This is a genomic window from Alsobacter ponti, from assembly GCF_024294805.1.
Classification (GTDB): Bacteria; Pseudomonadota; Alphaproteobacteria; order Rhizobiales; family Beijerinckiaceae; genus Alsobacter; species Alsobacter ponti.
The window spans coordinates 1-56044 of sequence record NZ_JANCLU010000015.1; the positions used below are offsets into that span (position 1 = coordinate 1).

Annotated in this window: 48 protein-coding genes and 1 tRNA gene (1 of these 49 cut by a window edge); 31 read left to right on the plus strand and 18 right to left on the minus strand. The window is 71.4% G+C overall.

Features of this window, described 5'->3' with window-relative positions:
- Positions 1-82 precede the first annotated feature (82 nt).
- The 4 genes from NK718_RS14935 (at position 83) to cobJ (ending at position 2755) form a co-directional block, all read left to right on the plus strand.
- Positions 83-589: a ferredoxin-like domain-containing protein gene (locus tag NK718_RS14935; RefSeq protein WP_254743827.1), complete on the plus strand. Its 507-nt coding sequence runs from the start codon at positions 83-85 to the stop codon at positions 587-589.
- 104 nt (positions 590-693) lie between these two features.
- Positions 694-1266, plus strand: a complete 573-nt coding sequence (locus tag NK718_RS14940) for a precorrin-8X methylmutase (protein WP_254744088.1) — start codon at positions 694-696, stop codon at positions 1264-1266.
- A complete protein-coding gene (locus tag NK718_RS14945) occupies positions 1263-1997 on the plus strand; it encodes a precorrin-2 C(20)-methyltransferase (protein ID WP_254743829.1) in 735 nt (244 codons plus the stop codon). The genes NK718_RS14940 and NK718_RS14945 overlap by 4 nt, the downstream gene beginning before the upstream one ends.
- On the plus strand, positions 1994-2755 hold the full coding sequence (cobJ, locus tag NK718_RS14950) for a precorrin-3B C(17)-methyltransferase (protein ID WP_254743831.1): 762 nt from the start codon (positions 1994-1996) through the stop codon (positions 2753-2755). Before NK718_RS14945 ends, cobJ begins: the two co-directional genes overlap by 4 nt.
- On the opposite strand, the gene NK718_RS14955 is transcribed toward cobJ, so the two are convergent.
- The gene (locus NK718_RS14955) at positions 2737-3483 is read right to left on the minus strand and encodes a cobalt-precorrin-6A reductase (RefSeq protein ID WP_254743833.1); all 747 of its coding nucleotides are present in this window, start codon (positions 3481-3483) and stop codon (positions 2737-2739) included. The genes cobJ and NK718_RS14955 overlap by 19 nt on opposite strands.
- A gap of 47 nt (positions 3484-3530) precedes the next feature.
- Here NK718_RS14955 and cbiE point away from each other — a divergent pair, with 47 nt between their 5' ends.
- The 3 genes from cbiE to cobM are packed head-to-tail and all read left to right on the plus strand — an operon-like array spanning position 3531 to position 5916.
- Positions 3531-4760 (plus strand): precorrin-6y C5,15-methyltransferase (decarboxylating) subunit CbiE, encoded by a 1230-nt coding sequence (cbiE, locus tag NK718_RS14960; protein ID WP_254743835.1) that lies wholly within the window; start codon positions 3531-3533, stop codon positions 4758-4760.
- Positions 4757-5143, plus strand: coding sequence for a cobalamin biosynthesis protein (locus tag NK718_RS14965; protein WP_254743837.1), 387 nt, complete (start codon positions 4757-4759; stop codon positions 5141-5143). The genes cbiE and NK718_RS14965 overlap by 4 nt, the downstream gene beginning before the upstream one ends.
- On the plus strand, positions 5140-5916 hold the full coding sequence (gene cobM, locus NK718_RS14970) for a precorrin-4 C(11)-methyltransferase (protein WP_254743839.1): 777 nt from the start codon (positions 5140-5142) through the stop codon (positions 5914-5916). The genes NK718_RS14965 and cobM overlap by 4 nt, the downstream gene beginning before the upstream one ends.
- Positions 5917-5921: 5 nt before the next feature.
- Here cobM and NK718_RS14975 read toward each other — a convergent pair whose 3' ends face one another.
- Positions 5922-7046: a cobalt-precorrin-5B (C(1))-methyltransferase gene (locus NK718_RS14975; RefSeq protein ID WP_371877298.1), complete on the minus strand. Its 1125-nt coding sequence runs from the start codon at positions 7044-7046 to the stop codon at positions 5922-5924.
- 68 nt (positions 7047-7114) lie between these two features.
- Here NK718_RS14975 and NK718_RS14980 point away from each other — a divergent pair, with 68 nt between their 5' ends.
- The 5 genes from NK718_RS14980 (at position 7115) to NK718_RS22185 (ending at position 14178) form a co-directional block, all read left to right on the plus strand.
- Entirely contained in the window at positions 7115-8485 is a 1371-nt protein-coding gene (locus NK718_RS14980) for a cobyrinic acid a,c-diamide synthase CobB (RefSeq protein ID WP_254743843.1), read from the plus strand.
- Between the two features lie 12 nt (positions 8486-8497).
- Positions 8498-9427 carry an AEC family transporter gene (locus tag NK718_RS14985; RefSeq protein WP_254743845.1) on the plus strand — a complete coding sequence of 310 codons (930 nt, stop codon included), beginning with the start codon at positions 8498-8500 and terminating at the stop codon, positions 9425-9427.
- 82 nt (positions 9428-9509) lie between these two features.
- Positions 9510-10991, plus strand: a complete 1482-nt coding sequence (locus NK718_RS14990; protein WP_254743847.1) for a protein adenylyltransferase SelO — start codon at positions 9510-9512, stop codon at positions 10989-10991.
- A gap of 255 nt (positions 10992-11246) precedes the next feature.
- A complete protein-coding gene (locus tag NK718_RS14995) occupies positions 11247-13598 on the plus strand; it encodes a cytochrome c3 family protein (protein WP_254743849.1) in 2352 nt (783 codons plus the stop codon).
- A 97-nt stretch (positions 13599-13695) separates the two neighbouring features.
- Positions 13696-14178: a BA14K family protein gene (locus NK718_RS22185; protein ID WP_254743851.1), complete on the plus strand. Its 483-nt coding sequence runs from the start codon at positions 13696-13698 to the stop codon at positions 14176-14178.
- Between the two features lie 36 nt (positions 14179-14214).
- Here NK718_RS22185 and NK718_RS15005 read toward each other — a convergent pair whose 3' ends face one another.
- From NK718_RS15005 to NK718_RS15025, 5 genes are all read right to left on the minus strand, one after another.
- Positions 14215-22086, minus strand: coding sequence for a cadherin-like beta sandwich domain-containing protein (locus NK718_RS15005; RefSeq protein WP_254743853.1), 7872 nt, complete (start codon positions 22084-22086; stop codon positions 14215-14217).
- 542 nt (positions 22087-22628) lie between these two features.
- Positions 22629-22722 (minus strand) — tRNA-Ser (locus NK718_RS15010).
- A gap of 124 nt (positions 22723-22846) precedes the next feature.
- Complete coding sequence (locus NK718_RS15015) at positions 22847-23944, minus strand: M24 family metallopeptidase (protein ID WP_254743855.1); 1098 nt, start codon at positions 23942-23944, stop codon at positions 22847-22849.
- 61 nt (positions 23945-24005) lie between these two features.
- Entirely contained in the window at positions 24006-25598 is a 1593-nt protein-coding gene (locus tag NK718_RS15020) for an ABC transporter substrate-binding protein (RefSeq protein ID WP_254743857.1), read from the minus strand.
- The gene (locus NK718_RS15025; RefSeq protein ID WP_254743859.1) at positions 25595-26269 is read right to left on the minus strand and encodes a helix-turn-helix domain-containing protein; all 675 of its coding nucleotides are present in this window, start codon (positions 26267-26269) and stop codon (positions 25595-25597) included. Before NK718_RS15025 ends, NK718_RS15020 begins: the two co-directional genes overlap by 4 nt.
- A 218-nt stretch (positions 26270-26487) precedes the next feature.
- On the opposite strand from NK718_RS15025, the gene NK718_RS15030 reads away from it, so the two are divergent.
- The 5 genes from NK718_RS15030 to NK718_RS15050 are packed head-to-tail and all read left to right on the plus strand — an operon-like array spanning position 26488 to position 30518.
- Positions 26488-27492: an ABC transporter permease gene (locus NK718_RS15030; protein WP_371877304.1), complete on the plus strand. Its 1005-nt coding sequence runs from the start codon at positions 26488-26490 to the stop codon at positions 27490-27492.
- Entirely contained in the window at positions 27492-28394 is a 903-nt protein-coding gene (locus tag NK718_RS15035) for an ABC transporter permease (protein WP_254743861.1), read from the plus strand. The genes NK718_RS15030 and NK718_RS15035 overlap by 1 nt, the downstream gene beginning before the upstream one ends.
- Positions 28391-29230: an ABC transporter ATP-binding protein gene (locus NK718_RS15040; protein WP_254743863.1), complete on the plus strand. Its 840-nt coding sequence runs from the start codon at positions 28391-28393 to the stop codon at positions 29228-29230. Before NK718_RS15035 ends, NK718_RS15040 begins: the two co-directional genes overlap by 4 nt.
- Positions 29227-29970 carry an ABC transporter ATP-binding protein gene (locus NK718_RS15045; RefSeq protein WP_254743865.1) on the plus strand — a complete coding sequence of 248 codons (744 nt, stop codon included), beginning with the start codon at positions 29227-29229 and terminating at the stop codon, positions 29968-29970. Before NK718_RS15040 ends, NK718_RS15045 begins: the two co-directional genes overlap by 4 nt.
- Positions 29971-29996: 26 nt before the next feature.
- Entirely contained in the window at positions 29997-30518 is a 522-nt protein-coding gene (locus NK718_RS15050; RefSeq protein WP_254743867.1) for a GAF domain-containing protein, read from the plus strand.
- A 19-nt stretch (positions 30519-30537) separates the two neighbouring features.
- Here the strand turns inward: NK718_RS15050 and NK718_RS15055 are convergent, their stop codons facing one another.
- The 4 genes from NK718_RS15055 to NK718_RS15070 form a co-directional block, all read right to left on the minus strand.
- Positions 30538-30825: an SEL1-like repeat protein gene (locus NK718_RS15055; RefSeq protein WP_254743869.1), complete on the minus strand. Its 288-nt coding sequence runs from the start codon at positions 30823-30825 to the stop codon at positions 30538-30540.
- 303 nt (positions 30826-31128) lie between these two features.
- Positions 31129-31824, minus strand: a complete 696-nt coding sequence (locus NK718_RS15060; protein ID WP_254743871.1) for a glutathione S-transferase N-terminal domain-containing protein — start codon at positions 31822-31824, stop codon at positions 31129-31131.
- A gap of 138 nt (positions 31825-31962) precedes the next feature.
- The gene (locus NK718_RS15065) at positions 31963-33372 is read right to left on the minus strand and encodes an aldehyde dehydrogenase family protein (RefSeq protein ID WP_254743873.1); all 1410 of its coding nucleotides are present in this window, start codon (positions 33370-33372) and stop codon (positions 31963-31965) included.
- 12 nt (positions 33373-33384) lie between these two features.
- Positions 33385-34764, minus strand: coding sequence for a glutamine synthetase family protein (locus tag NK718_RS15070; protein WP_254743875.1), 1380 nt, complete (start codon positions 34762-34764; stop codon positions 33385-33387).
- A gap of 170 nt (positions 34765-34934) precedes the next feature.
- Here NK718_RS15070 and NK718_RS15075 point away from each other — a divergent pair, with 170 nt between their 5' ends.
- The 4 genes from NK718_RS15075 to NK718_RS15090 all read left to right on the plus strand — a co-directional run bounded on the left by NK718_RS15075 (position 34935) and on the right by NK718_RS15090 (position 38244).
- Positions 34935-35795: an EamA family transporter gene (locus NK718_RS15075; protein WP_254743877.1), complete on the plus strand. Its 861-nt coding sequence runs from the start codon at positions 34935-34937 to the stop codon at positions 35793-35795.
- 71 nt (positions 35796-35866) lie between these two features.
- The gene (locus tag NK718_RS15080; RefSeq protein ID WP_254743879.1) at positions 35867-37033 is read left to right on the plus strand and encodes an iron-containing alcohol dehydrogenase; all 1167 of its coding nucleotides are present in this window, start codon (positions 35867-35869) and stop codon (positions 37031-37033) included.
- Between the two features lie 45 nt (positions 37034-37078).
- Positions 37079-37594 (plus strand): DedA family protein, encoded by a 516-nt coding sequence (locus tag NK718_RS15085; RefSeq protein WP_254744092.1) that lies wholly within the window; start codon positions 37079-37081, stop codon positions 37592-37594.
- Positions 37579-38244 (plus strand): DUF2238 domain-containing protein, encoded by a 666-nt coding sequence (locus NK718_RS15090; protein WP_254743881.1) that lies wholly within the window; start codon positions 37579-37581, stop codon positions 38242-38244. Before NK718_RS15085 ends, NK718_RS15090 begins: the two co-directional genes overlap by 16 nt.
- 3 nt (positions 38245-38247) lie before the next feature.
- Here the strand turns inward: NK718_RS15090 and NK718_RS15095 are convergent, their stop codons facing one another.
- From NK718_RS15095 to NK718_RS15120, 6 genes are all read right to left on the minus strand, one after another.
- A complete protein-coding gene (locus tag NK718_RS15095) occupies positions 38248-38742 on the minus strand; it encodes a GNAT family N-acetyltransferase (protein WP_254743883.1) in 495 nt (164 codons plus the stop codon).
- Between the two features lie 8 nt (positions 38743-38750).
- Positions 38751-40223, minus strand: a complete 1473-nt coding sequence (gatB, locus tag NK718_RS15100) for an Asp-tRNA(Asn)/Glu-tRNA(Gln) amidotransferase subunit GatB (protein ID WP_254743884.1) — start codon at positions 40221-40223, stop codon at positions 38751-38753.
- A gap of 86 nt (positions 40224-40309) precedes the next feature.
- Positions 40310-40621 carry a hypothetical protein gene (locus NK718_RS15105; protein WP_254743885.1) on the minus strand — a complete coding sequence of 104 codons (312 nt, stop codon included), beginning with the start codon at positions 40619-40621 and terminating at the stop codon, positions 40310-40312.
- Positions 40622-40672: 51 nt separating this feature from the next.
- Positions 40673-42154, minus strand: coding sequence for an Asp-tRNA(Asn)/Glu-tRNA(Gln) amidotransferase subunit GatA (gene gatA / locus NK718_RS15110; protein ID WP_254743886.1), 1482 nt, complete (start codon positions 42152-42154; stop codon positions 40673-40675).
- The gene (gatC, locus tag NK718_RS15115; RefSeq protein ID WP_254743887.1) at positions 42154-42441 is read right to left on the minus strand and encodes an Asp-tRNA(Asn)/Glu-tRNA(Gln) amidotransferase subunit GatC; all 288 of its coding nucleotides are present in this window, start codon (positions 42439-42441) and stop codon (positions 42154-42156) included. Before gatC ends, gatA begins: the two co-directional genes overlap by 1 nt.
- A 104-nt stretch (positions 42442-42545) precedes the next feature.
- Positions 42546-43250, minus strand: coding sequence for a metal-dependent hydrolase (locus NK718_RS15120; protein ID WP_254743888.1), 705 nt, complete (start codon positions 43248-43250; stop codon positions 42546-42548).
- Between the two features lie 104 nt (positions 43251-43354).
- Here NK718_RS15120 and ruvX point away from each other — a divergent pair, with 104 nt between their 5' ends.
- From ruvX to dprA, 6 genes are all read left to right on the plus strand, one after another.
- On the plus strand, positions 43355-43900 hold the full coding sequence (gene ruvX / locus NK718_RS15125) for a Holliday junction resolvase RuvX (protein ID WP_254743890.1): 546 nt from the start codon (positions 43355-43357) through the stop codon (positions 43898-43900).
- 53 nt (positions 43901-43953) lie between these two features.
- Entirely contained in the window at positions 43954-44880 is a 927-nt protein-coding gene (locus tag NK718_RS15130) for an AEC family transporter (protein WP_254743892.1), read from the plus strand.
- An 89-nt stretch (positions 44881-44969) separates the two neighbouring features.
- A complete protein-coding gene (locus tag NK718_RS15135; RefSeq protein ID WP_254743894.1) occupies positions 44970-45923 on the plus strand; it encodes an aspartate carbamoyltransferase catalytic subunit in 954 nt (317 codons plus the stop codon).
- 10 nt (positions 45924-45933) lie between these two features.
- Entirely contained in the window at positions 45934-47247 is a 1314-nt protein-coding gene (locus NK718_RS15140; RefSeq protein WP_254743896.1) for a dihydroorotase, read from the plus strand.
- Positions 47248-47361: 114 nt separating this feature from the next.
- Complete coding sequence (gene plsY / locus NK718_RS15145) at positions 47362-47946, plus strand: glycerol-3-phosphate 1-O-acyltransferase PlsY (RefSeq protein WP_254743898.1); 585 nt, start codon at positions 47362-47364, stop codon at positions 47944-47946.
- Positions 47943-49256, plus strand: a complete 1314-nt coding sequence (gene dprA / locus NK718_RS15150; RefSeq protein WP_254743900.1) for a DNA-processing protein DprA — start codon at positions 47943-47945, stop codon at positions 49254-49256. The genes plsY and dprA overlap by 4 nt, the downstream gene beginning before the upstream one ends.
- A 3-nt stretch (positions 49257-49259) precedes the next feature.
- Here dprA and NK718_RS15155 read toward each other — a convergent pair whose 3' ends face one another.
- The gene (locus NK718_RS15155; protein ID WP_254743902.1) at positions 49260-49514 is read right to left on the minus strand and encodes a hypothetical protein; all 255 of its coding nucleotides are present in this window, start codon (positions 49512-49514) and stop codon (positions 49260-49262) included.
- A gap of 465 nt (positions 49515-49979) precedes the next feature.
- On the opposite strand from NK718_RS15155, the gene topA reads away from it, so the two are divergent.
- The 4 genes from topA to NK718_RS15175 all read left to right on the plus strand — a co-directional run.
- On the plus strand, positions 49980-52652 hold the full coding sequence (topA, locus tag NK718_RS15160) for a type I DNA topoisomerase (protein WP_254743904.1): 2673 nt from the start codon (positions 49980-49982) through the stop codon (positions 52650-52652).
- Between the two features lie 203 nt (positions 52653-52855).
- Positions 52856-55213, plus strand: a complete 2358-nt coding sequence (gene rnr, locus NK718_RS15165; protein WP_254744094.1) for a ribonuclease R — start codon at positions 52856-52858, stop codon at positions 55211-55213.
- A 10-nt stretch (positions 55214-55223) separates the two neighbouring features.
- Positions 55224-55646, plus strand: a complete 423-nt coding sequence (locus NK718_RS15170; protein ID WP_254743906.1) for a DUF983 domain-containing protein — start codon at positions 55224-55226, stop codon at positions 55644-55646.
- Between the two features lie 82 nt (positions 55647-55728).
- Positions 55729-56044, plus strand: partial view of an NUDIX hydrolase gene (locus tag NK718_RS15175; protein ID WP_254743908.1) — the beginning only. Its footprint extends 425 nt past the window's final position; 316 of the gene's 741 nt are visible here — the first part of the coding sequence; it begins with the start codon at positions 55729-55731; the stop codon falls past the right edge of the window.

The window sequence follows — 56044 nt, forward strand, 5'->3', positions numbered from 1 at the left end:
TCGGCGCTCGCCGTGCTGATGTTCGCCGTGTCCGTCGTCGCGACGTCCGGCTACCTGCGCTATACGAAGCGCGACCCTGGGCGTGGCGGCCCCGTTCGGGCGCTGGACGGCGGACGACCTCGACCTGCTGGCCGACGAGGCCGAGCGCTCCGGACGGGGCGAATTGCGGCTGACGCCGTGGCGCGCCTTGCTGCTGCCGGGGATCGGCGCGGCCCGCGCGGCGCGGCTCGCCGCCGATTGGGCCGACCGCTTCGTCGTCGACCCCTCCGATCCGCGCCTCGCCGTCGCCGCCTGCCCCGGCGCGCCCGCCTGCGGCAACGCGACCACCTTCACCCATCGCGACGCGCTGGCGCTGGCCGACGCCGCGCGGGGGCTGGCGCGCGAAGGCGTCGCGGTGCATGTATCCGGCTGCGCCAAGGGCTGCGCCCGCCAGGCCGCGTCGCCGGTGACGCTGGTGGGGCGCGACGGAGCCTACGACGTGGTGTATGCCGGCACGGCGCGGGACGAGCCGGCGCGGCGCGGCGTCGCGCCAGAGCGCCTCGCCGAAACGATCAGGGAAGCGGCCGAGGCCGCGAGGACGACAGTTTGACCCAGGAATCCCAGCGTGTGACCGCATCCCAGCGCGTGACCGCGCCGCCGAGCCGCTACGACTACGTGCGCGACGGCGCCGAGATCTATCGCCGCTCCTTCGCGATGATCCGCGCCGAATCCGATCTGGCGCGGTTCGCGCCGGAGGAGGAGCCGGTCGCCGTGCGCATCATCCACGCCTGCGGCATGGTCGAGGCCGCTTCCGACATCGCCTTCGCCCCCGGCGCGGTGCGCGCCGCCCGCGCGGCGCTCGAGGCCGGCGCGCCCATCCTTTGCGACGCCAGGATGGTCGCCAACGGCATCACTCGCGCCCGCCTGCCCGCCGGAAACGAGGTGGTCTGCACGCTCGACGACCCGCGCGTGCCCGAGCTCGCCCGCCGCATCGGCAACACCCGCACCGCCGCCGCCATGGAGCTGTGGCGCGGCCGGATCGGCGGGGCGGTGGTCGCCATCGGCAACGCGCCGACCGCGCTGTTCCGCCTGCTGGAGATGCTGGACGAGGGCGAACCGCCGCCGGCGGCCGTGATCGGCATGCCGGTGGGCTTCGTCGGCGCGGCCGAGTCGAAGGAGGCGCTGATCGCCGACGGCCGTGTTCCGTGGCTGGTGGTGCGCGGCCGAAAAGGCGGCAGCGCCATGACGGTCGCCGCCGTCAACGCCGTGGCGAGCGCGCGCGAATGAGCGGACGCACCGGCACGCTGCTGGGCGTCGGCCTCGGCCCCGGCGACCCGGACCTGCTCACCGTCAAGGCGGTGAAGGCGATCCGCTCCGCCCCGGTCGTCGCCTATTTTTGCAAGAAGGGCCGCCGCGGCCACGCCCGCGCCATCGCCGACCCTTGGATCGGCCCCGAGAGCGTCGAGCTGCCGATGGCCTACCCGGTGACGACCGAGATCCCGTTCGACGACCCGGCCTACGTCGCCCAGCTCTCCGCCTTCTACGAGGAAGCGGCGCAGACGATCGCCGCCCATCTCGACGCCGGCCGCGACGTCGCCCTGCTGTGCGAGGGCGACCCCCTCTTCTACGGCTCCTACATGCACATGCACGTGCGGCTGAAGGACCGGTACCCGGTCAGCGTGTGCCCGGGCGTGACCGGCATGTCCGGTTGCTGGACGGCCGCCGGCCAGCCGATGACGTGGGGGGACGACGTGCTGACCGTGCTGCCCGGCACCCTGCCCCGCGAGGCCCTGGTGCGCCGGCTCCGCGACGCCGACGCCGCCGTCATCATGAAGCTCGGCTCGCATTTTCCGAAGGTTCGCGACGCGGTGGAAGAAGCCGGATTCGGAAGTCGCGCATTCTATGTCGAACGTGGCACGATGATCGGGGAATTCGTCACGGAATTGCGGGCGAAGATCGACGATTCCGCCCCCTATTTCAGCATGATCCTGATCCCCGGCCAGGGTCGCCGGCCATGACCGGGCGCCTCGCCATCGTCGGCCTGGGCCCCGGCCCGGAGGCCTGGACGACCCCGGAAGCGACCGCCGAACTGGCCCGGGCGACCGACCTCGTCGGCTACGGCCCCTATCTCGATCGCGTCCCCGCCCGCCCCGGCCAGACCCGCCACGCCAGCGACAACCGGGTCGAGCTGGACCGCGCCCGCCACGCCCTGGCGCTTGCCGCCGAGGGGAGGCTGGTCGCCGTCGTCTCGGGCGGCGACCCGGGCGTCTTCGCCATGGCGGCGGCCGTGCTGGAGGCCGTGGAGGATGGCGACAAGTCCTTGCGAACGCTGGACATTCACGTCGTCCCCGGAGTCACGGCGATGCAGGCGGCGGCGGCCCGGCTGGGCGCGCCGCTGGGGCACGATTTCTGCGCCATCTCGCTCTCCGACAACCTGAAACCGTGGGACATCGTCGAGCGCCGCCTGCGCGCCGCCGCCGAGGGCGACTTCGTCATCGCCCTCTACAACCCCGCCTCGAAGGCCCGGCCCGGCCGCATCCACGACGCCTTCGCCCTGCTCCGCGCGGTCAAGTCGCCGGACACCCCGGTCGCCTTCGCCCGCGCCGTCGGCCGCCCGGACGAGAGGATCGTCACCGCCACCCTCGCCGACGCCGACCCGGCGCTCGCCGACATGAGCACACTCGTCCTCATCGGCTCGAGCGAAACCCGCTTCATCCGCCGCGACAACGCCCCGCCCTGGCTGCTGACGCCGCGCAGTTACGGGGCGCGGCGATGACGCTCCAGGAAGCCGAGCGCCTCGGCGACCCCATGCGCCTGCTTCGTCTCGGGCCGGGGGGGCCGGCGCACCATCACCACCGGCAGGCCGAGCCGGCGCGCGGCGGCGAGCTTGGCGCTGGTGGCTTCGCCGCCGCTGTTCTTGCTGACCACGATGTCGACGCCCTCCCGCCGCATCAGCGCGACCTCGTCCTCCTCGGCGAAGGGTCCACGCGCCCGGATCAGCCGGACGCGCGGCGGAAGGGGCCCCTCGCCCGGCTCGTCGATCGTCCGCACCACGTAGGTGTGCTCCGGCCGCGCGGCGAAGGCCGGCAGGGAGAGACGCCCCACGGTGAGGAAAACGGTGCGCGGGACCTCGCCCAGCGCGTCCACCGCCCCCGCCATGTCGGGAACGTCGATCCAGCGGTCTCCCGGCCCGGGAGTCCACGGCGGCCTCGTGAGGGCGACCAGGGGCACGCCGGCCTCGCGGCAGGCCTGGGCGGCGTGCTCGGACATGCGCGCGGCGAACGGATGCGTGGCGTCGACGACCGCCTCGATCCCCTCGCTCCGCAGATAGTCCGCCAGTCCCGCCACGCCCCCGAAGCCGCCGACCCGAGCCGGGATGGGCTGCGCGGCGGGCCGGTCGGTGCGGCCGGCGAGCGACAGGGTCGGCGCGAACTCCACCCGCCCGGCCAGGGCCCGAGCCAGCGCGGTCGCCTCCGTGGTGCCGCCGAGGACCAGTACCCGCATCGTCTCCTCGCGTTCTCCCGCCCCGATGCGCCCCGGAGCGCCGAGGCATGACGGCGTCCGCGCCCCAGCGCTGGCTATCCCTCGTCGGCATCGGCGAGGACGGGCTCGACGGCCTCACTCCTGCCGCACGGCGGCTGCTCTCGCAAGCGGAACTCGTCGTTGGCGGCGAGCGCCACCTGGGGCTCGCCGGGTCGTTTCCGGGCGAGCGGATGGCCTGGCCCTCGCCGCTGACCGACGGGATCCCCGCCATCCTCGCGCGGCGCGGCCGGCCGGTGTGCGTGCTCGCCACCGGGGACCCGTTCTTCTTCGGGGTGGGAGCGACGCTGATGCGCCATGTCGATCCCGCCGAGATGCTGTGCCTGCCGGCGCCGTCGGCGTTCTCGCTGGCCGCCGCGAGGCTCGGCTGGGCGCTGCAGGACTGCGCGCCGGTGTCCCTGCACGGCCGCTCTTTCGAGCGTATCGTCCCGCTGCTGCAGCCCGGCGCGCGCATCCTCGCGCTGTCGTGGGACGAGACGACCCCCGGCCGGCTCGCCGCGCTGCTGCGCGAGCGCGGACTGGGCGGCTCGCGCCTGGTCGTCTGCGAGGCGCTGGGCGGCCCCCGCGAGCGCATTCTCGACGCCACGGCCGACAGTTTCGACGCCGAGGTGGACCCGCTGAACACGGTGGGCCTCGAAGTCGTCGCCGCGCCGGGCGCGCGCGTGCTGCCGCTCGCCTCCGGCATTCCCGACAGCCTGTTCGAGCACGACGGCCAGATCACCAAGCGCGAGGTCCGCGCCATCACGCTTTCCGCCCTCGCCCCTCGACAGGGCGAATTGCTGTGGGACGTCGGCGCGGGCTCGGGCTCGGTCGGCATCGAGTGGATGCTGCGCCATCCCGCCAACCGCGCCATCGCCGTCGAGCCCCGGCCCGACCGGGCCGCGCGCATCGCCCGCAACGCGGCCGCGCTCGGAACGCCGGATTTGCGCATCGTGCAAGGCGCGGCCCCGGCGGCGCTGGCCGGGCTTCCCGCCCCGGACGCCGTGTTCGTCGGCGGCGGCGGCACGGACCCGGCGGTGATCGACGCCGCCTGGAGCGCGCTCAGCGCGGGCGGCCGGCTCGTCGTTAATGCCGTCACGCTCGAGACGCAGGCCGACCTGATCGCGCGGCAGGCGCGCTGGGGCGGCGAACTCGTGTCGATCCAGCTGGCGCGCGCCGACGCGGTCGGCGGGTTTCGCGGCTGGCGGCCGGCCATGCCGGTCGCGCAGTGGTCGGTCGAGAAGCCTGAGGGCGCGCAATGACCCGGCTGCTCGCCATCGGCGTCGGGTGCCGGGCCGGATGTCCGGCTGAGACCATCGCCGGCCTCGTGCGCATCGCGCTGGAGCGCGCCGGAGGCGGCCCCGCCGCGCTGTTCACGAGCGTCGACAAGCAGACCGAGCCCGGCATTCGCGAGGCGGCGATGGCGCTCCGCCTGCCGCTCGCCTTCCTGCCCCGGGCCGCCTTGCAGGCCGCGTCGCCGCGCGCGGAGACGAGATCGGAGCGCGTCGTCGCGCTTTTCGGCGTGCCGTCGATGGCCGAAACCGCCGCGCTCGCGGGCGCCGGCCCCTCCTCCACCCTCGTCGTGCCGCGCCTCAGCGAAGGCGGCGCGACCTGCGCCGTGGCGCGCTCGGGATCCTCGTCATGACCGTCCACTTCATCGGCGCCGGCCCCGGCGCGCCGGACCTCATCACGGTGCGCGGCCGCGATCTCGTGGCCCGCTGCCCGGTGTGCCTGTACGCGGGTTCGCTGGTGCCCCGCGACATCCTCGCCTATTGCCCGCCCGGCGCGCGCATCGTCGATACCGCCGCCCTCTCGCTGGAGGTCCTGGCGGAAGAGTTCGAACGCGCCTTCGCGGCCGGCCACGACGTGGCGCGCCTGCATTCGGGCGACCTCTCGGTGTGGAGCGCCATGGGCGAGCAGCTGAGGCTGCTGCGCGAGCGGGGCATTCCCTACACCATCACGCCCGGCGTGCCGGCCTTCGCGGCGGCCGCGGCCGCGCTGGGGCGCGAGCTGACGCTGCCCGAAGTGGGCCAGTCGCTCATCCTCACCCGCACCTCCGGGCGCGCCTCGTCCATGCCGCCGCGCGAGACCTTGCCCGCCTTCGCGGCGACCGGGGCCACGCTCGCCATCCATCTCTCGATCCACGCGCTGGCCCGCGTCGTCGCCGAGCTGACGCCGCACTATGGGGCGGAGTGCCCGGTCGCCATCGTCTACCGCGCCTCGTGGCCGGACGAGCGCGTGATCAAGGCGACGCTGGGGACCATCGAAGCCGAGGCGGCCAGGAGCCCGATGGAGCGCACCGCCCTCATCCTGGTCGGGCCGGTGCTCGGCAGCGAGGATTTCCGGCCCAGCGCGCTTTACGACGCGGACTACGCCCGCCGCTTCCGTACGCCCGGCTGGCGGGGCGGCCCGGAATGACGCGGCTAGATCGGCTTGAACGGCGTGCGGGCGGCGACGACTCCCTGCCGGTCGACGACGACGATCTCGAGTTCGCTGCCGGCCCCCGCGAGCGCCCGGGCGGCGGTGCGCCACGCCGCCTCGGCCACCAGCGCCGGAAGATCGAGCCCGGCGTCGCGCGCCTGGCGCAGCACGTCGTTGGCCCCGTTCGCCGCCAGCATGGCGCGCGCCAGCGCCTCGTCGCCGCCCGCCTCGCGCACCTTGTCGGCGAGCCAGGCGAGATCGACGGAGCCCCTGCGCGAGTGCAGGTCGAGCAAGCCCTGGCCGAGCTTCGTCATCTTGGCGAAGCCGCCGGCCACCGTGACCTTCGGGACGGGATGGCGGCGCAGATATTTGAGCATTCCACCGGCGAAGTCGCCCATGTCGATCAGCGCGGGCTCGTCGAGGCCGTGCAGAAGCTGAACGGCGGCTTCGGAGGTCGACCCCGTCGCGCCGGCCACATGCCGCAGCCCCATGGCCCTGGCGACATCGACGCCGCGATGGATGGTGTGGATCCACGCGGCGCAGGAGAATGGCGTCACGATGCCGGTCGTGCCCAGGATGGACAGCCCGCCGACGATGCCGAGCCGGCCATTGAGCGTCTGCCGGGCGAGGTCCTCGCCGCCGGGAATGGAGATTTCGACGACCACGTCCGCGGCGTCGCCCAGCGCGGCCGCGGCCTCGCCGATCGCCTCGCGCATCATCGCGCGGGGAACCGGGTTGATGGCGGGCTCGCCGGGCGGGATCGGCAGGCCGGGACGGGTGACGACGCCGACGCCCGGCCCGGCGCGGAACACCACGCCCGCCCCCCGGGCGGCGCGGCGCAGCGTGGCGACGACCAGCGCGCCGTGCGTCACGTCCGGGTCGTCGCCGGCGTCCTTCACGACGCCGGCGCGGGCGAAGCCCTCGCCGATCTCGGTCAGGGCCAGGGCGAAGGATGGACGCTGGCCGCCCGGCAGCCTGATCGCGACCGGGTCCGGAAACATCCCGGTGCACAGCGCCTCGAAGGCGGCGCGCGCCGCCGCGGTCGCGCAACTCCCAGTCGTCCAGCCATGGCGCAAGGGGCGATCGGGCAGGCCCGGATCGGGAAGGTCTTCGCTCATCGTCCGCATTCCTATCGCGCCTGCGCGGCCGGGCAAAGCGTCGCCCCCGCCCCCGAGACTTCCCCCGGAGCGTCCGCATGATCCCCAGCACCCACGGCCTCGTGATCTCCGCGCCGCGCTCGTCGAGCGGCAAGACGACGGTGATGCTGGGCCTGCTGCGCGCATTGTCGCGCCGCGGCGTGTCCGTGGCGGGCGCGAAGAACGGCCCCGACTACATCGACCCCGCCTTCCACGCCGTCGCGTGCGGACGCGAAAGCCTGAACCTGGACAGCTGGGCCATGCCGCCGGACTTCCTCGCCGGCCTGGCGGCCCAGGCCGCCTCCTCCGCCGACCTCGTGCTGTGCGAAGGCTCCATGGGCCTGTTCGACGGGGTGCCGGCTCCGGCCGGACGCTCCGGCTCGACGGCCGATGTCGCGGCCGCGACGGGGTGGCCCGTCGTTCTGGTCGTCGACGTCGCCGGCCAGTCGCAGTCGGCGGCGGCCGTGGTCCACGGCTGCGCGACCTACGACCCTCGCATCCGCCTCGCGGGGGTGGTCGTCAACCGGTCCGGAAGCGAGCGGCACACACGGCTCGTGACGGGCGCCATCGAAGCCCTCGGACATCGCATCTTCGGCGCCATTCCGCGCAGCGACGCGGTGCGGCTTCCCGAGCGTCACCTCGGCCTCGTCCAGGCCAGCGAAACGAGCGGGCTCGACGCGCTGCTCGACGCCATGGCGGACCTCGTCGAAGCGCATCTCGACCTCGACGCCATCATGGCGGCGGCCGCGCCGTTCACGCCGCACGCGCTTCCCTCGACGGAATCCGCGCCGCCGCCGCCCGGCCAGCGCATCGCGCTGGCGCGCGATGAGGCGTTCTCGTTCGTGTACCCGCATATCGTCGCCGGCTGGCGCGCGCGGGGCGCTGAGATCGTGCCGTTCTCGCCGCTCGCCGACGAAGCGCCCGACCCGTCCTGCGACATCTGCTGGCTCCCGGGAGGGTATCCGGAGCTGCATGCCGGCCGAATCGCCTCGGCGCGGCGCTTCCTCGAGGGGCTGCGCGAATTCGCGGGGACGCGGCCCGTCCACGGCGAATGCGGGGGCTACATGACGCTCGGCCGCACCCTGACGGACGCGAACGGCGCAGCGCATGAGATGGCCGGCCTGCTGGGGCTCTCCACCAGCTTCGCCAAGCGCCGCATGAACCTGGGCTATCGTGACGTGGAGCTGATCGAGGCCTCCTGCCTCGGGCCCGCCGGCGCCCGGCTGCGCGGACACGAGTTCCACTATTCCAGCATCGTCGACGCCGGGGGCGATGCGCCGTTCGCGATGGCGCGCGACGCCTACGGCTCGGCCCCCGCGCCGAGCGGCAGCCGGCGTGGGCTCGTCAGCGGATCGTTTTTCCACCTCATCGCCTGCGTGACGGACGACGCGGCGGGTGGGGCATCCGGCGATGGTCCGGCCCGCGCATAAAGGCCCTGACGGATGCTGCTCTTCCTGGCGACCAGTTCGCCCTTCTTCGCGGCGATCGCGCTCGGGTGGCTGGCCGGCCGCTTCCGGCTGTTCGGCAGCGAGGCCGTGTCGATCCTCAACACCTTCGCCTTCGTCGTCGCCACCCCGGCCATGGTGGTGCGGGTGATGGCGCGTCAGCCGCTCGGCGAGTTGTGGAACCCGCCCTTCTTCCTCGGCGTGGTGGCGACCTCCGTCGCCCTGCTCGGCCTCGCCATTCTGTTCTGGCGGCGCGCGGGTCACGACTTCGGCCCCGCCGTGTCGCGCGGGCAGACGCTGGTGGGCGGCAACTTCGCCTTCCTCGGCATCCCGCTGATGCTCGCCTTTCTGGGCGACGGCGCGGCGGGACCTATCGCCATCGGCCTGGTCTGCGACACTGCCGTTATCGTGCCGCTCTGCATCGGCCTCATCGAGGCGGGCCGGGGCTCGGGATCGCCGGGGCTCGTGGCGCTGCGCCTGGTGCGCGGCACGCTCGTCAACCCGTTCATGCTGTCGATCCTCGCCGGGCTGGCCATCTCGCTGTCCGGCTGGCCGCTGCCGGCGCCGGTCGACAGGTTCCTCGTCTTCGTCGGCGGCGCGGCGGCGCCGACCGGGGTCTTCGCGCTTGGGCTGGCGCTGCACGGCTGGATGCGCAAGGGCGGCTTCCTGCGCGTCGCTCCGCTGGCCGTGGCGAAGCTGGTGGTGCACCCGCTGGCGATCTGGGCGGTGCTGGCGCTCGTGCTGCGGCTGGAGCCCTTCTGGGTGGCCGCCGGCGTCCTCTACGCCGCCGTGCCGGTCGCCGCGAACGCCTTCATCATCGCCGACCGCTACGAGACCGGCAGCGAAACCGTGGCCGCGGCCGTGCTCGTCTCGACGGTGCTCGCGGCCTTCACCTACCCCGTGGCGGCATGGCTGGTTGCGCCATAGCCGGTCGCGGCCCACATTCAGCGGGAACCGGCCGCCGGCCCGGCCATTGGCTTCGGCCGACACGGCGTCGAGAGTGAGGCCGATGACGATCCAGTTTCCGTTCGACAATCTCTACGCGCGCATGCCCGCCGGCTTTTTCGCGCGCGTCGAGCCGACGCCCACGCAAAGCCCCCGTCTCGTGCAGCTGAACCGGGCGCTCGCCATCGAGCTCGGGCTGGACCCGGACGCGCTCGACACGCCCGAGGGCGCGGAGATCCTGGCCGGCAAGCGCATCCCCGAAGTGGCCGAGCCGCTGGCCATGGCCTATGCCGGCCACCAGTTCGGGCATTTCGTGCCGCAACTCGGCGACGGGCGCGCCATCCTGCTCGGCGAGGTCGTCGACCGCGCCGGCGAGCGCCGCGACATCCAGCTCAAGGGATCGGGGCCGACGCCCTACTCGCGTAACGGGGACGGACGCGCGGCGCTGGGGCCGGTGCTGCGGGAATATCTGGTGAGCGAGGCCATGCACGCGCTCGGTATTCCGACCACGCGGGCGCTGGCCGCCGCCACCACCGGCGAGCAGGTCTACCGCGAAACCGCCCTCCCCGGCGCGGTGCTGACGCGCGTCGCGTCGAGCCATATTCGCGTGGGGACGTTCCAGTTCTTCGCCGCGCGCGGGCGGGTCGACGCGCTGCGGCAGCTCGCCGACCATGCGATCGCGCGGCACTATCCCGATGCGGCGCAGGCGGCGTCTCCGTATCGCGCCCTGCTGGAGGGCGTCGCCGCGCGGCAGGGCCGGCTGGTGGCGCAATGGCTGCTGGTCGGCTTCATCCACGGCGTCATGAACACCGACAACATGTCGGTGGCGGGGGAGACGATCGACTACGGCCCCTGCGCCTTCATGGACGCCTACGATCCGCGCACCGTGTTCAGCTCCATCGACCAGTTCGGCCGCTACGCCTACGCCAACCAGCCGGGCATCGCGCAATGGAACCTGGCGCGGCTGGCCGAGTGCCTGCTTCCCCTGCTCGATCCCAACGAGGAGGCCGCCGTGGCGCAGGCGCAGGAGGCGCTCGGCGCGTTCGCCGACGCGTTCAACGAGGGCTATCTCGGCGGCCTGCGCCGCAAGCTCGGGCTGCTGCGCGAGCAGCCCGACGACATCGACCTCGCCCAGGCGCTGTTCTCGGCCATGGCCGCGGCGCGCGCCGACTTCACGCTGACCTTCCGCCGCCTTGCGGACGCGGCTCTTGGACCACAGCACGAGGCGGGCCTGCGCGGGCTCTTCGGAAGCGAGCAGGCCGCCCTCGACGAATGGCTCGCCGTCTGGCGGGACCGCCTCGCGGCCGAGGACGCGCCGGCGGAGACAAGGCGGGCGGCCATGCTGCGCGCCAGCCCGGCCGTCATCCCCCGCAACCACCGGGTCGAGGCCGCCCTCTCCGCTGCCATCGAGCGCGACGACTACGCACCCTTCGAGGAGATGGCGCGCGTGCTGGCCGATCCCTACGCCGAAAGCGCCGACGCTTCGCCGCTGGCGCAGCCCCCCGCGGAGGACCGCAGCGACTACAGGACGTTCTGCGGCACCTGAGGCAGAGCGGAAACGCCGTCGCCTTCGGATCATCGACGCCGGCCGAGGCTTGCGCCGGACGACAGTGAAGCTTTGCGAAGTCACATCCTGCTGAGTGCGACCTTCATCCCGGTTGCGGCGCCTGCTCGCGCGCTGTAATCCAGATCAAGTGTTGACCTTAATCAATAAAGCTTCACGCGACCCCACGTCGAGGCGTGGACCGTTCTCCCGCCGGGAGCGGCGGCGGTCGCCCATTCTGGGCCCGAGCTGTCTGCGATGAGCGCCGCATCCTTCTCCCCGCTTCGGGTCGCGTTGTGGGCGTTGCTGTGCGTCGCCGCGGTGTTCGGCGTCGGCCTGGTGCACGGTCAAGCGCCCGCCCCCGCCGTGAAGGTGGGCGAACTGGCGCCCTCCGCGCCGCAGGGCTTTGTCGGATCGCAAGCCTGCGCGTCGTGCCACGAGGCCCAGGCCGCCGCGTGGCGCGCCTCGCAGCACGCCGCCGCGATGCAGCCCGCCACGCCGGAAGCCGTGCTCGGCGATTTCAGCGACGTCGCCGCCGAGCATTTTGGGTCGAAGGCGCGCTTCCTGCGCGAGGGGGACGACTATGTCGTGGAAACGGAAGGGCGCGACGGAAAGACGGCCAGGTTCCGCGTGGCGTACACCTTCGGGGTCGCGCCGCTGCAGCAATATCTGACGGAGTTCCCGGACGGGCGACTCCAGGCGCTGCCTTACGCCTGGGACACGCGGACCCGCGCCGAGGGCGGCCAGCGCTGGTTCCACCTCTACCCCGGCGAGGCGATCCCGCCGGGCGACGTGCTGCACTGGACCGGGCTCCAGCAGAACTGGAACTTCATGTGCGCCGACTGCCACTCGACGGCGGTGAGCAAGGGCTACAAGCCCTCCGACAACCGCTTCGAAACGCGGTTCGCCGAGGTCAGCGTCGGGTGCGAGGCCTGTCACGGACCTGGCGAGGGACATGTGAAATGGGCCGAAGGCGGCCGCGAGCCCGGCGCTCCGCGCAAAGGGTTCGCGTCGGCCGCCACGCCGCGCCCGGCCGCGGACTGGACGCCCGACCCGGCGACCGGCAGCCCCGCCCACGGCGTCGCGCGGCGCGTCGGCGACGAGGTCGACACGTGCGGCACTTGCCATTCGCGGCGCGGTCAGTTCGCCGAAGGCTGGCGTCCCGGCAGTCCGCTCGCCGACTTCTACCGGACGGTCTTCCTGACGCCCGACCTGTTCGAGGATGACGGGCAGATGAAGGACGAGGTGTTCAATCTCGCATCCTTCCAGCAGAGCCGCATGCACGCCCGGGGCGTGACCTGCGGCGACTGCCACGACCCGCATTCGGCCAGGCTGAAGGCCGACGGCGCGCAGGTCTGCGGCCAATGCCACAGCGCCGAGGTGTTCGCCTCGGTTCGCCATACCGGCCACGCGCAAGGCCCCGGCCAGCCGGATTGCGTGTCCTGCCACATGCCGGCGCGGACCTACATGGTCGTGGACCGGCGTCATGACCACTCGTTCCGCGTTCCCCGGCCCGACCTCACCGTGTCCCTGGGCACGCCGAACGCCTGCAACGACTGCCATCGCGACAAGCCGGCCGCCTGGGCGGCTTCGGCGGTGGAAGCCTGGCACGGCCCGGTCCGCAAGGGCGCGCAAACCTACGCGCCGGCGTTCCACGCGGCGAGGACGGGCGATCCGCGCGCGCGGGACCTTCTGCTCGCCGTTTCCGCCGACAAGGCGACGCCCGCGCTGGCGCGCGCCACGGCCCTCCTCTTCCTGCGCGAGCGGCCCGCCGCCGCGGTCGACGGAGCGATGTCGGCCAATCTGGCGGACCCAGACCCGATGATCCGTATCGCGGCGCTCGGCGGACTGGCCGGGCTTCCGCCCGACCAACGCTGGCGGCGCGCCGCCGGGCTGCTCGGCGATCCGGTGCGGTCCGTCCGCATGCAGGCGGCCGTGACGCTCGCCGAAGGTCCGCCCCCGGGCGCGAGCCCGGCGGAGCGCCAGGCCTTCGAGGCGGCGGCGGCGGAGTACGAGGCGGGGGAACGCTTCAATGCCGACCGGCCGGAGCATCGCGCCAATCTGGCGCGCTTTCTCGCGCAGCGCGGGCGCACGGCCGAGGCCGAGCGGGAGTATCTCGCGGCGCTGAAGCTGGGGTTCTCCGTCCCGGTCCGCGTCGACCTGGCGGATTTCTACCGGTCGCTCGGCCGCGAGTCCGATGCCGAGATCCTGCTGCGGCAGACGATCGCCATGGACCCGACCGCCGCCGCGCCGAGACACGCGCTCGGCCTCGCTTTGGTGCGCGCCCGGCGGCAAGCCGAGGCCCTCGAGCAGTTGCGGCTGGCGGCGGAACGCGATCCCGGGCAGAGCCGCTACGCCTATGTCTACGCGGTCGCGCTGGCCTCCGTCGGCCGGGCCGACGAGGCGGGGCGCGTGCTGGAGAAGGCCTTGCAGAGCAATCCGTCCGATGCGGAAGTGACCGCGCTGCTGCTTCAGAACGCCCTGAAGGCTCGCGATCTCGCACGGGCCGCCCCTCTGGCGCAGCGACTAAGAGTCCTGGTCCCGGACGATCCGGGGGTCGCGCGGCTGGCGGCCCAGTTGTCGGCGGCGGGCGCGCGGCCGGCCCCCTGAGCGGTCCGGTCCGGCACTTTTGGCGGCTCGGGGCGTTCCTGAGCGAGACGCCTCGGAATGGTTGGCGCGACGGTATCGCAGGATGGGATTGCGGCAGGTGAGCACGAAACGAGCCAGGGCGACGTCCGCTGCTTTTCCGGTGATCGGGGGATTGCTGGCGATCATCCTCGGGCTGGCCGTGATCGCCGGCGGGCTGCTCTATGCGGCGGTCGCCGTCGACCGCTCGCCCGTCGCCGACGCGCCTTCCGGCGGCAAGATCGGCCCGACGCTGACCGTCCGCGAGGCGATGCCGCGTCCGGCGCCAGCCCCGCCGGCGAACGCCGCCGAGCCGGCCCAGGACACGCCGCCCGCCGAAGCGCCGGTCGTGCTGACCTCCCCTCTGGGCGTCGCGCCGATCATCGTCGATCCCAGTCCGCCTCTCTTGACGCCCGCCCCCGCGACCCCGGCGACTGGCGCCACCGCGGCCCCTCGACAGGCGAGCGGCTCGCGCGGCTGCACGGGGTACCGTTCCTACAACCCCCAGACGGGCACCTATCGGGCCTTCGACGGAACGATCCGCGAGTGCCGTCCTGAGAACTGACGCCGCCCGGCTCGCCTTCCGGGCGGCGTCGCCGCCTCAGAACCGGTAGCGCAGATGGGCGAAGACGCTCTGGCTTTCGACGCGCTCCGGCGAGGCGGTGAGCAGATATTCGAGCTCCATGTCCCAGAACCAGCGCGTCTCGATCCGCAGGCTGAGTCCCCCTGACACCGTGTCCTGCGACTGGCTGTCGCCGCGGATCACGAAGCCTGGGCTGACGCCGACCAGATCCGAGTAGTTCAGCCCCTGCACGTAGCCGCCGGCGAAGTTGTGCCGGTAGTCCAGGCGCGCCATCGGCGTCACCTGGCCCCATTCGGTTTGGAAGGCGTAGCCCAAGCGCGCGCCCAGCACGCCCGACACCGTCGTGGTCGTCAGGGGGTCGTAGCTCAGCGTCCAGCCCGCAGGACCCCTCTCGGTGTAGCCGCCCAGCGAGGTCGACACGCCGTCGAAGCGGCCGTAGAGCGACATCTTCCACGGCCCGTTGTTCAGGTCGTGGGTCAGCCCCACCGAGCCGAAGAGATTGACGCCGCCGCGCGTGCCGGTGAGCGTCACTCCGCTGGTGTTGGAGACGCGAGTGGAGTCGAAGGAGAGCGCCCCGACGCCGACCGTGACGTCCAGGAAGGTGCGCGGCACGACCCGCCAGCTCGCGTAGACCGAGACGTTCGCCGCGGTTCCCGTGCTGCTGGAGCCGTTCGAGCCGATGTCGGTGCGGTCGAACGCCGCGCCGAGCGCCAGGCCGGCCTTGAGCCCGTCCGCGATGCGGCCGTCCAGGCCGATCGCGAGGGCCGAACCGGTGAACTTGTCGTCGTAGCGCCCGTCCGCCTTCAGCTTGCCGAAGCCGATCGTGCCCGACGCCCACACCTGGAAGGGCAGCGTGCCGCTGCGGTTCAGCGCCTCGAACGCCGCCGGCAAGGCGGACGAGAGCTGCTGGAGGGCTCGCTGCACGTCGTCTCCGGCCACGCGGCCGCTGCGGCCATAGCGCGAAAAGCCCTCCTCATCCTCCAGTCCGAGTTCCGGGAAGGCGTGCGGTTCGAGATAAGCGAAGGCCTGCGCGCCGGACGAGGCGCGGCCGAGGCCGAAGCCGTTGCGACCGAATGCCGAGGCCTTGCCGGCGAGCCCATTGGTGTAGCCGTAGGGCGCCCAGGCGGCGGCTTCCGGCGACGGCGGGACGTAAGCCGACGCGGGGGTGGCGAAGACCGATTGCCGGGTCCGCTCTTCCGGCGCAGGCTCGTCTTCGTGCAGCCGCTCCAGCCGTCGCAAGCCCAGGTCGAGTTGCTGCTGCCCGAACCTCACGGCGGAGCTCACCTGCGCGGCCACGGTGGCGCGCACCGAGGGGTCGCTCGTCGGGTTCGGACGGGCGCCGACAGTGACCGTCACCGGGGGGGACGTGGCCGGCTGGTTGTTCGCGTCTCCCGCATAGGCGGCGGTCAGACTGTGCGTGCCCAGGCCAAGCGCATGGGTGACGAGGATCGCCTTGCCGCCCGAGACCTGGGACGCGCCAAGCACCGTCGCGCCGTCCTTGAACGTCACCGCGCCGGTGGGCGACGAGCCGTTGGTCAACGTCGCCGTCAGCGTCACGTCGGTCCCCTGGAACGGCGTCGTCGAGGAGACGGTGAGCGCCACCGCCGGCGTGAAGCGCTCGCGGGTCACCACCACCGTATAGGTCGTCGTGGTGACGCCGTCCTGCGCCGTCACGAGCAGTGTGATGGTGTTCGGGCCAGTGTTCAGCGCCACCTGCACCGACGCTCCGGCCGCGACCGACACGCCGTTCACCTTCACGGTCGCGGTGGGGTCGCCGAGCGTCGGCGTGAAGGTGATGGTCGCCGTACCGTTGGGGACGGTCGCCGTGTAGCTCGTCGTGCCGCTCGCGAAGGTCGGCGTCAGCGTTCCCACGCCGAGCGTCAGCGCGGACAGCGACGAGACCGTCGCGCCGGCGCGGGTCACCACCACCAGGTACGTCTTGGTGGAGCCGTTCTGCGCCGTCACGACGACGGACACCGAGTTCGCCCCCACGACGAGCTGGATGGGCGCGGAGGCCTGCCCGGAGGCCACAGTCACGCCGTTGACCTTCGCGGTGGCCGTCGCGTCCGCCACGGTCGGCGTGAAGCTGATTGAGGTCGTCGTGCTGGAGACGGCGACCGAATAGCTCGTGACCGCCGCCGAGAAGACCGGCGACAGCGCGCCGGCGCTCGGCGCGAGGCTGGCGAGGTCGGCGTTGGCGGAGCCGGACCGTGTTACCACGACGGTGTACGTCGTCGAGGACTGGTCCTGCGCCGTCACGACCACCGTGATCGTGTTGTCGCCCAGCGCGAGCGGGATATCGGCCGAGGCGACGCCCGACGCCACCGCCACGCTGTTGACCGAGATGCTGGCGGCGGCGTCCGCCGCCGTCGGCGTCACGGCGACCGACGCCGTCGCATTCGGAACCGTCGCCGTGTAACGCAGGACAGCGCTGGAGAATGTGGGCGTCAGCGTGCCAGCGCTCAGGCCGAGCCCCGCGAGGCTGGACAGGCTCGACGCCGCGCGTGTCACGACAATCGTGTAGGTGGTCGTGGTCGCCAGGTCGGGCGCGGTGACCACCACCGGGATGGCGTTCTGGCCGACCGCGAGAGGAATGGCGGCGGAGGCCGAGCCCGACGCCGTTGCGACGCCCTTGACCAGCACGGTCGCTCCCGCCGCCGTCACGCTCGGCGTCAGCGTGATGGACGTGACTGAATTGGCCACCGCCACGTCGTAGGCGGTGGTGTCGGTGGCGAAGGCCGGCGTCAGCGTGCCGCTGCTCACCGCGAGCGCCGATAGCGTCGCGTTGGGCGACGGCTGGCGCGTCACCGTGAGGCGGTACGACGTGCGGGACACGCCGTCCGCCGCCGTCACCTCGACGACCACGGAATTCGTGCCGACGTTGAGCGGCGCCGATGCGACCCCGGCCGCGAGCGTCACCGCCGCTCCGTTCGCGGTGACGGCCACGGTGGCGCCGGCGTCGGTCGCCACCGGGGTGAGGTTGATGGACGCCGTATCGTTCGTCACCGTCACCGCGTAGGCGGTCGTGGCGCTGTCGAAGGCCGGCGACAGCGATCCCGAGGACAGCGCCAGCGACGCCAGGGTCGACACGGACGACTGCCCGCGCTTGACGGTGACCGTGTAGGTGGTCGTCGTCGAGCCGTCCTGCGCCCGCACCACGACAGTGATGGCGTTGTCGCCCACGGCGAGCGTGAACGGCCCCACCGGCGATCCCGACGTGACGGCCAGCGAAGAGCCGCCGAGCGAGGCGGTGGCGGACGCCGCCGGGTCGGTCAGGGTGGGCGTCAACTGGATCGACGTGACGTCGTTCGAAACGGTGACCGTATAGGCCGTGACCGCGTTGTCGAAAGCGCGATCCCACGTGCCCTGGTTCGTCGTCAGGCCGGACAGGGTCGAGACGTTCGACAACGCGCGATTGACGGTGACGGTATAGGTCGCGGTGGTTACGCCGTCCTGAGCGGTGACGATCACGTCGATGTCGTTGGCGCCCGTGTCGAGGGCGATGGCGGCGGACACGCTCCCGGACGGCACCGCGGCGGCCGTCCCGCCCCGCTTGCCGATCGTCACCGTGGCGTGACCTTCATGAACCACCGGAGTCAGCTTCACGGAAGTCGTCGCGTTGGTCACGTTCGCGCTATACGTGTAGCCTGCGCCGGAAAAGCCCGGAAGCGTCGTCCCGTCGAGCTTCAGGTCCGAGAGCGTGGCGTCGCTGGAGCCCGCCCGGTTGAAGGTGACGGTGTAGGTTACCTTCGTCACGCCGTCCTGCGCCGTCACCACGACGTCGATGGCGTTGGCCCCCACATCGAGCCCGATCGCCGCTGAAGCGGCTCCGGAGGTTACCGCGCTGGCGGGTCCGCCCTGCTTCCCGACCGTCACCGTCGCGTTCGCCTCCGTCACCGTCGGCGTGAGCGTGACCGAGTCGACGGAGTTGGCGACCGCGACCGCGTAGCTCAGGGTTCCCGTGGCGAAGGGGGGGGTCCAGGTTCCCTGGCTCGACGTCAGACCGGCCAGCGTGGCGACGCTGGACTTGGCCCGGTTGACGGTGACGACATAGAGCGTCTTCGTGACCCCGTCTTGCGCGGTGACCTCGACATTGATGGTGTTCGAGCCGGTGGCGAGCGCGACCGGTCCGAACGCGATGCCGGAGGTCGCGGCCGTGTTGTTGATCTTCACCGTCGCGGTGGCGTCCGCCACCGTGGCGATCACGGTCGTCGACGACGTCTGGTTGTCGGCGTTCGCGGTATAGGCGGTTGTTCCGGCGGCGAAGGCGGGCGAGAGCCCGCCCGCGCTCAACGACAGGCCCTGCAGCGTGGCGGCGGCGGACGGCGCCCGTGTCACGGTGACGGTGTAGGTCGTCGTCGTCGCGCCGTCCTGCGCAGTCACCACGACGCGAACGGTGTTCTGTCCGCCGTTGAGGGCGATCGCCTGGGACGCCGCGCCGGACGCCACCGCCACGCCGTTGACGGCGACCGTCGCCGTGGCGTCCGTCACCGTCGGCGTCACGGTGAGCGAAGTGACGCCGTTCGCCACCGAGACCGCATAGGCGGTCACGCCGCTGGCGAAGGTCGGCGCCAGCGCGCCCTGGCTGACGCTCAGGGCCGACAGGCTCGACACCGTCGACGGCGCGCGCTTGACCGTCACCGTATAGACCGTCTGCGACGTGCCGTCGTAGGACAGGCCGGTGACGGTGATCGAGTTGTCCCCGACCGCCAGGTTGAAGGCCCCGCTCGTCGCTCCGGAGGCGACCGTCGCGGACTGCGCGCCGAGGCTGACGGTCGCTGTCGCGGACGAGTCGGTCAGGGTCGGCGTGAGGGCGATGGACGTCGTCGCGTTGCTGACGTTGACGGTATAGTTGGAATTCGCGGTCGTGAACGCGGGCGTCAGCGTGCCCACGCTCGGCGCGATGTTGGAGAGCGTCGAGACGGAGGCCGAGAGCCGGGTCACCACGACCGAATAGGTGCGCGTCGTCACGCCATCCTCGGCGGTCACCACGACGTCGATGGTGTTGTCGCCCGTCGAAAGCGCGATCGGCGCCGATGACGCGCCCGACGCGGTCGCCGCGCCGGCCACCGTCAGCGTCGCCGTCGTGGCGTTGGTGACGGCCGTGAGCGAAATCGATGCGGTCTGGCTGGACACGGTCATCGTGTAGGCGGTCGTCGTCGAGGCGAAAGCCGGCGACAGCGCGCCGACGCTCGGCGTCAGGCTGCGGAGCGTCGCATCGGAGGACGCGGCGCGCGTGACCACGAGCGTGTAGTCCGTCACGCTGACGCCGTCCTCGGCGGTCACCTGGATGGTGATGGTGGTGGCCCCGACCGCCAGGTTGCTGATCGTCTTGGCCGTGCCCGAGGTCGCGGCGGCGCCGTTGATCTTGATCTGCGCACGGGACTCGCGAACCGTCGGCGTCAGGGTAACTGACGTGAGAGCGTTGGCGACGGAGGCTGTGTAGTCGAGCGTCGCCGAGGCGAAGACGGGACTCAGCGCGACGCCGCCCCCGAGCGTCAGGTTCGCCAGCGCGGAATCCGACGACTTCACGCGGTTCGCGGTGATGACGTAGGTCTTGGTCGTCACGCCGTCCTGGGCCTTGACGATGACGCTGATGGTGTTGTCGCCCGTCGAGAGATTGACTGTCGTCGCCGCGCCGGAGGTGGCGGAAACCGTGCCCGCGGCCGTGCGGATCTGGAGCGTCGCGCCCGAATCCGTGGCGGTCGGCGTCACCGCGATGGAGGTCGTCGCGTTCGAAACGCTCACAGTGTAGGCCAGCCCCGCGCTGTCGAACGCCGGCGTCAGCGTCCCGGTACCGACGGTCAGGTCGGAGAGCGTGGCCACGGTGGACAGCGCGCGATAGACGTCGACCGTGTAGGTGGTGGCGGTCACCCCGTCCTGCGCGATCACCTCGATCGGGATATAGTTGTGGCCGGCCCTGAGGCCGGACACGGCCGACGCCACGCCCGACACCGCGGCGGCGTCGTTGACCGAGAGCGACGCGGTCGCGTCCGTCAGCGTCGGAGAGATCCAGACGGTCGTGATCGCGTTCGGAACATCGACCCTGTAGGACGTCGTGCCGGTGGAGAAGCCGGGCGTCATGGCCAAGGTCGCCGTTCCGTCGTTGACGGAGAGCGCCTGCAGGGTTGCAACCGTGGAGCGCGGCCGGCTCACCTTGACCGAGTAGGTCAGGGTCATGGTCGCGGAAGTCACCACGACCGGGATCGTCACTGACCCGCCCAGCGGCACGGCGACCGGTTGCGACGCCGCGCCGGCCGCCACCGCCACGCCGGCCACGGTCACCTGCGCCGTGGGGTCGAGCGGGGTCGGCGTGAGAGTCACCGTATCGACGGTGTTGGCGACGGTCGCCGTATAGTTCAGCACGCCCGTGTTGAAGGCGGGCGTCAGCGTTCCTGAACTGAGCACGAGGTTCGTCAGCGTCCCGGAGTCGTCCGGCGAGCGCGTCACGTTGATGGAATAGCTCGTTTGGTGAATGCCGTCCGCCGCGGTGGCGACGACCGGGATGGTCATGGTGTTGCCGGCGAAGGCGACGGTTGAGGCCGCGCCCGAAATGGCCGCCACGCCGTTCACCTTGACGGTCCCGCTGGGGTCGGTGAGCCGCGGGGTGACCTTGAGGCTGGTCGTCGCGTTCGGAACCGTGACGGCATAGCTCAGGACGCCGCTCGCGAAGCTCGGCGACGTCACGCCGAGATCGACCGCCAGGTCGGAGAGCGAGGACACGTTCGTGTTGGGCCGCGTCACCGTGATCGTCGTGACCTGGGTCGTCGTGCCGGCGATCTTCACGGTGATGTTGATGACGGTCTGGCCGAAATCGAGTGGAATGCTCGGGGACGTCGCCCCCGAGGCGACGGTCGTCGCCGTCTCGCCCTGCCTGCCGACGGTGATCGTCGCCGAGGTCGTGTTGACGGTCGGCGACACCGTGATGCTGCCGACCGTGCTCCCGACCAGCGCGGTGTAGCCGATCAGGCCTGGCGTGAATGTCGGGGACAGCGCCACCGTCGTGGCTCCCGACTTGACCGTGAGGGCCGTCAGGTAGCCGTCGGGCGCCTGCGGAATCACCGTGTCGGAGGTGGTGGCCGGTCCCGTGCCCACCGCGTTGCGCGCGGCGACGCTGAGCGTGTAGGCCGTGCCCGGCGCAAGCCCGTTGACGACGATCGGCGAGGCCGTGCCCGTGGCGGTAATGCCACCGGGATTGGCCGTGACGATATAGCCGGTGATGGGGGAGCCGCCCGTCGAGACCGGGGCCGTGAAGGTGGCCGTCGCCTTCCCTTTGCCGGCCGCCGCGAGAACGTCGGTCGGCGGCCCCGGGGGGGCGATCAGATCGAATCTGACGTTATTCGTGCCACCGGGACCGACGACCTGCAGCAACGGAGTTCCGTGGTAGGGCGCGCCCGAAGTGGTGATCAACATCGGCGCGGTGACGGCGAGCGACGTTTCCGTATAAGTGGCGGGGATGGGGATGACCGTGTCCGGGTAGCCCGCCACCTTCATGACGAGACTGGTGAGATCGACGAAGCCCGATCCGGTGATCGTGAGCGGCTTGCCGGCCTGCGCCGGATTGGGCGTCATCCCGGTCACGGTCGGAAGCGTCAGGGCCGTCTGCGCGGTCGCGGCGATCGAGCTCGTATAGCCGTTGAGCGCGGCCGTCGGGTTGCGCGTCATCCGGAAGATGGACCCATCCGCCAGCGTCACGGTGTCCGTGCAGACGGCGGTCGTGTAGCTGTACTTCAGCGTGCTCGTGTTCGGGGACGTATTTCCCGCGCAGGTTCCGGAGAAGTTCGCGATCGTCTTGCCAGTGAACGTCGCGGTGCGGGCGTCGTCGTCGATCGCGACCCTGAAGACGAGGGAGGTGCCGGGGTCGGTCGTCGTGCAGCCCGACTGCGTCACGTAGAAGGTGGCTCGCAGAGGGCTGGTTGCGGAGCCTCCGCTGAGGGCCGGGCAAGTTCGCTGGCTCGAAAGGGTCAGGGCGTTCGCGCCCTCACTGCCTACGGTGAGCCCCGCCAGAAGCGAGAGAACCAGCAATAGAATCCGCATGCGCAATGGCCTGACTGAAATCGACGGCCGGAGCGCCGAAAAAAGCGCGCCGGGGCAATGAAAAAATCGGATCGCAATGAAGACGCAAACACACGCAGCCGAATCGCAACCGACCCGGCCATGACCATTGGGACCAAGTATAGTTAACAGGGCAATAACGAATGCGGGGCGCGGCCCGATCGTCCGGCGAGGCGCGCCGGAACGTCACACGGTTGCGGAGCGGTCGCCCGCGTCGGAGCGTTCGCGATTGCGAGCCCCCTCCCCCCGTCCCGGGCCTTCGCCCGGTCGACCGCACGCGGCGATGCGAAGGCCGAAAGCCTCGATCTCAGGACACAAGGCGGCCTGCCGCGACCGACGACCGACGAACCCGGAATTGTGCTTAAATGTGAAGAAGATGGCGGAGACGGAGGGATTCGAACCCTCGATAGGGCTTTACAACCCTATAACGGTTTAGCAAACCGCCGCCTTCAGCCACTCGGCCACGTCTCCGGCGACCGTTTGGGTAGACGACCCTGCGGGAGAGGTCAACGCGAAAAAGAGTGAGGGCTCGCGGGCCGGGGCTGGCGGGGCGGGAGAACAGATCGCGCCCCGCCCGCCAGCCCTGGGTTGCACATCACGCACCCACGATGTGGGTGGCGCGCGGCAGTTCGGAGAGGACTTCCGCGCCGTCGGCGCGCAGGATGACGATCTCCTCGAGCCGCACGCCGAACTCGCCGGGCAGGTAGATCCCGGGTTCGATCGAGAACACGTGGCCCTCCTCCAGCACCGTGTCGGAGGTGGCGGTGATGTAGGGCGGCTCGTGGATGTCGATGCCGAGGCCGTGCCCGGTGCGGTGGACGAACTGCGGTCCGTAGCCGGCCGCCTCGATGACCGAGCGCGCCGCCCGGTCGACGGTGCTGGCGAGGACGCCGGGCTTCGCCGCCGCGATCCCCGCCATCACGGCGGCCTCGACGACCGCCGCAACTTCGGCGAAGCGGCGGCTGGGTTCGCCCAGATGGGCGACACGGGTCATGTCGCTCGGGTAGCCGTCCATGCGCCCGCCGATGTCGATCAGAACCGGCTCGCCCGGCTTGAGGGTGCGGGAGCCGGAGTGGTGGTGAGGAAACGCGCCGTTCTCGCCGAAGCAGACGGACCGGAACTGCGTCCCCGCCCCGTTCGCCTCGTAGAAGGCCTCCACCAGCCTGGCGATCTCGATCTCGGTGACGCCGGGCCGCAGCGCGGCGTAGGCGGCCTGCATGGCGCGGTCGTTGAGCAGCGCGTTCGCCTTCAACACGGCGAACTCCGCCGCGTCCTTGCGGGCGCGCAGGCGGCCCACCGTGTCGTCGGTGAAGCGGCGGCGCGCGCCGGGCAGCGCATCGAGCAGCAGCAGCGCGAAGTCCGCCCGCATGGTCTCGTCCAGCGCCACGGACGGCGAACGCTTGCCGCCGAGCGTCGCGTCCAGCGCCCGCGCCAGAGCGCCGCCGGGCCCTTCGGCGTCGGCCCACGGGAAGAACGGAAGGTCCGTCTTCGCCCGCGAACTGTCGGCATTCAGCGCCGGCATCAGGAAGCAGGCGGAGTCGCGGCCGACGAGCAGCATGACGGGGCGCTCGTCTCCGTGCGGGGAGAGCCCGGTCATGTAGACCATGTGGGAGGACGGGCCGAGGGCGACGAGGTCCGTGTCCGTCTCGCGCATCAGGTCGCGCAGGCGGGCGAAGCGTTCGGCGTAGGGCATCGAAGGCAATCCTGAAAGGCGCGGACCCGCCCGGCAGGCGGGTCCGCCGGTGAGGCCGGGCTCAGTTCTTCTTGACGAGCCGGTAGAACACGAAGTCGGAGGTCGCGCCGTTCACGTAGCCGCTGACGGCGGGAGCCATGGCGACGCGCGAGGTCGCCTGGAACATGATGACGATCGGCGACGACGCCTGCACCTTCTTCTGGAGGTCGAGGTAGATCGTGTTGCGCTTGGCGGGGTCCGGCTCCGCCAGCGCCGCCTTGGTCGCCTCGTTGAGTTCCTTCGGGGGCGCCCAGGCGTTCCGCCACGTGGTGGTGGACTGGTACTTGTCGTCCGCGTTGTCCTCGTTGAACGCGAACGCCTTGGCGTTGGAGTGCGGGTCCATGAAGTCCGGGCCCCAGTAGAGCAGCATCGCCTTGTGGGTGCGCGCGCGATACTTGGTGATGACCTGGCTGCCCGTGCCGGGCAGGATTTCGAACTGGATCCCGGCCTCCCCGAAGCTCTGCTGCAGCGACTGCGCCATGTCGGTGAACGGGGCCGAGTTGATGACGTCCAGCGTCACCTTGATCGGCAGCTGCACCTTCGCGTCGGCGAGGATCTTCTTCGCCTTGGCGGGGTCGTAGCTGTAGGGGGTGTCCTCCAGCGCGCCCGGAAAGCCCGCCGGCCAGAAGGCCTGGTGCGTGCGCATCTGGCCCTTGAGGAAGCTCGAGGTCATGCCCTGGTAGTTCACCAGGTAGCGCGCCGCCTCCCACACGGCCGGGTTGGTCAGCTCCGGCGTCTTCTGGTTGAACGACAGGAAGTGCACCGCCGCCTGGGGGTAGTTCTCCAGCTTGAAGCCGCCCTTGGCCTGCAGCGACGCGATCTGGTCGGGCGTGAGGTTCTTGGCCATGTCGACGTCGCCCGACTCCAGCAGCAGCTGCTGGGTGGCGGCCTCGGCGACGTGGCGGATGACGACGTTCTTCAGCGCGGGCGCGCTGCGGAAATAGGACGGGTTGGCGGCGAGGCTCAGGATCTCGGCCTTGCGGTAGGCGCGCAGCGAGAACGGCCCCGTGCCGGCCGACTTGCCCTTGAGGTAGGCGTTGCCGAAATCGCCGTTCTGCTCGTTCGCCTTCACCGTGACGGAGTCGACGACGGAGCCCGGCCGGGCCGCGAGCACGTTGAGCACGAAGTTCGACGAGAAATCGCCGGCGTACTTCACGGTGACCTTGTTGCCGGAGGCGGTCACCATCTGCTCGACATTGTCCTTGGTCCAGCCGAGCTGGGTGAGGATGAAGGCCGGCGCCTTGTTCAGCGCGACGACGCGCTTGAACGAGTAGACCACGTCGGCGCCGGTCAGCGGGTTGCCGCTGGCGAACTTGACGCCGTCGCGCAGCGTGAAGGTGATGCTCTTGGCCGCGTCGTCGGCTGCCCACGAGGCCGCGAGGCCGCCCACGAGCTTCTTGGTGTCCTCCGCCTCGTACTGGACGAGCCTGTCGTAGGTCTGCGTCACGTACTCGCCGGACGAGAACTCGTAGGCCTCGGCCGGATCGATGCTCACGATGTCGTCGATGTTCTGGGCGACGACGAGCGTGTCCGCCGGGGTGGCGGCCATGGTCGCGACAGGCGCGACCGACATCAGAAGCGCGCCGGCAAGGCCGGCCAGTGAAACCATCTTCATTTCGGACTCTCCCTCCTGGTCCTCGTGGAAGTCTTGGTCGTTCCGCCGCCGTCCTTCGTCGCGGTCTTGCCCGCGATCTTGGCCGCGCGCGGTCGGAACAGCGCCAGCGTGCCCGTCCACAGCAGGCGCGCGGGAGCGTTGGTCTCGTTGGCCCAGGCGTGCGGCCTGTTGCCCCTGAAGTGCATGCTGTCGCCGGCGCGAAGGGCCACGGCCTCGCCGTCCACCGTCTGGGTGATCGCACCCTCGATCACGTACACGATCTCCTCGCCCTCGTGCGACACCGTCTCCGACCGGAAGCCGGGCGGAACGGTCATCACGAACGACGACAGCACGTTCCCGGCGAAGTCGGCCGCGATGCGCTCATAGACGCAGGACGAGCCGTCGACCTGGAAGCGCTCGCGCTGCCCGGCGCGCGTGATCGCGTCCTCCACGGACGGCGTGGCGATGAAGTAGTCGACGCCGACGTCGAGGGCCTGGGCGATCTGCGCCAGCGTCCCGAGCGAGGGGGTCGCGAGGTCGCGCTCCACCTGGCTCAGATAGCCGACCGAGATGCCCGCCGCGTCGCACAGCGCCTGCAAGGTCATGCCCACCTGCCGGCGGCGCGAGCGGATGGCGGCGCCGACCTTCGGGCGGCTCGCGCGGTCCGTCGATGCGGCGGGCGAGGCGTTCATCGCGACATCCTTGAGGCAGACGCTTGCGGAACGGGCGCGCCCCGCTCCGTCTCGACCAAAATTTTCTTGATAGAAGCAAAAATTTTTGTACTTTCCAAGGGAATTCGCGGGCGCCCGCCCCCACCGGGAGACCGACCTTGACCCTTGACGCTCCCGCGCGCGGCCTGGAGCCGGCGTCCGCCGACCGTTCGGGCTCGGCCGGACGGGGGGCGGCGCGGTTGGCGCGCAGCCTGGCGGCGGTTGCCGCCTCGGTCTTCGCGACGTTCCTGGGCCTGCTGGCCATCACCTTCTTCATCGGGCGGGTCGTGCCCATCGACCCGGTCATCGCCGTGGTCGGCGACCGGGCTCCCAAGGACGTGTACGAGGCGACCCGGATCGCGCTCGGGCTCGACCGGCCGCTCGTCGAGCAGTTCGCGCGGTATTGCCTCGCCGTCCTGTCGGGCGACCTCGGCACGTCCATCTCGACTGGCAACCGCGTCGTCGACGATCTCAGGCACGTCTTCCCGGCGACGCTCGAAATGGCCACCATCGGCATCGTCATCGGCGTCGGGCTGGGCGTGCCGATGGGCGTGTGGGCCGCGGCGCGGCAAGGGTCGTGGATCGACCAGGTGATCCGCGTGGCGGGTCTCCTGGGCTACGCCGTCCCCGCCTTCTGGCTCGGCCTCGTCGGCCTCGCCGTCTTCTACGCGCGGCTGAAATGGGTCGGCGGCCCGGGCCGCCTCGACATCGCTTATGACGGCCTCATCGAGCCCGTCACCGGCCTGTTGCTCGTCGACAGCCTGCTGGCGGGGGAAACCGAAATCTTCGCCAACGCGCTCTGGCACCTCGCTTTGCCCTGCTCGGTGCTCGGCTTCTTCAGCCTCGCCTATATCGCTCGGATGACGCGCTCCTTCCTGCTCGACCAGCTGAGCCAGGAATTCGTCGTGACCGCCCGCGTCAAGGGCGTGCCGGAGTGGAAGGTCGTGTGGAAGCACGCCTTCCGGCCCATCCTCATCCCGCTCGTCACCGTCATCGGCCTCTCCTACGCCGGACTGCTGGAGGGCTCGGTGATGATCGAGACGATCTTTTCCTGGCCGGGCATCGGCAACTACCTGACCACCGCGCTGCTCAACGCCGACATGAACGCCGTGCTCGGCGCGACGCTGGTCATCGGCGCGGTGTTCATCGGCATCAACAAGCTGTCGGACATCCTCTACCGCGTCCTCGATCCGAGGGCGGCGTGATGGCGGCGGTCGACTGGCTCCTCGACGACTCGCCGAGCTCGCGCCTGCAGGCCCGGATCGGCCGGCTCTACCGGCTGGCGCTGGCGATCGCGCGCAACCCTCTGGCGGTTGCCGGGGCGGTCATCGTGGGGCTGCTCGTGCTCACCGCCGCCTTCGCGCCGTGGATCGCCACGCAGGACCCGATCGTCCAGTCCCTCGGCGACCGGCTGAAGCCGCCGTCCGCCGCGCACTGGATGGGGACGGACGAACTCGGCCGCGACATCTGGTCCCGGGTTGTCTTCGGCTCGCGCATCACGCTCACCATCGTGCTGCTCGTCGCGCTGATCGCCGCGCCGGCGGGCCTGGTGGTGGGGGCGGTGGCGGCCTATGCCGGCGGCTGGACGGACCGGGTGCTGATGGGCCTCACGGACGTCTTCCTGTCCATGCCCAAGCTGATCCTGGCCCTCGCCTTCGTGGCGGCGCTTGGGCCCGGGATCGAGAACGCCATCATCGCCATCGCCATCACCTCCTGGCCCGGCTACGCGCGCATCGCCCGCGCCGAGGCGCTGGTGATCCGCAACTCCGAGTTCATCGCCGCCGTGGAACTGCAAGGGGCGAGCGCGTGGCGGGTGATCAGCACCAACATCCTGCCGCTGTGCGTGTCGTCGATGATCATCCGCGTCACGCTGGACATGGCGGGGATCATCCTCACCGCGGCGGGCCTCGGCTTCATCGGCCTCGGCGCGCAGCCGCCGACGCCCGAATGGGGCGCGATGATCTCGCGCGGGCGCAGCTTCATCCTCGACCAGTGGTGGGTCGCCACCATGCCCGGCTTCGCCATCGTGCTGGTGAGCCTCGGCTTCTGCTTCCTCGGCGACGGGCTGCGCGATGCGCTCGACCCCAAGCGCACGGAGGGCAAATGAGCGACGCGCTGCTCGAGGTCGAGAATTTGAGGGTCAGCTTCCCCTCCCCTCGCGGCGAGCGGGTGGAGGTGGTGCGCGGCGTGTCCTTTCGCGTCGGGCGCGAGCGGCTGGGCATCGTGGGCGAAAGCGGGTCCGGCAAGTCGATCACCGGCCGCGCCATCCTGCGCCTGATCCGCCCGCCGGGCCGGGTGACGGCCGACCGGCTGGCCTTTCGCGGCCGCAACCTGCTCGACCTCTCCGACACCGCCATGCGCGAGGTGCGCGGGGCCGGCATCTCGATGGTGATGCAGGACCCGAAATTCTCGCTGAACCCGGTCATTCGCGTCGGCGACCAGATCGCGGAGGCGCTCGTGACCCACGAGCGCCGCCCGTCTCGCGAGGTGAGACGGCGCGTGATCGAGATGCTGCAAGCGGTGCGCATCGACGATCCCGAGCGCGTCGCGCGGCTCTATCCCCACCAGCTCTCGGGCGGCATGGGCCAGCGCGTCATGATCGCCATGATGCTGATCGCCAGGCCCGACCTGCTGATCGCCGACGAGCCGACCTCGGCGCTCGACGTGTCGGTGCAGGCGCAGGTGCTCGACATCGTCGACGCGCTGGTGCGCGACGAGGGCATGGGGCTGATCTTCATCAGCCACGACCTCGACCTCGTCTCCAGCTATTGCGACCGCATCCTGGTGATGCATCGCGGCGAGATCGTCGAGGAATGCGCCGCCGGCCGCCTGCGCGAGGCGCGCCATCCCTACACGCGCGGGCTGCTCGCCGCCGTCCCGCGCCTCGACGACACGCGCGAGGAGCTGCCCGTGCTCGACCGCCGCGCCATGGGGGGCACGTGAGCGCGCTCTCCGTCCGCAACCTCAGCGTCTCCTACGGCGACCGGCGCGTCACGCACGACGTGTCGTTCGACGTCGCCGAGGGCGAAAGCTTCGCGCTCGTCGGCGAAAGCGGCTCGGGCAAGTCGACCGTGCTGCGGGCCATCAGCGGACTGGCGCGCGAGTGGACCGGCGACATCAGCGCGCTGGGCGCGCCGCGCGGCCACCGGGTCGACCGCGCCTTCGCGCGCCAGTGCCAGATGGTGTTCCAGGACCCGTACGGCTCGCTGCATCCGCGCAAGACGATCGACGCCACGCTGGCCGAACCGTTCCTCATCCACGGCATCGGCGACCGCGACCGGCGCATCGTCGCCGCGCTGGAGGCCGTGGGACTCGACCGGCGCTACCGCTTCCGCTTTCCCCACCAGCTCTCGGGCGGGCAGCGCCAGCGCGTCGCCATCGCCCGCGCGCTCGTCGTCGAGCCGCGCATCCTGCTGCTGGACGAGCCGACCTCGGCGCTCGACGTTTCGGTGCAGGCCGAAGTGCTCAACCTGCTCAAGCGCCTGCGCCGCGAACAGGGGCTCACCTACGTGCTCGTGACCCATTCGCTGCCCGTCGTCAGCTTCCTCGCCGACCGGCTCGCAGTCATGCGGCAGGGCCGCATCGTGGAGACCGCCACCGTGGCGCAGCTGCGCGCGGACGAGCTGCGCGACCCCTATTCGAGAGAATTGCGCCGCCTCAGTCAGGGCCGCGCCACGGCCTGAGCCGCCCATTTCCAAGGAGATCCGTCATGCCGCAATCGCAATCCCTCGTGACCGAAGCCCAGCTGGCCACGTTCGACGCCGAGCTGGGCGCGGCGACGACGCCGGAGGCGTGCTGGACCGCGCTTCGCCGGCTCGCGCAGGCCAGCATCGGCGCCAGGCTCTTCACGGTGATGGAGATCGACAATGTCCGCGAGGTGGCCGGGCGCGTCTACACGAGCGACCCCGTGGCCTACCCCGTCTCCGGCACGAAGCCGCTTCGCTACGACGCCTGGTTCGACCAGGTGCATCGGCAGAAGCGGCCGTTCGTCGCCAACACCATCGCTGACATCGCCAGGGTGTTCCCCGACCACGAGCTGATCTGGTCGCTCGGCTGCGGCTCGGTCGTCAACATGCCCATCGAGATCGGCGGCAAGGTTGTCGGCACGATGAACGCGCTCGACGCAGAGCATCATTACGACGAGGCCCGAGTCGCCGCCGCCGCGCGCCTGCGCCTGCCCGCCAAGGCGGCCTGGCTGTGCGCGCGCCACTGGGCGAACGCGCCCGCCTGACGCCCCGGCTCCCGCCGTCTCAGTGCGGGAACAGGAACATCCGCGCCTCGCGCTGCGCGGCGGCGATCTCGGCCGGCGTCATCTCCTCGGCCAGTTCCGCGCGCAGCGCCACGGCTTCACGGCAGCCGCGGGCGGCGGCGATGTTCAGCCATTTGTGGGCGGCGACGCGATCGACGGCGACGTCACGCCCGGCGGCGTACATGATGCCCAGCTCGTAGCAGTCCCACGCGCCGACGGGCGGAGCGGCGTCCGGCGCGCGCGTCGCGCGGACGGGCGCGTCGGCGCCCTCGAGATGCAGATGTTCCATGCGAACCATCCTGCCTGTTGGAGGGCTTCGTCCTGGAGCCCCCGCGGCGAGAACCCAGCGCCCCGCCGACAGGCCGATTGCAGCCCAATTTGTCTAAAACGCTCTTTAATGCCCCGACGGCGGCCGGCGCGCCGCCGCCCCGCGCCCCGGCCTCGGCGATTTCAGCTAACGCTCTGGCGTAAAAAGAAAAAATCCGGACGGAGCACGTCGCGCCGTCCGGATGGCGTTGAGACACTGTTCATCACGTCGCGCGATTCGGCTTGCGCCGGAACGGGCAAGACGGGGCGTTCGCGCGATTCGCGGTCAGCGTGCGCGCTGGTTGAACAGCACGGCCTGCGCCGCCTTGTCGGTGGCGATATTCTGCTTCGCCCGCTCGGCCGCGCCCACCTCAAGTCCGCGCTGCACCGCCGGGCGGGCCTGCACGGCCTCCAGCCAGCGCTTGAAATGCGGGAATTCCTCGATGTCCTGGCCCTGGCGCTCCCAGCCGCGCGCCCAGCCGACGCAGGCCATGTCGGCGATGGAATACTCGCCCGCCAGATACTCGTGGTCGGCGAGCCGCCGGTTCATCACGCCGTAGAGCCGGTTCACCTCGTCGGTATAACGCTTGATGGCGTAGGGCACCTTCTCCGGCGCGTAGAGCCGGAAATGATTGGCCTGCCCGGCCATCGGGCCCAGCCCTCCCATTTGCCAGAACAGCCACTCGTCCACCGCGACGCGCGCGCGTTCGTCGGTGGGGTAGAACTTGCCCGTCTTGCGCCCGAGATATTGCAGGATGGCGCCGGACTCGAACACCGAGATCGGCTGGCCGCCCGGGCCGTCGGGATCGACGATGGCCGGCATGCGATTGTTGGGCGAAATCGCCAGGAATTCGGGGCGAAACTGCTCGCCCTTGCCGATATTCACCATGTTCAACGTGTAGGGGAGCCCGCACTCCTCCAGCATGATGCTGATCTTGAACCCGTTGGGAGTCGGCCAGTAGTGCAGTTCGATGGGGGCCATCTTCTGTCTCCGTGCGGCGGGCCGGCCGGCCACGCCCGAGCGATCGGGTTGATTTAGGGCGCTGAGGCGCGCGGGCGAACCCGGCTTCGACGCAGGGGGGATGCGCGGCCAGCGAAACCCTCCGCCGGCCGCTCCCCGTCACGGGTTGCGGAAATGGAACGACTTCGGCCGCGTCAGGTGCTCGTAGCCGAGCCTCGACAGCGTCGCCCCGCGCCCCGAATGCTTGACGCCCGTCCACGCCAGCGCCGGGTCGAGGTAGTCGCAGCGGTTGAGGAACACCGTGCCCGTCTCCAGGCGGTCGCCGATCGCCTCGGCCGCCTGCGCATCGCGGCTCCAGATCGCAGCGGTGAGGCCGAACTCGGAATCGTTCATCAGCGCGATGGCTTCCTCGTCCGATCCCACCTTCATGATGCCGACGGCGGGTCCGAACGTCTCCTCGCGCATGATGCGCATGCGATGGTCGACGCCGACGAGGATCTGCGGGGCGAGATAGGGCGTGCCGGCGCGCGAGCGCGGGAACGCCGCCTCGTCGATGAGCGCGCGGGCGCCTTGCCGCACCGCCTCGTCGATCTGGCCGCGCACGAAGTCGGCCGCCGAGGTCCGCACCATCGGGCCGAGCGTCGTTTCGGCGTCGGTCGGGTCGCCCAGCACATAGCCGCGCGTCAGCGCCGCCGCGCCCTCGACGAAACGGTCGTAGAGCGAGGCGTGGACATAGATGCGCTCGATGCCGCAGCAGGATTGGCCCGAGTTGAAGAACGCCCCGTCGACGAGGTTCTCGACCGCGTGGTCGAGGTCGGCGTCGGCGCGCACATAGGCGGGGTCCTTGCCGCCGAGCTCCAGGCCCACCGAGATGAAGCGGCCCGCCGCCGCGCGCTCCACGGCCGCGCCGCCCGGCACCGAGCCGGTGAAGGCGACATGGTCGACGCCGAGTTCGGCGATGACCCGCGTGGTGGCGTCGTGGCTCATGTGCAGCGCGCGCAGGAGGCCGTCCGGCAGCCCGGCCTCCCGGCCGGCCTGCTCGAAGCGCTCGGCGCAGAGCGGCGTCTGGTGCGAGTGCTTCAACAGCACGGCGTTACCCGCCATCAGCGCCGGCACCACCGCGTTGACGGCGGTAAGGTAAGGGTAGTTCCACGGCGCGACGACGAGCACGGTCCCCAGCGGAACGCGGCGGATGAAGCGCGTGAAGCCTTCCTTCGGCTCAACGCCGAGATCCGCCAGCGCGGCCGGCGCGATGGCGATCATGTGCCGCGCGCGCTCCTCGAACCCGCGCACCTCGCCCGGCGTGTAGCGCAGCGGCCGGCCCATCTGCCACGTCAGTTCGCGCGCGATGTCGTCGCGCTTCGCGACGAAGGCGTCGACGAAGGCGGTGAGCAGCCGCGCGCGCGCCTCCACGCTCTCGGCGCGCCAGGCCTTCTGGGCGGCGCGCGCGTCCGCCAGGGCGGCGGCGATGGCGGCGTCGGAGGCGAGAGGCCGCTCGACGTAAACCGAGCCGTCGACAGGCGAAACGGTGTGCTGGACCGCCTCGCGGCGATCCCCCTGCGAAGTCATGATGCTCGTCCTTCAGATGATCTCGAAATACCGCGCCAGTTCCCAATCGGTGATGTGCTTGCGGAACTCGCGCTCCTCCCACTCGCGGGTGGCGGCGAAGTGCTCGATGAAGGCGTCGCCGAACAACGTGCGCGCCGCCTCGGAGCCCTTCAGCGCCTGCGCAGCCTCCCATAGCGTGCGCGGCAGTTCCAGGCCCGGCGTGGCGGGCTGGTCGTAGGCGTTGCCCTTCACCGGCGGCTCCGGCTCGACGCCGTTCTCGATGCCCCACAATCCGCTCGCCAGCGCGGCGGCCATGGCGATGTAGGGGTTGGCGTCGGCGGCGGCGAGGCGGAACTCGACGCGCTGGGCGCTCGGGCTTCCCGGGATGGCGCGAAGCGCGGTGGTGCGGTTCTCGATGCCCCAGGTGGCGCTGGTCGGCGCCCAGAAGCCGGGGATGAGCCGCGAATAGGAATTCACGGTGGAGGCGATCATCGCCAGCACCTGCGGCAGCAGGCGCTGCTGGCCGCCGATGAAGTGGCGCATCGCGCGGCTGATGCCGTGCTCCTCGGCGGCGTCGTGGAAGGCGGGCTTGCCGCTCTGGCGGTCGCGCAGCGAGAGATGGATGTGGCCGCTCTGGCCGGGCCAGTCGCGCGACCACTTGGCCATGAACGTGGCCATCAGCCCGCGCCGCTGCGCAAGCACCTTGGTGAAGGTCTTGAACAGCACCGCCTTGTCGGCGGCGGCCAGCGCCGAATCGACGCCGATGGCGGCTTCCAGCACGCCCGGTCCGGTCTCGGTGTGCAGGCCCTCGATGGGCATGTCCATGTCGCGGCACAGCGACAGCAGGTCGCGGTAGAATTCGGCGTGGACCGAGGAGCGCAGCACCGAATAGCCGAAGAAGCCCGGCGTCATCGGCTTGAGGTCGCGATAGCCCTTCTGGCGCACGGAGTCGGGCGTTTCGTCGAACAGGAAGAACTCGTACTCCACCGCCGCCGAGACGTCGAAGCCCATGTCGGCGGCGCGGCCCACGGCGCGGCGCAGCAGCGCGCGCGGGCAGATCGCCTCCGCCCCGCCGGCCAGCTCGCACAGGAAAAACGGCATGCCGTCCTCGAGCGGCATGCCCCGCCCGGTATCCGGCAGGATACGCACCGGCGCGTCTGGATAGGCTGTGTGCCAGCCGGTGTAGGACACGTTGTCGTAGAGCTGGTCGTTCGAATCCCAGCCGACGATGACGTCGCAGAACCCGAAGCCCTTCTCCATCGCCGAGAGGAACTTCTCGCGCGACAGGTACTTGCCGCGCAGCACGCCGTCGATGTCGGTGACGCCTACCTTCACGTAGTCGAGCTGCCGCCCGTTGACGAAACGGTGCGCCTCCTCGGCGCTCCGGATCCTGACATTACGCCCTTCGGTCACGACAGCCCCTCTCCCTCGCCTTCCATCGCGGGCGGAACGGTAGTCTCATTGATCGGGGCCCGCAACGCGCCCGGATCGCCGCCCCGGCACGCGGGCGTGTTGTCACGGACGCCGCGCCTGTCGCAATGTGACAGTCCCGCCGCACCGATTCCGCAGCCAGCGACGTCAGCATGCCCCCTACCGAGATGAGTCCGCTCGTGTTCGCGGCCGTGCTGTCGGCGGCGGCCATGCACGCGGGGTGGAACGCCTTCCTGAAGGTGCGGCTGGAACCCTTCCTGGCGATGACGCTGATCGCCGGGTGCTCGGGGCTGGCGGCGATCCCGCTGCTGCTGGTGTTCGGCCTGCCCAACGCGGAATCGATGCCGTGGCTGGCGGCCTCGACCGTGCTGCACCTGCTCTATTACCTGGCGCTGACCGAGGCCTACCGGCGCGCCGACATGGGGCAGATCTACCCCATCGCGCGCGGCACCGCGCCGCTGCTCACCGCCAGCCTCTCGCTGCTGCTGCTGGGCGAAGCCCTGTCGCCGCAGGTGCTGGCAGGCATCGTCGTGCTCGGCGGCGGCATCATCGTGATGTCGGTCACCGGGCGACGCCCCGGCTCGGCGTTCGACCCCGTCGCCGTCGCCTTCGCGCTGCTCACCGCGACGATCATCTGCGGCTACACGCTCGTCGACGGTCTCGGCGCGCGCGCCGCCCGCAACCCGCACGCCTACACGGCGCTGCTGTTCGTGCTCGACGGCCTGCCGCTGGTCCTCTTCGCGCTGTGGCGCAAGGGGCTGGCGGGGCTCAAGCCGATTCTCGCCTACCTGCCCAACGGCGTCGCCGGCGGCGCGCTGTCCATGGGGTCGTACTGGATCGCCATCTGGGCGATGACGGTCGCGCCCATCGCGCTGGTGGCGGCGCTGCGCGAGACGAGCGTTCTGTTCGCGGCGCTGATCGCGGTGTTCGTGCTGGGCGAGCCGTTCATCAGGCGGCGCGGCGTCGCGGTGGCGCTGATCCTCGCCGGGCTCGTGCTGATCCGGCTCGGATGAGCAAAACCGATTTCCTCTTTGCGGCCGCATGATCTAAGCCTGTGCGGCGTTTTTCTCGACGGGACCTGGCCATGGAACTTCGCGGCAACTGGAACTACCCCACCACCGTCCGCTTCGGCGCGGGCCGCATCGCGGAGCTGCCGCAGCACGTGGCGAGCGCCGGCATGTCCCGCCCGCTGCTGGTCACCGACCCCCGCCTCGCGGCGATGCCGATGATCGCCTCGGCGGTCGCGTCGCTGAAGGCGGCGGGCCTGCCCTGCGCCGTGTTCTCGGACGTGCGGCCCAACCCCGTCGCCGCCAACGTCGAGGCGGGCGTCAAGATGCTGCGCGAGGGCAAGCATGACGGCGTCATCGCCTTCGGCGGCGGCTCCCCGCTCGACGTAGGCAAGGTGATCGCCTTCATGGCGGGCCAGACGCGGCCGATGTGGGACTTCGAGGACATCGGCGACTGGTGGACGCGCGCCGACCCCTCCGGCATTGCGCCGATCGTCGCCGTGCCCACCACAGCGGGCACCGGCTCCGAGGTGGGGCGCGCCGGCGTCATCACCGACGAGGCCACCCACACCAAGAAGGTGATCTTCCATCCGCTGATGATGCCGAAGGTCACGATCTGCGACCCCGAGCTGACGGTGGGCATGCCGCCCGTCATCACCGCCGGCACCGGCATGGACGCCTTCGCCCATTGCCTGGAGGCCTATTGCGGGCCGTTCTACCACCCGATGGCGGACGGCATCGCGGTGGAGGGCATGCGCCTCGTCCGGCAGAGCCTGGCCCGCGCCGTGAAGGACGGCGGCGACATCGCCGCGCGGGCGGACATGATGTCCGCGGCGGCGATGGGCGCGACGGCGTTCCAGAAGGCGCTGGGGGCGATCCACTCGCTGTCCCACCCCGTCGGCGCGCTCTACGACACCCATCACGGCATGACCAACGCCGTGTTCATGCCCTACGTGCTGGAGTTCAACCGGCCGGCCATCGAGGAGCGCATCGGCCGCGTCGCCGCCTATCTCGGCGTCGGGTCGAGCTTCGACGACTTCATGGCCTACGTGCTGGAGCTGCGCCGGGAAATCGGCGTGCCACACACGCTGGCGGGCCTCGGCGTCGACGGCTCGCGCGTCGACGAGGTCGCGGCGGCCGCGCCCAAGGACCCGACGGCGGGCGGCAACCCCGTGCCGCTCGACGAGGCCGGCGCGCGCGCGATTTTCCTCGCGGCGCTGGAAGGACGGCTGCGCAGCGCTTAACTGAGAGGCAGCAACCCCGCCGCGGAACCCGGAGCGCACGTGACCCTGCCCGACTTCGCCGTCCCGGTCGTCGAGTTCATCCGGGCGCATGAGGCGTGGGCCGCGCCGATCGTCTTCATCCTGGCGTTCGGGGAATCGCTCGCCTTCATCGCGCTGCTGCTGCCAGCCACCGTCATCCTGTGGGGCGTCGGCGCGCTGGTGGGGGCGAGCGGCATCTCGTTCTGGCCGCTCTGGCTGGCGGCGGCGCTGGGCGCGGCGCTGGGCGACTGGGTGTCGTACTGGCTGGGCTACCACTACCACGCGCAGATCGGGCGGATGTGGCCGCTCTCCCGCTATCCGGACCTGCTGCCGCGCGGGCACCGATTCTTCGAGAAATGGGGCGTCGCGGGCGTGTTCCTCGGCCGCTTCTTCGGCCCGCTGCGCGCCGCCGTGCCGCTGGCGGCCGGCGCGTGCGAGATGAACCGCGCGCATTTCCAGCTCGCCAACTGGAGCTCCGCCGCCGTGTGGGGCGCGACGACGCTGGGCTCTGGGGCGCTCGGGGTGGAATGGCTGATGAACTGACGCCCGGGCCGGACGCCACCCAGCGCCGGCCCTCCGCGGCCTTTCCGGCCGTCCTCGCCGTCCTGTTTCTGCTGGCGACGCCGGTATCCTATGTCGGGGCGTACGACCGGCTGACGTGGTGGCTGGAAACCCTGCCGGCGCTGCTCGCCCTGCCCGCGCTCGCACTGGCCTGGCCGCGCTGGCGGCTCTCGAACCTGCTGCTCGTCTTTATCTTCCTGCACGCGCTCATCCTGCTGACCGGCGGGCACTACACCTATGCCCGCGTGCCGCTCGGCGACTGGGCCGCGCACGCCTTCGGCTGGACGCGCAACAATTTCGACAAGCTCGGGCATCTGGCGCAGGGCTTCGTGCCGGCGCTGCTGACGCGCGAGATTCTGCTGCGCTGGTCGCCGTTCCGGCAGACCCCGCGCAGCCTGTTCGTGCCGGTCATGGCGGTCGCCTGCCCGCTGGCGTTCAGCGCGTTCTACGAAATCATCGAGTGGTGGGTGGCGCTGGCGACCGGCACCGCCGCCACCGACTTCCTCGGCACGCAGGGCGACCCGTGGGACACGCAGTCCGACATGCTGTTCGCGCTGGTCGGCGCGCTGGCCGCCGTAACCCTGATGGGGCGGGCGCACGACAGGTCCATCGCCCGCGTCGAGGGACGCTGAGGCTCACGCACCGGCGCGCCGGCGCTCCAGGATGACGGATCGGGCGCACGGGCCGTGCGAACCGCCCCTCTCGCCGGTGTCGGCGAAGCCGTGGCGCAGGTAGAAGGCGAGCCCCTTTTCGTTGCGCGCCTCGACCTCGAGCTGCCAGCGGTCCGCCTGCGGGAAGGCGCCGGCGAGCGCATCGAGAAGGGCCGCGCCGGCTCCGGCGCGCTGCACGGCCGGCGCGACGTAGAGCCGGTCCAGCCAGACGAGCCCGTCGCCCCGGTCGGTGGCCGAGCCGGTGCCGACGATGACGCCGTCCCGCTCGGCGACGAGGAAGCGATGCCCGGCCCGGTCGAGTTCGGCGGCGAGGTTGGCCGGCGAATGCCAGTCGTCGGTGATCGCCGTCACGCTCTCAGCGCCAAAGAGCGTGTCGTAGGTGTCGTGCCACGTCTCGACCAGCACGGCGCGCACGGCCGGCAGGTCGGCGGCGCGCGCGGGGCGGACGAGAAGCGTCATAACGCGCCTCAGATGCCGAGCTTGGCCTTCAGCATGTCGTTGACGGCCTGCGGGTTGGCCTTGCCGCCCGTCTGCTTCATCACCTGCCCGACGAACCAGCCGATCATGGTCGGCTTGGCCTTGGCCTGCTCGACCTTGTCCGGATTGGCGGCGATGACGGCGTCGATGGCGGCCTCGATGGCGCCGGTGTCCGTCACCTGCTTCATGCCGCGGCTCTCGACGATCTGGCGCGGATCGCCGCCCTCGGACCAGACGATCTCGAACAGGTCCTTGGCGATCTTGCCGGAGATCACGCCTTCGCCGATCAGGTCGACGATGGCGCCGAGCTGCGCCGCCGACACCGGCGACGTCGCCACGTCCTTGCCTTCTTTGTTGAGGCGGCCGAACAGCTCGTTGATCACCCAGTTCGCCGCCGCCTTGCCGTCACGGCCCTTGGCCACGGCCTCGTAGAAGTCGGCGCTGGCGCGCTCGGCCACGAGCACCGAGGCGTCGTAGGGCGTGACGCCGTAGTCGGCGATGAAGCGCGCCTTCTTCTCGTCGGGCAGTTCGGGCAGGTCGGCCGCGAGCGCGTCGACGAAGGCCTGGTCGAACTCCAGCGGCAGCAGGTCCGGGTCCGGGAAGTAGCGGTAGTCGTGCGCCTCCTCCTTCGAGCGCATCGAGCGCGTCTCGCCCTTGCCGGGGTCGAACAGGCGCGTCTCCTGCTCGATGACGCCGCCGTCCTCGATGATGCCGATCTGCCGGCGCGCCTCGTGCTCGATGGCCTGCCCGATGAAGCGGATCGAGTTCACGTTCTTGATCTCGCAGCGCGTGCCCAGCGGCTCGCCGGGCCGGCGCACCGAGACGTTGACGTCGGCGCGCAGCGAGCCCTCCTCCATGTTGCCGTCGCACGTGCCGAGGTAGCGCAGGATGGTGCGCAGCTTGGTGACGTAGGCGCGCGCCTCCTCGGAGGAGCGCAGGTCCGGCTTGGAGACGATCTCCATCAGGGCCACGCCCGAGCGGTTCAGGTCCACGAAGCTCATGGTGGGATGCTGGTCGTGCAGCGACTTGCCGGCGTCCTGCTCCAGGTGCAGCCGCTCGATGCCGACGCGGATCTGGCCGCCGCTCTCGGGCAGGTCGACCAGCACCTCGCCCTCCCCGACGATGGGGCTCTTGTACTGGCTGATCTGGTAGCCCTGCGGCAGGTCCGGGTAGAAATAGTTCTTGCGGTCGAAGGTCGAGCGCAGGTTGATCCGTGCCTTCAGGCCGAGCCCGCTGCGCACCGCCTGCTTGACGCATTCCTCGTTGATGACCGGCAGCATGCCCGGCATCGCCGCGTCGACCAGCGACACGTTCGCGTTGGGCTCGGCCCCGAACGTCGTCGACGCGCCGGAGAACAGCTTTGACTTCGAGGTGACCTGGGCGTGGATCTCCATGCCGATCACGACTTCCCAATCCCCGGTCGCGCCCTTGATGAGCTTGGAGGGTGAGGCGGGTGCGTTCATGGCGTCGGTCTCGCGTCCTGCGTTGGTCGGGTCAGCTTGTGGGTCGTGGCACGTTCGGGGTCAAGGGGGCCGTCCCTCCGGGCGGATCAGCGGCGCGCCCGGACCCTGCGCGCCGTGTAGCCGGCCAGCGCCCAGACGAAGCCCGCCACGACGCGGAAGAAGGCGTGCGCGCCGCCGAAGGCGTAGCCGCCCTCGAACCATCCCAGCCCCACCTCGCGCAGCGCGAAGCTGAGCGTCACGCCCGCCAGGCCGGCGGCGAGGCCGGCCAGGATGAGCTTGCCGGGCTGGTCCGCCGTCCAGCCCATCCACAGGCCGATGACGATGACGGCCGGGTCGAGAAAGGCGAGCGCGATGACCCAGCGGAACGGCTCGAGGTCGGCCCAGAAATGCGGCGGCATGGTCAGCGCTCCGTCATACTCAGCGCGACTTGGCGGCCGCCGCGCGCCGGCTCACGCCCACCAGGCCTGCGGCAGTTCCACCCGGCCCGCCGCCTGCTCGATGACCTCGGAGAGCGAGAACAGCGTCTCCTCGTCGAAGGCGCGGCCGATCAGCTGCAGGCCCAGCGGCAGCCCCTCGGACGAGCGCCCCGCCGGCACGGCGATGCCGGGCAGGCCCGCCATGTTCACCGTCACCGTGAAGATGTCGTTGAGGTACATCTCCACCGGATCCTCGCCGCCCTTCTCGCCGATGCCGAAGGCGGCCGACGGCGTCGCGGGGGTCAGGATGGCGTGGACGCCCTGCGCGTAGACGTTCTCGAAGTCGCGCTTGATGAGCGTGCGGATCTTCTGCGCGCGGACGTAATAGGCGTCGTAATAGCCGGCCGAGAGCACGTAGGTGCCGATCATGACGCGCCGGCGCACCTCGGCCCCGAAGCCCGCCGCGCGGGTCTTCTCGTACATCTCGACGATGTCGCGGCCGGGCTCGCGCAGGCCGTAGCGCACGCCGTCATAGCGGGCGAGGTTGGACGAGGCCTCGGCCGGCGCGACGATGTAGTAGGCCGGCAGCGCGTACTTGGTGTGCGGCAGCGACACCTCGACGATCTCCGCCCCGGCGTCGCGCAGCCACTTCGCGCCCTTGTCCCACAGCGCCTCGATCTCGGCCGGCATGCCGGCGAGCCGGTATTCCTTCGGAATGCCGATCCGCATGCCCTTCACGGAGCGGCCGATCGCCGCCTCGTAGTCGGGCACGGGCAGGTCGGCGGACGTGGTGTCCTTCGGGTCGTGGCCCGCCATCGAGCGGAGCAGGATGGCGTTGTCGCGAACCGTGCGGGCGATCGGCCCCGCCTGGTCCAGCGACGAGGCGAACGCCACGATGCCCCAGCGCGAGCAGCGCCCATAGGTGGGCTTGATGCCGACGGTGCCGGTGAAGGCGGCCGGCTGGCGGATGGAGCCGCCCGTGTCGGTCGCCGTCGCGCCCAGGCAAAGGCGCGCCGCCACGGCCGCCGAGGAGCCGCCGGAGGAGCCGCCGGGCACCAGCGCGGCGTTCGAGCCCTCGCGCCGCCAGGGCGACTGCACCGGGCCGAAGGCGGAGGTCTCGTTCGACGAGCCCATGGCGAACTCGTCGTTGTTGAGCTTGCCCAGCATCACCGCGCCGTCGCGCCAGAGCTGCGAGGTGACCGTCGATTCGTAGCCCGGCACGAAATTGGCGAGGATCTTCGACGAGGCCGTCGTGCGAACGCCCTTGGTCGCGTAGAGGTCCTTCACGCCGAGCGCGATGCCCTCCAGCGGGCGGGCCTCGCCGCGCGCCAGGCGCTCGTCGGACTGGGCGGCCATGGCGAGCGCCTGCTCGGGCGTCTCCAGCACGTAGGCGTTGAGCGGCCGGGCCTTCTCCATGGCGGCGAGGAAGGCCTTGGCGATGTCGGTCGCCGAGGTCTCGCGCCGGACCAGCGCGTCGCGGGCCTCGGCGAGGGTGAGGTTGGTGAGATCGCTCATCACTCGACGACCTTTGGCACGACGAAATAATGGTCTTCGGTCAGCGGGGCGTTGCCGACGATGATTTCGGCGTAGCCGCCGTCCGTCACCTCGTCCTGCCGCTTCTTCATCATCATCGGCGTCACCGAGGTCATGGGCTCGACGCCGGTGACGTCCACCTCCGCGAGTTGCTCGACGAAGGCAAGGATGGCGTTGAGTTCGCCCTGGAGGTGCGGCACCTCCTCGTCTGTGACGGCGATGCGCGCGAGATGCGCGATGCGACGGACGGTCGCCTGGTCGACGGACATGGATTCCTCATGGCGCAAACGCCGCGGCTGCGCCGCGGCGCTGCGTTCTAGCACCGCGCGCTTCGCAGCCGCAACAGGCCCGGACGCGCCGCGCGGCGGGGCGCTCAGCCCCCGAACGGCACCGGGTCGCCCTTCTCGGGCACGACGACGCGGGTGGTGGAGCCGGCCATCTCGGCCTGGAAGGCGGAGGCGTCCGCATCGATGATCGGGAACGTGCCGTAGTGGCAGGGCAACACCGCCTCGAAGCGGAAGAAGCGCTTCACCGCCATGGCCGCCGTGCGCGCGCCCATGGTGAAGCGGTCGCCGATCGGCACCATGCCGATCTTGGGCTGATAGATCTCGTTGATCAGCGCCATGTCGCCGAAGATGTCCGTGTCGCCCATATGGTAGACGGTCGGCTCTCCCGGGGCGCGCACGATGATCCCGTTCGGGCTGCCGAGCGGAACCGAGACGCCCGCGTCGCCCATGCCGGCGGAGTGGTCGGCGCGCACCAGCGACACGTGGAAGCCGCCGGCGTCGATGGTGCCGCCCGTGTTCATCGGGCTGAAATTCTTCACGCCCTGCGAGGCGAGCCACATGCACAAATCGTAATTGGTGACGACCGTCGCGCCGGTCTCGGCCGAAATGGCGGCGGTGTCGCCGACATGGTCGCCGTGGCCGTGGGTGACGAGGATATGCGTGAGGCCCCGGACAGCCGCCTCGCGGCTACCGCCGAAACCCGGATTGCCGGTGAAGAAGGGGTCGATCAGCACGGCCTTGTCCGCGAAATCGAGCCGGAACGCCGAGTGCCCGAACCAGGTAATCTGCATCTGGGTCTCCTGTGTGGAACCGTCGGGCTTTCTTTTTAGGGCGGCGCGGGGGCCGGGGTGAAGCCCCGCATTTATTCGCGCCCGCGTCCGTGCTACGCGACGCCATGGCCGCGCCCACCCTCACCCTCGACGAGATCGAAGCCCTGCCGCGCGGCGCGCGGCTGATGGGGCTCGACCTCGGCACGAAGACCATCGGCCTTGCGCTCACGGATGTCGAGCGCCGCATCGCCTCGCCGCTCGAGACGATCAGGCGCGTCAAGTTCCGCGCCGACGCCGAAGCCGTGCTGAAGCTGGCCGACCGGCACGGCGTCGCCGCGCTCGTGCTGGGGCTGCCGCTCAACATGGACGGCTCGGAAGGGCCGCGCGCGCAGAGCACGCGCGCCTTTGCCCGCAACCTCGCCGGCCTGACGCCGCTGCCCATCCTGTTCTGGGACGAGCGCCTGTCGACCGTCGCCGTCACCCGCACGCTGCTCGACGCCGACGCCTCGCGGGCGCGCCGCGCCGAGCTCGTTGACAAGCTCGCCGCCGCCTACATCCTCCAAGGCCTGCTCGACCGTATCGCCGGGATGCGCCGCGCCCGCGACGAGGCGCGCGAGGCGGACGACCTGCGCGACGACCCCGGACGCGACCACCCCGGACGCGAAGCCTAGACCGCTCTTCGTCGGCCCCCTCCCCCCGTCGCCCCGCCGACCGGAACCCCGCCATGCAAGCCGTGCTGCAAAGCCTGATCCCCGTCTTCCTGCTGCTCGCCACCGGGTGGGCGACGCGCACGGCGCGCGTCATCGACGAAGGCCAGTGGCGCGGCTTCGAGCGCGTCACCTACTACATCCTCTTCCCGGCGCTGGTGGCGGAGACGCTGGCGCGCGCCGACCTCGCCTCCGCGCCGCTGTTCGGGGTGGGCGGCGCGCTGGTCCTCGCCATCCTCGCCGTGTCGGCGCTGCTGCTGGTGCTGCGCAAGCCGATGGAGGACAGGCTCGGCGTCTCCGGGCCCTCCTTCACCTCGGTGTTCCAGGGCGCGACGCGCTGGAACACCTTCGTCGCGCTCGCGCTCGCCGGCGCGCTCTACGGCAATATCGGCGCGACTTTGTGCGCGGTGGCCATCGCGGCGATGATTCCGCTGCTCAACGTCATTTCCGTGCTGGTGCTGTCGCGCTACGCGGCACCGGCGCGGCTGTCGGCCTCGGAGTTCGCGCTGACCCTGGCGCGCAACCCGTTCATCTGGTCCTGCGCCCTCGGGCTGGCGCTCAACCTCACCGGGCTGCCGCTGCCCCGGGCGGTGTGGTCGTGGGCGGAAATCCTGGGCCGGGCCTCGCTGCCGGCCGGGCTGCTGGTGGTCGGCTCCGGGCTCGACCTGTCGCGCCTGCGCCGCCCGAGCGCGGCGCTCACCGTCTCGATGGCGCTGAAGCTCGTTGTGATGCCGCTCGTCGCCGCCTCGCTGGCGCGGCTGCTCGGCGTCACCGGAGCGGGCGTGGCCGTCACCGTGATCTGCACCGCCGTGCCGACCGCCAGCGCCTCCTACGTGCTGGCCCGCCAGATGGGGGGCGACGCGCCGCTGATGGCCGAAATCATCACCGTCCAGACGCTCGCCGCCATGGCGACCATGCCCCTCGCCATCGCGCTGCTGGCGTAGGCGTCGCCGGCGCGGGAGCTTCGCGGCCTGTTTCCGGCCCCGCGCCCGCCCTTGCCGGCCGGGGCGATTCCCGTTAACGCATCTGGCTCATGCAGCCCGCATCCTCGACCCCGCCGCGCTTTCCCCATCGCCACCTGCTGGGGATCGAGGGCCTGTCGGCGCGCGATATCACCACCCTGCTCGACATGGCCGACGAGGCCGTCGAGGTGTCGCGGCAGGTGGAGAAGAAGAAGGCGACGCTGCGCGGGCGCACGCAGATCAACCTGTTCTTCGAGGCCTCGACGCGCACCCAGTCCTCGTTCGAGCTGGCCGGCAAGCGCCTCGGCGCGGACGTCATGAACATGTCGGTCGCCTCGTCCTCGATGAAGAAGGGCGAGACGCTGATCGACACGGCGATGACGCTGAACGCCATGCGGCCGGACCTGATCGTCGTGCGCCATCACGCCGCCGGAGCGGTCCACCTGCTGGCGCGCAAGGTCGACTGCTCGGTCATCAACGCCGGCGACGGCGCGCACGAGCACCCGACCCAGGCGCTGCTCGACGCGCTGACCATCCGCCGCAACAAGGGCACGATTCACGGCCTCGTGGTGGCCATCTGCGGCGACATCCTGCATTCGCGCGTGGCGCGCTCCAACATCATCCTGCTCAACGCGCTCGGCGCGGAGGTGCGCGCCATCGGCCCCTCGACGCTGCTGCCGGCGGGACTGGAGCGCATGGGCGTCGAGGTGTTCACCGACATGCGCAAGGGCCTCGACGGGGCCGACATCGTGATGATGCTGCGCCTGCAGCGCGAGCGCATGAACGGCTCCTTCGTGCCCTCGACGAAGGAATATTTCCATTTCTTCGGCCTCGACGCCGAGAAGCTGGCCTGCGCGCGGCCGGACGCGCTGGTGATGCACCCCGGCCCGATGAACCGCGGCGTCGAGATCGCCTCCGATATCGCCGACGGGGCGCAGTCGCTGATCCGCGAGCAGGTCGAGATGGGCGTCGCCGTGCGCATGGCCGTGCTCGAGGCGCTGGCCAGCCATCTGCCGAACCAGTGAGAGCGGACCGATGACGACGCGCCCCACGCCCGCGCCCGCCCGCAAGCTGCTGCTCGCCAACGCGCGCCTCGTCGATCCCGCGACCGGCAGGGAGGAGTTCGGCGACCTGCTGGTCGAGGACGGCCTGATCGCCGATTTCGGGGCCGCCCTGCGCGCCGCGCGGCCGGAGGGCGCGACCGTGCTGGACTGCCGGGGCGAGGTGGTCGCGCCGGGCCTGATCGACATGCGCGCCTTCGTCGGCGAGCCGGGCGCGGAGCACCGCGAGACGCTGGCCAGCGCCAGCCGCGCCGCCGCCGCCGGCGGCGTCACCACCGTCGTCTGCATGCCCGACACCAACCCGCCGGTCGACGAGCCGGCCGTGGTCGACTACCTCAACCGCCGCGCCCGCGACACGGCGATCGTCCGCATGATCCCGGCGGCCGCCCTCACCAAGGGGCTCGCCGGGCGCGAGATGACCGAGATCGGCCTGCTGCGCGAGGCCGGCGCGGCGTTCCTGACCGACGGCGCGCGTTCCGTGACCAACGCCCAGGTGATGCGCCGGGCGCTGACCTACGCCCGCGACTTCGGCGCGCTGATCGTCCACCACTGCGAGGATCCCGACCTCGTCGGCGACGGCGTGATGAACGAGGGCGAGCTCGCCTCCCGCCTCGGCCTGCACGGCATCCCGCGCGAGGCGGAAACGCTGATGCTGGAGCGCGACCTGCGCCTCGTGCGGCTGACCGGCGGCCGCTACCACGCCGCCATGGTGAGCTGCGCCGACAGCGTCGCCATCATGGCCCGCGCCAAGTCCGACGGGCTGGACGTGACCTGCGGCGTCTCGATCAACTCGCTGGCGCTGAACGAGAACGACATCGGCCCCTACCGCACCTTCCTGAAGCTGTCGCCGCCGCTGCGCCACGAGGACGACCGCATCGCCGTCGTCGAGGCGCTGTCGGACGGGCTGATCGACGTCATCGTCTCCGACCACAACCCGCAGGACGTCGAGACCAAGCGCCAGCCCTTCGCCGAGTGCGCCGACGGCGCGATCGGGCTGGAGACCATGCTGGCGGTGGGGCTGCGCCTCGTCCATTCCGGCGAGATCGGGCTGGCCGCCCTGCTGCGCGCCATGACGACGCGCCCGGCCGAAATCCTCGGCCTGCCGCAGGGGCGGCTGGCGCGCGGCGCGCCGGCCGACCTCATCGTCTTCGACCCCGACGAACCCTTCGTGCAGGACCCCGCCGACCTGCACTCGCGCTCCAAGAACACGCCGTTCGACGGGGCGCGGCTGCAGGGCCGGGTACACGTCACGATTGTCGGCGGCGCGATCGTCTACCAGCGCGACTGATCCGCGCCGTTTTCTCCACGTTTCGAGACGGTTGCGGCGCCTGCGCGGGTCGCGTCGGCTTGACGCGGACGCGCGCGGCGCAGCACTGTCGAACGGCAATCGGAACCGCGCGCCATGATGCTCCTCGTCGCCCTCGTCGTCGGCTACCTGCTCGGGTCGATCCCGTTCGGCCTCCTGCTGACGCGGCTCGCCGGCACGCAGGACATCCGCACCATCGGCTCCGGCAATATCGGCGCGACCAACGTGCTGCGCACCGGGCGCAAGGGCCTGGCGGCGGCGACGCTGCTCGGCGACGCGCTGAAGGGCACGGTCGCCGTGCTGGTCATGGCCGCCTGGGGCGGGCCGCAGGCCGCGCTGGCGGCGGCGGTGGGCGCGTTCCTCGGCCACGTCTTTCCCGTCTGGCTCGGGTTCAAGGGCGGCAAGGGCGTCGCCACCTTCCTCGGCGCGCTGAGCGGGACCGCGTGGCCCGCCGGCCTCGCCTTCGCGGCGATCTGGCTCGGCTGCGCCTGGCTGTTCCGCTACTCCTCGCTGTCAGCGCTGGTCGCCAGCGCGGCGAGCCCGCTTGTGCTGCTGGCGCTCGGCCGGCCCGACGCCGCGCTCGTCTTCGCGCTGCTGGCGGCGCTGCTGTGGTGGAAGCACCGCGAGAACATCGCCCGGCTGCGCGCCGGCGCCGAATCCAGGATCGGGGCCAAGGGGTGAACGCGGGCGGCCCGCCGAGCGGGGGCGGCGCGCCGCGCCTCTCCGACGCGCAGCGCTTCGACTGGCTGCGGCTGATCCGCTGCGAGGGTATCGGCCCGCGCACCTTCCGCGCTTTGGTCAACCGCTACGGGGGCGCCGGCGAGGCGCTACGGGCGCTGCCGGAGCTGGCGCGCCGGCGCGGGCGCGGCGAGCTGCGCATCCCCATGGCCGCCGAGATCGAGCGCGAGATGGAGGCGGCGCGCCGCTGGGGCGTGCGCTTCGTGGCGACCGGGGAAGCGGAGTATCCGCGCCTGCTGGCGGCGACCGACACCGCCCCGCCGCTGATCGCGGTGCGCGGAGAGGCCGGCGTGCTGGGCCGGCCGTGCGTCGCCATGGTCGGCTCCCGCAACGCCTCGGCCGGCGGGCTCGCGCTGGCGGGGCGGCTGGCGCGCGAGCTCTCGGAGGCGGGCGTCGTCGTGGTGTCGGGGCTGGCGCGCGGCGTCGACGCCAGCGCCCATCGCGGCGCGCTGGAGCGCGGCACGGTCGCGGTGCTGGCCGGCGGGCACGACCGGCTCTACCCGCCGGAGAACGCCGCCCTGCTCGACGCCCTGCTGGAGACCGGCTGCGCCGTGGCCGAGATGCCGATGGGCTGGACGCCGCGCGGGCGCGACTTCCCCCGCCGCAACAGGATCGTCTCCGGTCTCTCGCACGCCGTCATCGTGATCGAGGCGGCGCGCAAGTCGGGCTCGCTGATCACCGCCCGCTTCGCGCTGGAGCAGGGCCGCGAGGTGCTCGCCGTGCCGGGCTCGCCGCTCGACCCGCGCGCCGAGGGCGCCAATTCGCTGATTCGCCAGGGCGCGACGCTCGTCACCTGCGCCGAGGACGTGCTGGAGGCGCTGGAGCCGGCGCTGCGCGGCGGGCCCGCGCCTTCGCCCCCGCTCGGCGCGCGCGAGCCGCGCGACGGCGAAGGCGAGCCGCTGTGGGACGAATACGACCTGCTCGACGCCGACGCCGACGGCGGCACGTCGGCCGCCGGGCGCGGCGACGCTCCGCCGCCGGCCGCGCGGGCGAACGCGGCAGCCGGGCCCGCCGCCGCGTTCGGCGACGCGGAGGACGACGCGGGTGCGCCGCCCCGCTCCCCGCGCGAGACGGTGACGGCGCTGCTCGGCGTCTCCCCGGTGCCGGTGGACGAACTGGTGCGCGCCTCCGGGCTCGCAAGCCGGACGGTGCAGCTCGTTCTCTTCGACCTGGAGGAGAAGGGCCGCCTCGATCGGCACGGGGCCGCCCTCGTGTCGCTGCGTCCGCCGGGCGATGGAAAACCCGGCGGCTGAGGCTCAGTCGGCCCGGACCTTCATGGCGATGGACTGGGCCTCGATCCGCGCCATTTCGAGGAAGTAGGCGAGGACGTCGAGCTTGGCGCCGCGCGCCAGCGCGGCCATCTCCGTCGCCATCTGCCCGACATAGCGGGAGACTTCCTGGATGTTCTGGGGGTTTTCGGGCGCGGCGACCGGCTTCGCCGGGGCGCGAGTCAGGGCCGCGCGGGACGCGGGCGCTTCGAAGACGGGCTTGGGGTTCAGGTTGCCGGACATCAATGGCTCCAAGAATCGGTCATGGAAAAGGGCTAGGGCTTAAACAACCGCAAGTATGACTCACTCTCGCCTACACCGGCAATATCGCACAGTGGTTTACCATGAAAAAAGATACCGGCGGTTGTAAATGTAAAAACCGGGCCGGACTTCGAGAGGCCGGACGCGTTTCAGGGTTTTCTCGACCCTTCTTGCGCCGCCCGCCAACATTGCCATGATGCATCGGCGCGGGCGTCGAGCGCCGCTGCGCCATGGCATCCATGCGCCGGGCCCGGACACCGCCGCGCGGACGCTGCGGGGCTTTGAAGACAGGGCCAGCGGGCGAAAGCCCGCCAGGGCGCGTCAAACGGCCGATTTGACTTGGCCGGGGGCTTGACCCACTTTCGCGCGAAAGTTTCCAGGCCCGTGCGGGTTTCACCAAGCGGCGGAGGGCGAATCGCGCCGCCCCGCCGATGGATGTCGTTGCAGATGAAGATCGTCGTCGTCGAGTCTCCGGCCAAGGCCAAGACCATCAACAAATATCTCGGATCGGGCTACGAGGTGATCGCCTCGTTCGGCCACATCCGCGACCTGCCGGCCAAGGACGGGTCTGTCGAGCCCGAGCAGGACTTCTCGATGCTGTGGGAGGTCGATCCCAAGGCGTCGAAGCGCGTCTCGGAGATCGCCAGCGCGGTCAAGGGCTCGGACGGGCTGATCCTCGCCACCGACCCGGACCGCGAGGGCGAGGCCATCTCCTGGCACATCCTGGAGGCGCTGCGCGCCCGCCGCGCCCTGAAGGACGTGCCGATCGAGCGCGTCACCTTCAACGCCATCACCAAGGACGCGGTGAAGGACGCCATGGCGCACCCGCGCCAGATCGACCAGGCGCTGGTCGACGCCTATCTGGCGCGCCGCGCGCTGGATTATCTGGTCGGCTTCCGCCTCTCCCCGGTGCTGTGGCGCAAGCTGCCGGGCGCCCGCTCAGCCGGGCGCGTGCAGTCGGTGGCGCTGCGCCTCGTCTGCGACCGCGAGCGCGAGATCGAGACCTTCGTCGCCCGCGAGTACTGGTCGCTGGTCGCCACGCTGGCGACGCCGGCCGGCGCGGCGTTCGAGGCGCGCCTCGTGGGGGCGGACGGCAAGAAGATCAACCGGCTCGACGTCGGCAACAAGGACCAGGCCGAGGCGTTCCGCCAGGCGCTGGAAGCGGCGCGCTTCTCGGTCGCCTCGATCGAGGCCAAGCCGGCCCGCCGGCATCCCTACCCGCCCTTCACCACCTCGACGCTGCAGCAGGAGGCGAGCCGCAAGCTCGGCATGGCCCCCGCTCGCACCATGCAGGTGGCCCAGCGCCTCTACGAGGGCGTCGACGTCGGCGGCGAGACGGTCGGCATCATTACCTATATGCGAACCGACGGCGTCGACCTCGCGCCCGAGGCCATCGCCGCCGCCCGCCGGGTGATCGGCCAGGAATACGGGGCCGCCTACGTTCCAGGCGTCCCGCGCCGCTACACCTCCAAGCAGAAGAACGCCCAGGAGGCGCATGAGGCGATCCGCCCGACCGACATGGGCCGGCTGCCGCGCCATGTCGCGCGCCACCTCGACCCCGAGCAGGCCCGGCTCTACGAGCTGATCTGGATCCGCACGCTGGCCAGCCAGATGGAGTCGGCCGAGCTGGAGCGCACCACGGCCGAGATCGCGGCCGAAGTCGGCCCCGGCCACCGCTACGCCCGGATCGACCTGCGCGCCACCGGCCAGGTGGTGAAGTTCGACGGATTCCTGCGCCTCTACCAGGAAGGCCGCGACGACGAGGGCGACGACGAGGACAACCGCCGCCTGCCGCCCATGCGCCAGCACGACACGCTGGAGAAGCGCGCCATCGCCGCCACGCAGCACTTCACAGAGCCCCCGCCGCGCTTCTCGGAAGCGTCGCTGGTCAAGCGCATGGAGGAGCTGGGCATCGGCCGGCCCTCCACCTACGCCTCCACGCTCGCGGTGCTGAAGGACCGCGAATATGTGAAAATCGACAAGAAGCGCCTGCACGCCGAGGACAAGGGCATGCTGGTGACGGCCTTCCTCGAAGGCTTCTTCTCCCGCTACGTCGAATACGACTTCACGGCGGCGCTCGAGGAGGACCTCGACCGCATCTCCAACAGCGAGATCGACTGGAAGGAGGTGCTGCGGCGCTTCTGGCAGGACTTCTCGGCGGCGCTCGACGCCACCAAGGAGCTGCGCACCGGCGAGGTGCTGGAAAGCCTCAACGAGATCATGGGGCCGCACATCTTCCCGCCGCGCGCGGACGGCGGCGACCCGCGCCTGTGCCCGAGCTGCAATGCCGGCCAGCTTTCGCTGAAGCTCAGCCGCTTCGGCGCGTTCATCGGCTGCTCGAACTACCCCGAGTGCAAGTACACGCGCCAGCTCGCCGCCTCGGCCGACGCCAGCGGCATGGCCGGCGACGGCGTGCTCGGCAAGGACCCCGAGACGGGGCTGGACGTGACGGTGCGCGACGGGCGCTTCGGCCCCTATGTGCAGCTCGGCGAGGGCGAGAAGCCCAAGCGCCAGAGCCTCGCCAAGGGCATGAACAAGGACAGCCTGACGCTCGACCTCGCTTTGCAGCTGCTCTCGCTGCCGCGCGAGGTGGCCCGCCATCCCGAATCCGGCGAGCCGATCCTGGCCGGCATCGGCCGCTACGGGCCCTATGTCCAGCACGGCAAGACCTACGCCAATATCGGCAAGGACGACGACGTGCTGACCATCGGGGCCAACCGGGCCATCGACCTCGTGGTGACGAAGGAAAGCGGCGGCGGACGCTTCCAGCGCGGCTCCGCGCCGGCCGGGCGCGTGCTGGGCGAGCACCCCGAAGGCGGCTCGATCACCGTGCACGCCGGCCGCTTCGGCCCCTACGTCAAGCACGGCGCTGTCAACGCCACCATCCCCAAGGCGATGTCGCCCGACGCCCTCACGGTCGAGCAGGCGGTCGAGCTGATCGCCGCCCGCGCCGCCGCCGCGCCGAAGAAGGCAGGCGGGCGCAAGCCCGCGTCCCGCAAGCCCGCCGCCGGCAAGCCGGCCGCCAAGAAGGCCGGGGCCAAAACGACGGCGACGAAGAAAACGGCTGCGAAAAAGCCGGCCGCGAAGAAGACGGCCACCAAGCGCAGCGCCGCCGAGTGACGCGCCCCGGGCCCTTTCGCGGCCCGGGTGGAACTCCCATATGAGGCGGGACTTCTTCTCCCTCCGGCGGAGCGCGCCCCTGCGCGCGTCGTGACGACCGGGCCCGCCGCAGTGGATCGGGCGGGCCGGGCGTGCGACAAGGAGCGCGAGCAACAGGACGGAACGACACGACCGTGGCCAAGCCCCGCAAATCCCCCCAGGAGATGTCCGGCGGATCCTCCCTGCCGACGCGGGAGCAGATCCTGGAGTTCGTGCGCGGCGAGACCGGCCCGGTCGGCAAGCGCGAGATCGCCCGCGCCTTCAACGTCAAGGCGGAGGGCCGCGTCGCGCTGAAGCGCCTGCTGCGCGAGATGCAGGACGACGGCCAGCTCGACCGCAAGGGCCACGTCGCCCGGCCGGACGCCCTGCCGCCCGTGGTGCTGGCCGACGTCATTCTGCGCGACCGCGACGGCGACCTCGTCGCCCGGCCGACCGAGTGGGACGAGGAGGAGCTGGGCAAGGCCCCGCGCATATCCGTCCATCCGCCGCGCCGCCCGCGACCCGGCCTCGCCGCGCCCGGCGTCGGCGACCGCGTGCTGCTGCGCATCGAGCCCGACCGCGAGGGCGGCTACAGCGGACGCCTCATCAAGGTGCTCGCCAAGTCCAAGGCCATGGTGCTGGGCGTGTTCCGCGCCGACCCCGGCGGCGGCGGGCGGCTCGCGCCGGTCGACAAGAAATCGCTCGGCCGCGAAATCCCGATCCCGCCCGGCGACGAGGGCGGCGCCAGCGACGGCGACCTCGTCTCCGTCGCCCTGACGCAGAAGGGGCGCTTCGGCCTGACGCTCGGCAAGGTCACCGACAAGCTGGGCTCGCTGAAGAGCGAGAAGGCGATCAGCCTCGTCGCCATCGTCTCGCACGGCATTCCGCGCGATTTCTCCCCCTCCGCCATGATGGAGGCGGAGCAGGCCCGCCCGGCGACGATGGAGCACCGGGAGGACTGGCGGCATCTGCGCCTCGTGACCATCGACCCGCCCGACGCCAAGGACCATGACGACGCCGTCCACGCGCGGCCGGACGACGACCCGGACAATCCGGGTGGGCACGTCGTCACCGTCGCCATCGCCGACGTCGCCGCCTATGTGCGCGCCGGCGGCGCTCTCGACCGCGACGCGCTGGAGCGCGGCAACTCCGTCTATTTCCCCGACCGCGTCGTGCCGATGCTGCCCGAGCGCATCTCCAACGATTTGTGCTCGCTGCGGCCGGACGAGGACCGCCCGGCGCTCGCCGTGCGGCTGGTGCTGGCGGCGGACGGGCGCAAGAAGCGCCACAGCTTCCACCGCGTCATGATGCGCTCGCGCGCCAAGCTGGCCTACGCCCAGGCCCAGGCCGCCATCGACGGCCGGCTGGACGAGGAGACGCAGGCGCTGCTGGAGCCGGTGCTGAAGCCGCTCTGGGCGGCCTACGAGTGCTCTCGCCAGGCGCGCGACGTGCGCGGGCCGCTCGACCTCGACCTGCCCGAGCGCAAGATCGTGCTGAACAAGGACGGCCACGTCGACCGCGTGATCGTGCCCGAGCGGCTGGACGCGCACCGTCTGATCGAGGAGTTCATGATCCTCGCCAACGTCGCCGCCGCCGAGACGCTGGAGGAGCGGCGCACGCCCCTGCTCTACCGCGTCCACGACGAACCTTCGCTGGAGAAGATGCGCGGGCTCGGCGAGGTTCTGGCCTCGATCGGCATCAAGCTGACCGCGCAGGGCGCGCTGCGGCCGGAGTTCTTCAACCGCATCCTCGAGCGCGTCAGCGGCCTGCCGCACCAGGCGCTGATCAACGAGGTGGTGCTGCGCACGCAGTCGCAGGCCGAGTACGCGGCCGAGAACTACGGGCATTTCGGCCTGAACCTGCGCCGCTACGCGCATTTCACCTCGCCGATCCGCCGCTACGCCGACCTGATCGTCCACCGCGCGCTGATCCGCGCCATGGGCTTCGGCAAGGACGGGCTGCCCGACGCCGTGCTGCCCGAGCTGCCGGAGATCGCCGCGCGCATCTCGGCGGCCGAGCGGCGCGCCATGGCGGCCGAGCGCGAGACGGTGGACCGGCTCATCGCGCATTATCTGTCCGACCGCATCGGCGCGGAGTTCGAGGGCCGCATCACCGGCGTCACCCGCGCCGGGCTGTTCGTGCGGCTGAACGAAACCGGGGCGGACGGGTTCATCCCGGCCGGCACGCTCGGCGCGGACTATTTCCGCTACGACGAGGCCGCGCACGCGCTGGTCGGAGACCGCACCGGCGAGACGCACCGGCTGGGCGATCCGGCCACGGTGCGGCTGGTCGAGGCCGTGCCGCTGGCAGGCGCGCTGCGCTTCGAGCTGTTGTCGGAGGGGGCGATCGCGCTGCCGCGCGGCCGCCGTCCCCACCCCGGCAAGCCGCGCAAGGGCGGCGACGGAAAGGCCAAGGTGACGGCCAAGAGGAAGGCGAAGGCGAAGGCCGGCGCCGCATCCGGGAAGGCTGGCGCGTCGCCGGCCTCCCGCAAGGCCCAGGGCGGCAAGCGCGGCGACGGGCCGCGGGGCCGCCAGGGCGAGTGAGGACAAAACGATGCTGAACGACACGCGCGACCCCTGGGTCGCCATCCGCCGCGGCGTGGCTGGGCGCTGCCCGCACTGCGGCGAGGGCCGGCTGTTCACCTCCTATCTGAAGGTGACGCCGCGCTGCGAAGCCTGCGGCGAGCACTTCCACCACCACCGCGCCGACGACCTGCCGGCCTATATCGTCATCTTCGTGGTCGGCCACATCGTCGTCGGCGGCATGCTGTCGGCCGAGACGCACGGCGACTGGCCGGTCTGGTGGCACGTCGTGCTGTGGCCGCTGCTCACCGTGGTGATGTCGCTGGGGATGCTGCAGCCGGTAAAGGGGATCATCGTCGCGCTGCAATGGGCGAACCGGATGCACGGCTTCGGCGACGGCGTGGAGCCCGGCGAGCCGGCCGCGCTGCGCCCCACCGAGCGGCCGCCGGGCTGAGGCGGCCCGCCCGCGCCGATTGCGTTCGCTCGCGCGGGCCCCTAAAGCTGGCCTTCTCCTTCTCCGGCGCCGCGACCCCAAGATGTCCGAGCAAACCCTCATAGACCGGCTCAACGCCGAGGCGCGCGAGCGCAAGTGGCCGAACGTGCGCCCGCGCGACGCCGCGACGCTGATCGTCGTCGACCGCTCCGGCCGCGCGCCCAAGCTGCTGATGGGCCGCCGCCACGAGGGGCACAAGTTCATGCCCGGCAAGTTCGTGTTCCCCGGCGGCCGCGTCGAGGCGGGCGACAGGCGCATGGTCGCCGCCGGCGCGCTCGAACCCAAGGTGGAGGAGCGGCTGATGGCGCGCGTGCTGCGCCCCTCCGCGTCCCGCGCCCGCGCCTTGGCGCTTGCCGCCA

What these genes read in the sequence shown, in the direction of transcription:
- NK718_RS14940 (WP_254744088.1), top strand. Translation starts at nt 694, where the DNA reads ATGATCCGCGCCGAATCCGATCTGGCGCGGTTCGCGCCGGAGGAGGAG.
- NK718_RS14945 (WP_254743829.1), top strand. Translation starts at nt 1,263, where the DNA reads ATGAGCGGACGCACCGGCACGCTGCTGGGCGTCGGCCTCGGCCCCGGC.
- cobJ (WP_254743831.1), top strand. Translation starts at nt 1,994, where the DNA reads ATGACCGGGCGCCTCGCCATCGTCGGCCTGGGCCCCGGCCCGGAGGCC.
- NK718_RS14955 (WP_254743833.1), bottom strand. Translation starts at nt 3,483, where the DNA reads ATGCGGGTACTGGTCCTCGGCGGCACCACGGAGGCGACCGCGCTGGCT.
- cbiE (WP_254743835.1), top strand. Translation starts at nt 3,531, where the DNA reads ATGACGGCGTCCGCGCCCCAGCGCTGGCTATCCCTCGTCGGCATCGGC.
- NK718_RS14965 (WP_254743837.1), top strand. Translation starts at nt 4,757, where the DNA reads ATGACCCGGCTGCTCGCCATCGGCGTCGGGTGCCGGGCCGGATGTCCG.
- cobM (WP_254743839.1), top strand. Translation starts at nt 5,140, where the DNA reads ATGACCGTCCACTTCATCGGCGCCGGCCCCGGCGCGCCGGACCTCATC.
- NK718_RS14975 (WP_371877298.1), bottom strand. Translation starts at nt 7,046, where the DNA reads ATGCGGACGATGAGCGAAGACCTTCCCGATCCGGGCCTGCCCGATCGC.
- NK718_RS14980 (WP_254743843.1), top strand. Translation starts at nt 7,115, where the DNA reads ATGATCCCCAGCACCCACGGCCTCGTGATCTCCGCGCCGCGCTCGTCG.
- NK718_RS14985 (WP_254743845.1), top strand. Translation starts at nt 8,498, where the DNA reads ATGCTGCTCTTCCTGGCGACCAGTTCGCCCTTCTTCGCGGCGATCGCG.
- NK718_RS14990 (WP_254743847.1), top strand. Translation starts at nt 9,510, where the DNA reads ATGACGATCCAGTTTCCGTTCGACAATCTCTACGCGCGCATGCCCGCC.
- NK718_RS14995 (WP_254743849.1), top strand. Translation starts at nt 11,247, where the DNA reads ATGAGCGCCGCATCCTTCTCCCCGCTTCGGGTCGCGTTGTGGGCGTTG.
- NK718_RS15015 (WP_254743855.1), bottom strand. Translation starts at nt 23,944, where the DNA reads ATGCCCTACGCCGAACGCTTCGCCCGCCTGCGCGACCTGATGCGCGAG.
- NK718_RS15020 (WP_254743857.1), bottom strand. Translation starts at nt 25,598, where the DNA reads ATGAAGATGGTTTCACTGGCCGGCCTTGCCGGCGCGCTTCTGATGTCG.
- NK718_RS15025 (WP_254743859.1), bottom strand. Translation starts at nt 26,269, where the DNA reads ATGAACGCCTCGCCCGCCGCATCGACGGACCGCGCGAGCCGCCCGAAG.
- NK718_RS15035 (WP_254743861.1), top strand. Translation starts at nt 27,492, where the DNA reads ATGGCGGCGGTCGACTGGCTCCTCGACGACTCGCCGAGCTCGCGCCTG.
- NK718_RS15040 (WP_254743863.1), top strand. Translation starts at nt 28,391, where the DNA reads ATGAGCGACGCGCTGCTCGAGGTCGAGAATTTGAGGGTCAGCTTCCCC.
- NK718_RS15050 (WP_254743867.1), top strand. Translation starts at nt 29,997, where the DNA reads ATGCCGCAATCGCAATCCCTCGTGACCGAAGCCCAGCTGGCCACGTTC.
- NK718_RS15055 (WP_254743869.1), bottom strand. Translation starts at nt 30,825, where the DNA reads ATGGAACATCTGCATCTCGAGGGCGCCGACGCGCCCGTCCGCGCGACG.
- NK718_RS15060 (WP_254743871.1), bottom strand. Translation starts at nt 31,824, where the DNA reads ATGGCCCCCATCGAACTGCACTACTGGCCGACTCCCAACGGGTTCAAG.
- NK718_RS15065 (WP_254743873.1), bottom strand. Translation starts at nt 33,372, where the DNA reads ATGACTTCGCAGGGGGATCGCCGCGAGGCGGTCCAGCACACCGTTTCG.
- NK718_RS15075 (WP_254743877.1), top strand. Translation starts at nt 34,935, where the DNA reads ATGCCCCCTACCGAGATGAGTCCGCTCGTGTTCGCGGCCGTGCTGTCG.
- NK718_RS15080 (WP_254743879.1), top strand. Translation starts at nt 35,867, where the DNA reads ATGGAACTTCGCGGCAACTGGAACTACCCCACCACCGTCCGCTTCGGC.
- NK718_RS15090 (WP_254743881.1), top strand. Translation starts at nt 37,579, where the DNA reads ATGGCTGATGAACTGACGCCCGGGCCGGACGCCACCCAGCGCCGGCCC.
- NK718_RS15095 (WP_254743883.1), bottom strand. Translation starts at nt 38,742, where the DNA reads ATGACGCTTCTCGTCCGCCCCGCGCGCGCCGCCGACCTGCCGGCCGTG.
- gatB (WP_254743884.1), bottom strand. Translation starts at nt 40,223, where the DNA reads ATGAACGCACCCGCCTCACCCTCCAAGCTCATCAAGGGCGCGACCGGG.
- NK718_RS15105 (WP_254743885.1), bottom strand. Translation starts at nt 40,621, where the DNA reads ATGCCGCCGCATTTCTGGGCCGACCTCGAGCCGTTCCGCTGGGTCATC.
- gatA (WP_254743886.1), bottom strand. Translation starts at nt 42,154, where the DNA reads ATGAGCGATCTCACCAACCTCACCCTCGCCGAGGCCCGCGACGCGCTG.
- gatC (WP_254743887.1), bottom strand. Translation starts at nt 42,441, where the DNA reads ATGTCCGTCGACCAGGCGACCGTCCGTCGCATCGCGCATCTCGCGCGC.
- NK718_RS15120 (WP_254743888.1), bottom strand. Translation starts at nt 43,250, where the DNA reads ATGCAGATTACCTGGTTCGGGCACTCGGCGTTCCGGCTCGATTTCGCG.
- ruvX (WP_254743890.1), top strand. Translation starts at nt 43,355, where the DNA reads ATGGCCGCGCCCACCCTCACCCTCGACGAGATCGAAGCCCTGCCGCGC.
- NK718_RS15130 (WP_254743892.1), top strand. Translation starts at nt 43,954, where the DNA reads ATGCAAGCCGTGCTGCAAAGCCTGATCCCCGTCTTCCTGCTGCTCGCC.
- NK718_RS15135 (WP_254743894.1), top strand. Translation starts at nt 44,970, where the DNA reads ATGCAGCCCGCATCCTCGACCCCGCCGCGCTTTCCCCATCGCCACCTG.
- NK718_RS15140 (WP_254743896.1), top strand. Translation starts at nt 45,934, where the DNA reads ATGACGACGCGCCCCACGCCCGCGCCCGCCCGCAAGCTGCTGCTCGCC.
- plsY (WP_254743898.1), top strand. Translation starts at nt 47,362, where the DNA reads ATGATGCTCCTCGTCGCCCTCGTCGTCGGCTACCTGCTCGGGTCGATC.
- NK718_RS15155 (WP_254743902.1), bottom strand. Translation starts at nt 49,514, where the DNA reads ATGTCCGGCAACCTGAACCCCAAGCCCGTCTTCGAAGCGCCCGCGTCC.
- topA (WP_254743904.1), top strand. Translation starts at nt 49,980, where the DNA reads ATGAAGATCGTCGTCGTCGAGTCTCCGGCCAAGGCCAAGACCATCAAC.
- rnr (WP_254744094.1), top strand. Translation starts at nt 52,856, where the DNA reads ATGTCCGGCGGATCCTCCCTGCCGACGCGGGAGCAGATCCTGGAGTTC.
- NK718_RS15170 (WP_254743906.1), top strand. Translation starts at nt 55,224, where the DNA reads ATGCTGAACGACACGCGCGACCCCTGGGTCGCCATCCGCCGCGGCGTG.